Below are 57,671 nucleotides of genomic sequence, written 5' to 3'. Positions count from 1 at the left end.
CTCGCCGGCTTTGGCTACACCGGCAAAGCGATCACCCCAAACCTCGTGTTATACACCCTTTCCTGATTCTGCCCATGCACACGTTCGCCATAAGTCTCGCCCGTTCCACCGAAAGGCGGACCTATATCGAAAAACACCTCGCCAGCCGCAAGCTCGCCTTCGACGTGATCGACGCCGTGGATGGCAAACTGCTAACCGCCTCGGATCTCGAAAAATATTGCGACATGGCCGAAGTGACCCGCCTCCGCTGGTGGCTCACCGACGGCGCCATTGGCTGCGCCCTGTCGCACTTTCATGTCTACGAAAAAATTATCGCGCAAAATTTACCCTACGCCTTTGTTGTGGAAGACGACGCCGTGCTTCCCCACAACATTGCGGGCTTGCTCAGTGATATTGCCACCCGCATAAAACCCGACGAAGTGATTCTGTTGTATTACGTGAGCTTCAAAGCGTGTTCGCTAAGCACCGTCAATAAAGACACCGTGCAAGGCGGCGAGCTGCTCTATCCCATGGACATGGAGCAACCCATAACAGCAACGGCCTATGTCATCGGCCATGAAGCGGCAAAAGGCATGGTGCGCAACATCGTGCCCATTCGCGTCACCGCCGACAGTTGGAACCACTATTTCATTCAGGGGGCCTTCTCTTCGTTCAGGTGTATGTATCCCATGCCTGTGCAAACCATGCACTTCAAATCGTCGATCGACTACATGGATAAAAATTCGTGGAAGGCAAAGTTTGCCGAGTGGGTAGATCGCCACAAGGTGCCGCCATTTTTTCAGCTGCTTCGCCTGTTGAGAAAAAAACGATCGGATGGCATGTTGAACAACGTGGCGCTGGTGAACCTGCCGTCGCCGGTCTTCGAAAAAAAATAGGTCAATCGCCTTTCTCCATCTTCTTCAACCGCCGGCGCGCATCCTTATACGCTTCGTCTTTGCGCCCCGCCTTTTTCTGCACCTCCTTGAACCACCGTTTGGCTTCGGCCTTGTTGCCTTGCTTCTCAGCAATTTCTCCAAGGGCAATCATGGAATAAAAATAATAGCCCGACTCGGTGGCTTCAATTTCTTCGGCATAGCGCATGCAGAGTTTGTAGTAGGCATTTGCTTCGTCATAGCGCTTGCGGGCTTCATAAATCTGACCTAAAAAGAATGCCGCATAACGACCGCTGGTGGCTTCATAGCCCACCTGCCCGCTGTCGATCTTGGCCAGAATGCTGCGGCTCACCGGGTCCGCTTCGGCAAAGCGCCCCTGATAATAGAGCATGCGGGCGTAGTAGCGGTGGAAGTAAGGGTTGTTGGGATAGGTCTGAAACAAATATTCGCTGATCTGAAACGCGCGTGGCTGGTCGTTCTCATAGCTGTTCAAAATGCGCATCAGCCACACCATCGCCTCGGTGCGTGTATAGAAGGCGTTATACGACACCTCTTTCAACTGCTGCAACCCCAGCGCCTTGTCGCCCTTCTTGAAAAACCACAGCACCGGCTTCAGCACGGGATAGTTTTCGGGCACCCACACCGAAAAATAGTTGTAGAGCGCATCGCCAAACAAAAGCTCCGGGTTCAGGCCTTCTTTCTCTTTGCTTTCTTCCAGATAGTCGAGCGCATCTTTGCCTACCGAGGCCGCCTTGCGCCAGTTCTTGCGCTCCTCGTCGGCATAGAGGCGGCCTTTAAAACCGTAGGCAGCGGCGAGAAAGAACGACGCTTCTGTTTTGTAGGCCGGAAAGTTTTCGTAGAGGTTTTCGCCCACCGAAATGGTGCTGTCCATATAGGCCAGAAACGTGTCGTCGTGCGATTTGTCGCGGGTGTTGGGCATGATCTTCCACCACTCAATGAGGCCCATCAAAAAATAGGGCAGCGGGTGCCAGGCATATTTGGCCTTCAGGTATTGAAACTGTGCCTCGGCCTGGGGGAATTTAAAATTGTAGAGGTCGTTCAGCGCCTGCGAGCATTCCAGCTGCACGTTCAGGTCGGAGATAAGAATGATGGTGGTATCTTTTTTTGTCACCACCTGTGCTTTGGCGTCGGGTTGGGCGACCCATAGCAGCAACACCATCCCAATCCAACGCAACGCGCACCCCGCGGGCCTGCGCCCACCACCAAAGCGGTGTGTTTGGCCGTCTGCCGTAACAGCAGATTGCTTTTTTTGTTGGATAGAAAATTTGTTCATCATAAACTTACGCTTAAACCTCCGCCCACACACAAACGCATGTCTCAGGAACACGAAACTAAATCATTCTTCGGTGTCAGCAAAAGATTGTTGTTTTTGCTGCTTTGCATGGCCACCGTACTGTTGCTCTACATCAAAATAGCCTTCGTCGAAAACGAAACCGCCGCCTTCGAATTTCTGCAAGACCGCCCCGAGGGGTTCATCCTGCGCATCATCAACGGCCTCCGGTTCTTTGCCATCCCGCTGGTCTTTGCCTGGAAGTTCACCGTCATCGCCTTTGTCATCTGGATCGGCTGTTTCATGTTTGGCTACCGCGTCACCTACAGCCAGTGCTGGGGGGTGGTCATCGGTGCCGAATTCATTTTCCTCGTCCCCGAAGTGCTCAAAATCTTCTGGTTCATGTTCATCGAAACCGATCCGTCCTACTCCGACGTCAGCGCCTTCTACCCGTTTTCGCTGCTGTCGTTCTTCGACTACTACTCGCTCGACAAACGCTGGGCATACCCGCTCAAGGCCCTCAACGTTTTCGAAATCGCCTACTGGTTCATGCTCGTGCAGGGCATCCACAGCTTTGCCCGCAAAGACAAAAAATACGTGTGGGTCATCGTGTCCTGCTCCTACATTCTCCTGTTCTTCCTCTGGCTGCTATTCTATTCCATCGTTTATAAGTAAAAGGCCACAACGTCACCCAAAGGCGAAGGGGATTATTTTGAACGCTGTGATTTGGCGGCCTCCGCCAGCTGGCGGACCGGGCTGTACGCTCCAAGCCCTCGCGCACAAACCCACGCTGCTTTCCACTGCCATCCCTGGCCGACGTATCCCACACAAGGGGCGTGCACCAGCGTTTGTACTGGCAAGCTTGAACTAAAAAAATGCATACTTTCGCAGAAGGAAAAAAGCGCGGCCCACGCCGCCAACCGTAGTTTATGGTTCACGATCTGCAACACGTTCTCGAAGCCCTCCACGACGAAACCGTGGCCGTCAAAGCCAACGGCCTCTCCATCCGCATCGCCCGCGCCCTGCCGGCCCACGAAGCCGATGCCGAAAGCGTGGTGTGGATCAAACCGGGCAACCCCAACGCAGCCGCCATCATCGCCGCCACGCCCGCACCCCTCATTGTGTGCGACGAACCAACGTGGACGGCACTGGCCGAAGCCAAAACCACCAAAGTATACCTGCTCACTCCCGAGCCCAAACGCATTTTCTCCAAGCTGGTAAACAAACTCCTGGTCAGGCAGCCCGCGCCCGGCATTCACCCCACAGCCAGCATCCACCCCAACGCCAAAATCGGCAGCGGGTGCTCCATCGGCCCCTTCACCTACATCGGCGAAGCCACCGTGGGCAACAACACCATCATTCACGGACACTGCCACATCTACGACCAGGTGGAAATTGGTTCCGCATGCATCCTCCACGCGGGCGTGGTCATCGGCAGCGACGGTTTTGGTTATGCGCGCGACGAAAACAACGCGATCGAAAAATTTCCCCACATCGGCGGCGTCAAAATCGGCAACCATGTCGAAATCGGGGCCAACACCTGCATCGACCGCGGCGCCCTGGGCAACACCGTCATTGCCGACGGCGTCAAAATCGACAACCTGGTGCACATCGCCCACAACGTTCGCATCCACGCCAACGCCTTCATCATTGCCAACGCCATGATCGGCGGCAGCACCACCGTCGGCGAAGCCGCCTGGGTAGCTCCCTCCGCATCCATCCTGCAACAACTCAACATCGGCGACAATGCAACGGTAGGAGTAGGCGCCATCGTGACCAAAGACGTTCCCCCCGGCCAAACCTGGACCGGCTCACCCGCAAAACCCCTGTCCGAATTTTTAGCGACGCAAAAGAAGATTAAAAACTTGCCGGATTAGGCAGGAACACCAACGCTTAAAAAGAAGTTGGGATATCTCTTAAACAAAGCTGACAGTTTTCGCTCTTGCATAGAGCTCAATAAGTAAACGAATTTTATCATGGGTGGTGTGAGCGTGGCGCTCTAACCGAAAGGGCGTTAATAAAATCCCCTCACCGCGTCACACACGCGCATCACCATCTCTTCCGTCATGCCCGGCCACAACGGCAGGCTCAATGCCGTGTCGGCAATCTGTTCCGCTAACGGGAACTCGCCTTTCCTGAAACCAAAGTCTTCATAAGCACGCTGCAGATGCGGCGGCACCGGGTAGTGAACCATGGTTTCGATTCCTTTTTTCTGAAGCGCTTCCTTCAACGCATCGCGTCGTTGGGTTCTGATCACAAAGAGATGATAAACGTGCTCGGCTTCGCGATGCACTTCCGGCAAAATAATATCGCCCACTGCCTGTAGCTGCGCGGTGTATTGCCGGGCCAACATCCTACGCGCATCATTCCATTGCACCAGGTGTTGCAGTTTCACCTTCAGCACTGCGGCCTGCAGTTCGTCGAGGCGCGAATTGATGCCGCGTTCAGCACACACATTTTTGGCCGAAAAACCATAGTTACGAAACTGACGCGCCTGGCCATCAAGGGTGGCATCGGCCGTGGTCAGGGCGCCGCCGTCGCCCAGGGCGCCGAGGTTTTTTGTGGGATAGAAACTTGTGGCGTTGGCGTGGCCAAAACTTGCCGTGCGCCGGCCGGCCCAGGTGGCGCCGTGGGCCTGGGCGTTGTCTTCAATCACCACCAGGTTGTGTTCGCGGGCGAAGGCCATCACGTCGGTCATGTTGCAGGCCTGGCCATAGAGGTGCACGGGCAAAATCGCTTTGGTCCGGGGTGTGATGTGCTGCCGAAGCTGCGTGGTGTCGAGGTTCATGGTGGCCACATCCGGTTCAACGGGGCGCAGGCGCGCGCCGGTTTGGGCCGCGGCGTGCCAGGTGGCCACGTAGGTGTGCGCCGGAACCAGAATTTCGTCGCCGGGGCCCACGCCACAAACTTTGAGGGCAATCACCAGCGCGTCATAGCCGTTTCCAACCCCCACGCAATGCGGCGCACCACAAAAGGTGGCCCACGCCTGTTCGAAAGCCTCCAGCGCACCGCCCATCACATACCAGCTTTTGTCATAAACCCGCGCCATGGCCTCCAGCACCTCACCCCGAAGTGGCGCGTGTTGGGCATCGAACGACAAAAATGGAAGGGGATCAGGAGTCATATGGCAAATCAACTGAAACTAATAGACCACAAAGTAAATGCACCCTGCTCAAAAGCAAAATTTCCCTTATTTTCGGGCTTTTATTTTCCAGCCGGGCGCAAGCCATGCGCGAAATAGAAACAACGCTAACGTTCAATCCAGAAAACCGCTTTTAAATCATATCTCAACCACATCAGTAGTACATGAACTTCCAGAAAACGAATAACATCTTCGGTTGGGCCGTATTTGTGATTGCCCTCATCACCTATTGGCTCACCATGGAGGAAACGGCCAGCTATTGGGACTGCGGCGAATTCATTGCCGTGTCCTTCAAACTTGAAGTGCCGCACCCGCCCGGGGCGCCGCTCTTCCTCCTCATTGGCCGCCTCTTTTCCTTCCTTGCGTTTGGCGACATCACCAAAGTGGCCTACTGGATCAACTTCAGCAGTGTGCTGGCCAGCGCATTCTGTGTGATGTTCCTCTTCTGGTCTATCGTGCTTTTTGGCCGCAAGCTTTTGCGTGTCACCAGCGATGCCGATCTCACCGAATACAAACTGTGGGTGCTCATGGGTGCAGGTCTTGTGGGCTCGCTCGCCTACACCTTCTCTGACTCCGCATGGTTCTCGGCGGTGGAAGCCGAAGTGTATGCCATGTCGTCGTTCTTCACCGCCTTTGTGGTGTGGGCCATGCTCAAGTGGGACGTGATCGAAGATGAATCGAAAGCCAACCGCTGGCTGTTGCTCATCTTCTACATGGTGGGTCTTTCCATCGGCGTTCACTTGCTGAACCTCGTCACAATTCCCGCCCTTGCGCTCATCTACTATTTCAAAAAATACAAGCCCACGTCGTGGGGTGTTGTGGCCGCCATGGCCGTCAGCCTAGTGATCATTTTCTTTGTGAACGATATCATTATTCCGGGTCTGCCCACCTACGCCAGCTATTTCGAACTCTACTTTGTGAACAGCCTTGGCCTGCCGTTTGGCTCGGGCGTTATTGTGTTCAGCTTGCTGGTGATTGGCGGTTTGGTGTGGACCATCTACTACTCGCAAGTGAATGCCAAAGTGTTGCTCAACACCTTTGCCACCGCCACGGCCTTCATCCTCATCGGCTATGCTTCGTATGCACTGGTGGTGATCCGCTCGGCCGACAATCCTCCGATCGATGAAAACGATCCATCGGATGTGATGACGTATGTGAGCTATCTGAAACGTGAGCAATATGGCAGCCGCCCGTTGTTGTACGGACCCTATTTCACCTCACAGCCCATCGGCATGAAAGAAGGCGACGCCATCTATAAAAAAGGCAAAGACCGCTATGAAGTGAAAGACCACAAGTTCGAATACGAATACGAACCCGGCTCCGAAACCATTCTGCCCCGCGTGTGGAGCAGCGACCCCGACCATGCACAGATCTATCGCGAAAGCCTCGGCCTCAGCGAAGGACAAAAGCCCTCGTTTTCTCAGAATCTTTATTTCATGTTCGAGCACCAGATCGGCTGGATGTATGTGCGCTACTTCTTCTTCAACTTCGCTGGGCGCGAAAGTGATATTCAAAATGCCAGCTGGATTTCGCCAAGCGGTTGGTTCGAAAAACTTCCGCCATCCCTTGCCGAGAACCGTGGACACAACAACTTCTTCATGATCCCCTTTGTGCTGGGACTCTTCGGCTTGTTCTATCAGTCGGTGAACAACTCGCGCAACTTTGTGGTGGTGGGCCTGCTGTTCATCCTCACGGGTGTGGCGCTGGTGGTGTATCTCAACTCACCCCCTACCGAACCACGCGAACGCGACTATATTTATACGGGTTCCTATTATGCTTATTGTTTCTGGATCGGCTTCGGCGTCATTGCCATTGCCGAATTCTTGAAAGGCTTCATCAAGAGTGCACGCACCCCGGCCATCGTGGCCACCGTGTTGGGCCTCTCCGCACCGGCCCTCATGGCCGCGCAGGGTTGGGATGATCACGATCGCTCCAACCGCTATTTCTCTGTCGACTCGGCCGTCAACTATTTGCAGTCGTGCGAGCCTAACGCCATTCTCTTCACCGGCGGCGACAACGACACGTTCCCCCTCTGGTATTCGCAGGAAGTGGAAAACGTGCGCACCGACATGCGCGTGATCGTGCTCAGCTACTACAACACCGACTGGTATATCGAACAAAGCATGCGCAAGGTCTATACCTCCGACGCATTCCCCTATACACTTACGGCCGACAACTATCGTCAGGCCGGGTTGAACGACTACCTGCCCTACTATGAAACGGGCATCAAGCAAATGGATCTTCACAAGTTCCTTGAACTTGTGAAGTCCGACAACAAGAGCTTGCTGCACCCCAGCTATGGCGGATCGCGCAACATGCTCCCGTCCAAAGAAATTGTGTTGAAAGTGGATGTTGACAAAGTGCGGAAGCTCGGCATCATTCCTGCCGGCATGGATAGCCTCGTGGTTCCTGAAATGCACTTCAAGGTGCGCGGCGGTGGTCTTGAGAAAAAAGATCTCGCCATGCTCGACGTGCTGGCCACAGCCAACTGGGAACGTCCGCTCTATGTGAACAACACGTCGCTGTCGCAATTCAATGTTGACCTGAGCCGCTATGTGGTGCAGGAAGGCAATGCCTATCGCATCCTGCCGCTCTACAATCCACGCCCGTTCAATCAACAGGAACTGGTGAACACACAATTGAGCTACCGCAACATGTTGACGAAATTCCAGTTCCGTAACCTCGACGATCCAAAGGTTTACTACAACCAGGACTATCGCAACTTCGTGCTCAACCACCGCAGCAGCTTCAACTCGCTGGCGCAATTCCTCATTGCCCAGGGCGACACCGCCAAAGCCCGCGAAGTGTTGTTGTTCGCCCTGGCCAAGATGCCCGACAAGTCTATTCCCTACGACTACACCAACGCCCAAACACTCGACATGCTGTTTGACGTAGGCGAAAAAGAAAAAGCCCTCGACATCGCCAACGTGATGAGCAAACGCGCCGACGAACTGGCCACCTACTACATCACCAAACGCGACTTCGGCCGCGAACTCCAGGTGAACATCGTGATCCTCGGCGAACTGCAACGCGTGCTCTACAAATACGGCGAAGCCGATCTTGCCAAGAAGATTGAAGAACAGTATGAGAAACACGCTGCTGTGCTTCAAGGTGGCCGAAGCGGATTCTAGATTAATTTTCTGTTATAAAAATAAGGACTGCCTCGTGAGAGACAGTCCTTATTTTTTTCCAGGTGAAATCGAATCAGAAACGAGATGCCAGTTCAAAAGGCATAGAAAACTTTACGCATTGAATGCCTGCGCAAATTCTTTTGCAAAAGTCTCAAGTTTAGTAGGGCTCAGCGTCGGCTTATTTTTGCGTGCGTCGGCTTGCATCAAACCTTCGCGAAGGGCTTTGCCCATTTCGGTAAAGGCCGCAGCGTGGGTTTCGGGAACACCTGCTTGCAGCAATCCATTCTTTTGATCCTGATCGGAGAATGTTACCCACTTCAACTCTTTGCCAATGGCGTTGCCTAACACATCTGCGACTTCCTGACCCGACCGCTCGTCGCCAAAGATGTAGCGCACCGAGTGACTGTTGAAATCTAAGGCAAGCAGTTCTTCAATGGCCGCCGCGGCGATGTCGTTGGTGTGTACAAGGAATATTTTTTCGCCGTCGCCATAGTTAGAACCCATGATGCCCGCTTGCTTGATGAGTCCGATTTGGCTGAGGAAGTTGTAGTAGAAAGAAGAAGGACGAAGATGCTTCACATGCAAGCCCGCAACGGCGTTGAGCAATTGCTCGAAATCATGAAGGCCACTCACGGGACCCACGCCGTTCTCGGCATGTGCACCCACGCTGCTAAGGTTCACCACATAGTTGATTCCGTTTGCCTTGATCGCTTCTGTATAATTTCTGGCCACTTCGTTTTGAGACGCGCGCCAGTTTGACGTTTGCCATATCGGAGGAATCATGGTGTAAACCGCGTCGGCACCTTTAAAGGCCTCCTTCAAAAAAGCAACATCCTGAACCTGCCCCACGGCCGCTTCGGCTCCCAGCGCTTCGATGTCGCGAACGCGTTCGGGTTGTGAGGTGATAACTTTCACGGCGTTTCCGGCTTTCACCAGAGCCTGCACCAGGGGTTTGCCAATATGCCCGAGCGATCCTGTAATAACATAGCGTTTCATAAGTCGAGTGTTTTGTTTTTTGTTTTTGAATAACGGTTGTAAACCTACCCGATAAGTCTTTAATTTGTTAGTAGTTATGAAATAGTGATATAGTCATCATTATAAGACCTATGTTGATAATCAATATATTATGAGTAAAGATATTCGCGCCCAACTCGAAAACTGCCCCGTAACGGCCACCATGAGTGTGATTGGAGGCAAATGGAAACTGCTGGTGTTGCACCTGATCAACAACGACATCAACCGCTTTGGAAAGATGAGCATGATCATGAAAGACATCAGCAAACAGATGCTCACCACACAACTGCGCGAACTGGAAAACGACGGCATCATTGAACGCAAAATCTTTCCGGAGATTCCGCCAAGGGTCGAGTATTATCTGACTGAAAAAGGAAAGTCGTTGTTGCCGGTGATTGAAGGGATGAAGACTTGGGGGTTGCAGTATTTGATTACGGAGGAGACGTTGGCGACAGTTTGATTTCAAGCCAAATCAACCCTGATGATTGCCAAATCGTCGGTTGGCTTTAGTCCCAACGTCGATTCGATTTGTCTCATCTTGCGATCCAGCATATTTAGGTTGCTTGCTCCATCCCCGTCTACCAGCAAAAAATCAATAAGATTATGTGGTGCCTCATACACTTTGTTGTCAATTTTTTGAAACGTGAAAATCCCATCGGTTGCCAAGCTGAAACTATTGATTTCCCCGAGTGACAACTTCTGTCCTTGGGCATTGAACCACGCTTCGAAGTCTTCCTGCAAATGATACCCAAGATAGTCGGGCACGTTTTCTTGCTCAAATTCAAATGACTGATTATTAATGCAAATCAACCCATCACCGACGCACATAAAACTCACCCGATCGCTCCACACTATCGACGACAGCGATCACCAACGTACTCAACATTTCCTCTCTTGCCAATTGCAGTCTCACCTTGGCATCGCGCAAAGCTTCAAACAACTCTTTGAGGGCGATCTTCAGGACTTGAGCAGAATTTCTTTTCTCCTTTTCAACAAAATCTTTAAAGTAGTTTTCCTTGGCGATCTTTCGTAAGATTTTACCGATCAGTGTCGAGGCAAAATAACTGTCGGTCCCGGTCGAACAACCGTCCATGACGGCATAAAGAAATTTGTTTGTACCGATTTCGGCAATCATCAAATAATCCTCACAGTGATTAATGTGATGTTGCCCCATATGCAACGTGGTGTATACCTTCATTTAAATAGGAGCACAAATCTACGCAGCGCGTTCGAGATCACCATTTTTTCTTTGTCATCACACGGTAAACGTCATGACTCAAAATTGAAACAGCCCGCCAAACATGCAGTATTGTGCAGTTCGCGGGCTGTTAATCCTATATTCAAACAATGCTCTTCGCAAGCACTGTTGTCTTTTCTTCTTACAAGTGAATCACCTCACCATACGCCGCAGCAGCAGCTTCCATAATCGCTTCACTCATGGTCGGGTGTGGATGCACAGATTTAATAATCTCATGGCCCGTGGTTTCAAGCTTGCGCGCCACCACCACTTCGCCGATCATTTCAGTTACGTTGGCTCCGATGAAGTGTGCGCCTAACCATTCGCCATATTTCGCATCGAAGATCAGCTTCACAAATCCGTCGGGGGCGCCGGCGGCTTTGGCTTTGCCTGAGGCGGTGAACGGGAACTTGCCTACTTTGATTTCGTAGCCAGCTTTCTTCGCAGCTTCTTCGGTCATGCCCACCGATGCAATTTCGGGCGAGCAATAGGTGCAACCGGGAAGGTTGTTATAGTTGAGAGGCTCAGGATTTTGTCCCGCGATTTTCTCCACACAGATGATGCCTTCTGCCGACGCTACGTGCGCCAGCGCGGGACCTTTCACAATATCACCGATGGCATATACGCCGGGCACGTTGGTCTTGTAGAAATCGTCTACAAGCACACGGCCTTTGTCAGTTTTCACACCCACGTCTTCCAGGCCAATGCCTTCGAGGTTGGTGGCTACGCCCACAGCCGAAAGCACGATGTCGGCTTCGATCTTGATTTCGCCATCCGGTGTTTTCACGGTGGCCACACAGCCGGCACCCGAGGTGTCGACTTTGGTCACTTCCGAATTCACATAAATCTTCATGCCCGATTTTTTGAACGACTTGTCGAGCGCTTTCGAAACTTCTTCGTCTTCTACCGGCACAATGCGCGGCAGGAATTCCACGATGGTCACTTCGGTGCCGATGGCGTTATAGAAATAGGCAAACTCCACACCGATGGCACCGGAGCCTACAACCAACAATTTCTTGGGTTGTTTGTCGAGCACCATGGCTTCGCGGTAGCCGATAATTTTCTTGCCGTCGATCTTCATGCTGGGCAGCTCGCGCGAGCGGCCGCCGGTGGCCACGATGATGTGTTTGGCTTCGTATTCCGTCTTCTTGCCTTCGGCGTCGGTCACTTCCACTTTGCCGCCTTTTTTCAGCTTACCGAAGCCCAACAGTTGGTCGATCTTATTTTTCTTGAAAAGGAATTGCACGCCCTTGCTCATGCCACCCGCCACTTCGCGGCTCCGCTTCACCATGCCGGTCAGGTCGGCGCTGGCATCTTTCACCTCAATTCCATAGTCTTTCGCATGCTTAATGTATTCAAACACGTTGGCGCTCTTCAGCAAGGCTTTGGTTGGAATACATCCCCAGTTAAGGCAAATGCCTCCCAGTTCCGCCTTCTCTACCACACCCACTTTCAGGCCCAGCTGAGATGCCCGGATAGCCGCTACGTAACCGCCTGGGCCACTGCCGATCACGATCAGATCATATTTTGACATAGTATTGGATTTATAATTCGCTGCCAAAGATAAACCGGAGATTGCTCTTTCAAAAAGTTTACAATTTTTAATAGAATTCCCCGCGGCGACAGGCCCACACAATGAATTTTAACAGAAATGGCTATTTTTGAACGCAAACTGGAACTAAAAACCTCCGTCCCCCCGCGGGCCAAAACGACGCTATGAAACTTTTACAAGGAAAAACCGCCCTGGTCACCGGGGCCTCCAAGGGAATCGGACGATCCATCGCCTTGCGCTATGCCGAACAGGGCGCCAACGTTGCCTTCACCTACCTTTCAAGTGTAGAACAAGGCCAGGCGCTTGAAGCCGAGCTCGCCTCCAAAGGCGTGAAAGCCAAAGGCTATCGCTCCGACGCCTCCGACTTTGCCCAAGCCGATAAACTTATCGCCGACGTCATCGCCGACTTTGGCTCATTGGATATCCTGGTCAACAACGCCGGCATCACCCAAGACACCCTGTTGCTCCGCATGAGCGAAGAGATGTGGGACAAGGTGATCGCCGTGAACCTCAAATCGTGCTTCAACACCGTGAAGGCCGCCACCAAACAGATGATGAAACAAAAGAGCGGCTCCATCATCAACATGACATCGGTGGTGGGCATTAAAGGAAACGCAGGCCAAGCCAACTATGCGGCTTCGAAGGCAGGCATCATCGGCTTCACCAAGTCGGTTGCCCTTGAGTTGGGCTCGCGTGGCATTCGTTCGAATGCTGTGGCACCGGGCTTCATCGAAACCGAAATGACGGGCAAGCTTGACGAAAAAGTTGTTCAAACCTGGCGCGATGCCATCCCCTTGAAACGCGGTGGCAAGCCCGAAGACGTGGCCGATGCGTGCGTGTTTTTGGGATCGGATATGTCGTCCTACATCTCCGGGCAAGTGCTGCAGGTAGATGGTGGAATGTTAACCTAGAGTCTACACGACATTATGATATAAATCCCCGGCGCTGTCGGGGATTTTTGTTTTTAGAACGAAGTCAGGGAGCGTGCGGCGCAGTGGAAATCAGTTGGCTTCCTGTTTTGTAATCGATTCGATTTTCTTATCAACTTATACACATGACTACCCGCGATTTTCTCATTCTCGTCCTGAAGTTGTTCGGTCTGTATTCGCTCGTTCAATTCTTCTTCTCAACGATAGGCAGTTTAAACTTCGTCATCGCCACGGGGCGAGCGTGGTGGGTTGACATTACGCCCGTCGTTACTGCTATTGTTGTTCTGACCTTGCTCTTTTTCTTTCTCGTTTATCGGGCCGACTGGCTTGTGTCGAAGTTGGGATTGGCCAAAGGTTTTTCCAGCGATCACATTTCCTTTAATCAATTCGATCCTCATGCCCTTGTCATGGTGGCATGCATCATCATCGGCGGTCTGCTCGTGATTGATAGCGTTGGAAATTGTATTGTCTACGGATACTTGGCATTTCGTTCAAGGGTGACAACCCTGAAAGGAAACGCACCGGCATGGAATGAACCTCAGAACACCGCGTATTTTGTGATTTGTGCGATCAAAGTGATTGTCGGCTATTTGTTGATAACCAACTATGAATTTGTGGCGCGGCGGTTTGTGAAGAAACGCGATGCCTAGTACATCGCCGCACACCAAATCATCGTTGCGTCATTACTTCAATCACCTGCATCGCCACCGAAATCCTTTCCGCCAACGCCGGATCTTCTTCGGCATATTCAAAAAACGATTTCTCAAGATAGTCAACCAAGGCCTTGTCACAAATAAACGCTTTCAACGCTTCATGCGTGCCTGCGTTTTTACTCAACTTCCGGTCGTTGCCGTTGTAGTATATGAAATCAATGAGATTCTGCTGGGCAATCTTGGTTTGTGTGTACTTCCATTCAAGAAGGAGCACATGTATGTCCACATAGGTTGAGTAGAAGTCGATGTCATCCAGCATGCCCCCGCGCTCGGTGGTGTTCACAAACCGGCTCCAGTCAGCCAACAGAAATTCGGCAACCACTTGCTTTTCGGGCTCGGGCCAGGTTTCAAAATTTGCATAGACAAGCTTGTTGTGAATGGCATCCGCGTCGATGTCCCCAAAGGGTTTTTCATCATAAAACAATTCGAGTATGCGCGGGAGAAAATGTTTGTAGTCACGGTCATCGCCCCATGTGGTCATGGCTTTGCGAGAATAAAATCTAAGGTCGTCGCTCGTCAGTTCGCGCAACGGCTTTGAATAAAGCTTTTTCTCCTGCTCATCCGAAATGCATCCACAGGGACATCTGTCTATTTTCCCGTTGATGTAGTAGGCCCCAAACACGTCGAACAGTTTTTCAACAACATCCATGCATCTTGATAATTTACCGCTTTGAAAGTTTCAAGGTTTATATTCAAAGATACAAAGCGCAGGCAAGCCCTAACCAAAAGCACCTTCGTTCGTTTTATTAAAAATGTCAATCCCTATGATGACCCCTGAAATCGAACACCTCACCATCCTCATCACCCGCTCCTACGACAAGGGCGCGTGGCATGGCCCTTCCGTTAAACAATCCATCGAAGGCATCACCACCGAAGAAGCGCACAAACGCATCCCCGGCACACACAGCATCATCGAGCTGGTGGCACACATGGCCGCATGGCGCACGTTTGTGACCCGGCGACTGGAGGGCGACGCCAGCTATGCGGTGACAGACGAAATGAACTTTCCCGGTGGCCACCGACTGGGAAAAAACCGCGGCCGATCTGGAGACACAGCACACGCACATGATGGCCGCACTGAACGCTTTTCCGGGCAGCAAATTATTTGACACGGTGCCCAACAGCTCCTACAACTACTCGTTCTATATCCTCCTCCACGGCATCGTACATCACGATTTGTATCATGCGGGCCAGATCATGCTCATCCGGAAGAGCACCCTGTAACAATCGATGTAATACACTCCAAAACCACTATTTTCAGGCACCTGCCTAACAATTGTCAGTGATGCAGGTGCAAAAAAAATTCAAACCGGGTTTGGAAACATAGCTCCCAGACTCTACGTTTGTGGTATCAAAGTCGAATAAGCACTTCTGCTTAATCGCTTTATAAAGAAGCGTGGAGAGACAGGCTCTAAGAAACGCTAGCAACCTCCTTAAAAGAAAGGTGCTAAATCCTGATCCGCCAAGGCGGAAAATATAAACGGTTAAAAAATGAAAAACATCAGTCACATCATCATCTCCGGATCAAGCGTTCAACGCTTGCGTGCTTCATTCGAAAATCTCTATCTGTTCATTTGCATTGCCTTGAACAACGACGCGCGTATGTGTTGTTGTTGCGCGGCGCGTTGCTGCTGACAGATCTCCGATCTTCCCGCAACACATTAGCGTACGACCCTGCCAGGTGACAGGCAGTTCTGGTTACGGCTAACCCTCCCTCTACAATTCTATTATAATCATAACCACAGACCCTCTAAACAATTATCATCATGTCAAATCTACATTTTGAAACGCTTCAACTTCACGCTGGCCAGGAAATCGATCCCACAACCCGTTCGCGTGCTGTGCCAATCTATCAAACCACTTCCTATACTTTCAAAGATTCAGAACACGGAGCCAACCTGTTTGCCCTGAAAGAATTCGGCAACATCTACACACGCATCATGAACCCCACCACCGATGTGTTCGAAAAACGCATCGCAGCACTCGAAGGTGGCGTGGCTGCACTGGCCACGGGCTCAGGACAAGCCGCACAGTTTCTGGCACTCAACAACATTCTGCAAGCCGGTGACAACTTTGTGTCTACCACGCTTCTTTATGGCGGAACCTACAACCAATTTAAAGTAGCCTTCAAACGCCTCGGCATCGATGTGCGTTTTGCCAACGGCGACAAGCCCGAAGCGTTCGAGAAACACATCGACAAAAAAACAAAAGCCATCTATCTCGAAACAATCGGCAACCCGGGCTTTAACATTCCCGACTTTGAAGCCATTGCGGCGCTTGCCAAAAAACATGACCTTCCCCTCATTGTCGACAACACCTTTGGTGCTGCAGGCTACTTGTTCCGCCCCATCGAACACGGTGCAAACGTGGTGGTGGAATCGGCCACCAAATGGATCGGCGGCCACGGCACGTCTATTGGCGGCGTGATTGTTGACGGCGGAAACTACAACTGGGCCAACGGCAAGTTCCCTCAATTCACCGAACCGTCGGAAGGTTATCATGGCTTGAAATTCTGGGATGTGTTTGGCGAAGGCAATCCACTGGGCTTGCCCAACATCGCCTTCATCATCCGCGCACGTGTGGAAGGTCTTCGCGACTTTGGTCCTTCGCTGGCACCGTTCAATTCTTTCCTCCTGCTGCAAGGTCTTGAAACCTTGTCGCTGCGCGTGCAACGCTCGGTCGACAACGCACTGGCCCTTGCCAAATGGCTCGAGAAACACGACCTCGTGGAAAGTGTGAACTTCCCCGGCCTGGAAAGCAGCCCGTATCACAAGCTTGCCAAGAAATATTTAAGAAACGGATTTGGCGCCGTGTTGTCGTTCACCCTGAAAGGAACAAAACAACACACCACCAAATTTGTAGATCACCTAAAGCTGGTGAGTCACCTGGCAAACGTGGGCGATGCCAAAACGCTCATCATCCAACCTTCGGCCACCACGCACCAACAGCTGAGTGAAGCCGAACAAGTGGCGTCGGGTGTGTTGCCAAACTTGCTGCGCATCTCGGCCGGCATCGAGCACATCGACGACATCAAGGCCGATCTGCAACAGGCATTCGAAAAAGTTTTTGAAGGAGAATTAGTGTCCTAGTTTAAGTTAAGTATAGTAAAAGTCTCTGCCGCTCTCTTCGGTTGCCATCCGGGGGAGCGGCCAGGGTACCCAAAAGGGATTTATGGAAAAGAACGAGCTGACCTTTCATTATCAAAAGAGCTTTGCGCTGGAATCGGGCGGAACGCTGCAGGGCTTTCAACTGAGATACGCCACCCTGGGCAAACTCAACGCAGACCGCAGCAATGTGGTGTGGGTCTGTCATGCGCTCACCGGCAGCGCCGACTTCACCGACTGGTGGAGCGGGTTGTTCAATGAAGGCAGGTTCTTCGATCCTCGTCATTACTTCATCATTTGCGCCAACGTGCTGGGGGGTTGCTATGGCTCCACGGGTCACTTGTCGCTGAACCCGCAAACGGGCAAACCTTTCTATCATTCTTTTCCCACCCTCACCAACCGCGACGTGGTGCGCGCACTAGACACGCTCCGTCAAGACCTGGGGCTTGAACAGGTGCACACCCTCATTGGAGGTTCGCTTGGGGGCCAGCAAGTGCTGGAATGGGCCGTGCAACAGCCTGACGTTTTTCAACACATCATTCCCATTGCCACCAACGCCGTGCATTCGCCGTGGGGCATTGCTTTCAACGAAGCCCAACGCATGGCCATCGAAGCCGATGCTACGTGGAAGGAAAACGATCATCGCGCGGGCATCGACGGTCTCAAAGCCGCGCGCGCCATCGGCATGATCTCCTATCGCTACTACGACACCTATGGTCAGACTCAGGCCGAAAAAAGCGACGACACGCTGGAGGATTTCCGATCGTCGACCTATCAGCGCTATCAGGGACAAAAGCTGGCCAATCGTTTCAATGCATTTACATACTATAGTCTTTCCCGCATGATGGACAGCCACAACGTGGGTCGCCAGCGCGGCGGCGTGGTGGAGGCCCTGAAGTCTATCAAAGCCCGCACACTCATTGTGGGCATCGACTCTGATATATTGTTTCCGCTGAGCGAACAAAAGTTTTTGGCCGACCACATTCCCAATGCCCGGCTGGAAGTGATGAGCTCGCTCTATGGACACGACGGATTCCTGGTGGAGTTCGAACAACTCAGCGATCATATCAAACAATTCTTCCGCGAAGACCTTGTTCCGGTAGAAGTAAAACTAAAATAACCGAATCTCCACAGTCATTATTTATGTCAGCACAAACCACCACTTCTCCTTCACACACCAAACACCGACACCTGAAACTTGGCCTCTTTGGCTTTGGATGTGTGGGTCAGGGCCTCTATCATGTTCTGGATGAAACACCGGGCATCAAAGCCGAGATCAAAAAGATTTGTGTGAAAACAAAAAACAAAGAGCGTCCCTTGTCGGAAGACCTCTTCACCTTCAGCAAAGAAGAAATTCTGAACGATCCCGAGATCGACGTGGTGGTGGAACTGATTGACGACGCCAACGCCGCATTCGACATTGTGAAGACCGCCCTGCAAAACGGCAAGGCCGTGGTGACCGCCAACAAAAAAATGCTGGCCGAACACCTCGAAGAAATTTACCTGTTGCAAAAACAAACGGGAAAGGCTGTGCTCTATGAAGGCGCGGTGTGCGGCAGCATTCCCATCCTTCGCAACCTTGAAGAATATTATGACAACGATTTGCTCACGGGCATCGAAGGCATCTTCAACGGTTCCACAAACTACATCCTCACCAAAGTGTTTGAAGAACGCAAGAGCTATGCCGATGCGTTGCAGAAAGCACAGGAACTTGGCTTTGCCGAATCCGATCCCAGCCTCGACGTGAAAGGCTTCGACCCCAAGTTTAAACTGGTGGTGGCCATTGCCCACACGTTTGGTGTGTTTGTGAAACCCGAAGACGTGATCAACATTGGCATCGACCGCATCTCGGACCTCGACCTCAAGTTTGCACGCGACAATGGCTATGGCATCAAGCTGATTGCCCGCGCGTTCAAGATCGAAAATAAAGTATTTGGTTTTGTGGCACCGCAGTTCATCGAGTCAACACACCCGCTGTATGCTGTGCGCAACGAATACAATGCCGTGCAGGTGCAAAGCGCGTTTGCCGAACAACAGCTGTTTGTGGGCAAAGGCGCAGGAAGCTATCCGACCGGATCAGCGGTGCTTTCTGACATCTCCGCACTGACCTACGACTATCAATACGAATACAAAAAACTCCATCAGCTTCACAACCTGAAATTTTCCAACGGCCTCACCGTGGAAGCTTTTGTGAGTTTTGACGAAGGCACCAACATTTCCATGAGCGACTTCGAACAACTGCAGTCGGGCTATGCCTCCAACGGCAAGCAGTATATGGTTGGAAAAGTGAGTCTCGAAAAATTGCAGGAGTGGTCGACCTGGGATGGTGTGGGCGTTATTCTCGCACCCAATGCCACGCTCACGCCCAAAAAAGACAGCGCCAAAGCCTTTAGTCTGGCTTCGTAAAAAATGCTGTCGGTAGTAGGAAAAAAAATTATCAGATGAGTTCGGGGATCGCCAGGGTAACTGTCGTTCCCCGGCCCACTTCAGACTCGATGTCGATGTGACCATTCAGTTTGTCGATGGCTTCCTTCACAATGTACAGCCCCAGGCCGGAGCCTGCGCCATCGTCGGTGGCACGGTAAAACATTTTGTAAACGTTGGGCAGGTGATCTTTGTCGATGCCTTTGCCGTTGTCTTCAATGGCCAGCGTGGCCAGGTGTTCCTTGATCTCCACATTCACTTTGATGACCGGATCTTTGCCGTTGCGATAGCGAATGGCATTGGAGATGATGTTGTTGAGAATCACTTTCAACCGCCAGCGATCGGAGAAGAACGGACCTTCCTGTGTGATGTGAATAACTTTCTGCACCGACTGACCCGTGCTGGTGGCAAACTTCAGCTGATTGAATGTTTCGTCGATGAGCGGCTCAAACTGAATTTCTTCGCGCTTCACTTCCAGGCGCGAATTGCGCGATTGATCCAATATCTCTTTAATGAAATGATCCTGTTGCAGCGCGCTTTTGTTGATCATATCGAGGTACATGTCTTTCATGTCGGTGTCGATATCCTTTTTTGCAAGGTTGATCAGGCCCAGCACAGACGCGATGGGCGCGCGCAGATCATGCGATACGCTATAGACAAAATTATCAAGCTCGGTGTTTCGTTTGCTGAGCTCGTGATTGGTGCGTTGAATTTTTTCTTCCGCTTCTTTGCGCGTGCTGATCTCTTCGTTGAGGGCCCGGGTGCGTTCGGCTACCATTGACTCCAGGTTTTCATTGAACTCCAGCAGTTTGCTCTGCGCATCCTGGCGTTCTTTTACCGTGGCCGAAAGAATGATGGTGGTGATGCTGATGACGCCGATAAAAATCTGCAACAACAACATCGAGTTATACGAATCGGAAAGCACAAACGGTCCCACGCCCGTAACGGTCATATAGATCGACATCAGTGCGGTGGCCACTACACCCACAATGGCAACGATGAGGTCGAAGCGAAACGCCAGCCACAACAGAAAGGGAAGCACCAGAAAAGGAAGCGCACGTTCCAGGGTAGGCAGCAGGTAGTCGATTTGCAGTAGCAACACGATGCCCGTCATGCACAACACAAAGATGCCCACTTCAATGGCCTTTTCGGAGGTGAAACGAATCTGCGGTTTCTTGGAACACGCCAGGAAGAAAGGTGTGAAGAGCAGGATGCCCACAACGTTACCTACCCACCCCGAGATGCCAACGCGCAACAGGTTTTCGGGCAACACCAGGTTGTTAAGATACAACCCGAACATGCCAATGCCCGCCCCAAACCAGCACATGATTAAGGTGACAAACAAAAAGCGGAAAGCGTTTTTAGCATTCTTGAAAGGGAAGTCGTCTTTGATCCACACCTTCACAAGGTAGTTTCCCAGGAGTGCTTCCACTGTGTTGCCCACGGCAATGAGGCTGCTCATGCCGATGATGACCTGTGCGGGAAGATGCGGATCGTTCCAGTAGGCCATCACGTTGGCCACCAGCGAACCGATGGTGATGCCCGGCCACGATGACCGGCCCAGGAGAATGATGAGTGCGAAACCGATGCCCGACGGGGGCCAGGCGGGCAGGGCGGTAGAACCTTCAAAGGCAAAAAAGTAGCCTAGCCTGGCCGATAGATAATACAGCAGTGCCACCCCAATAATCTTGAGGTCAAGTTTGTATTTAAGTGGCAGTTTAACGTTCAAAATTAATTAACTCATTATCAACCAAATATAATAAGATCAAAATCGCAATTTCCAATGAATAAAGAGCGGGATTTTATTTTTGGGGTTGAGTTGTCTTTTTTCGGGGTTCAATGGTTGGTTACTGGCCGTTATTTCGACCTGTTTTGGTAAAAATCGGCTCCTTCAAGAAGATGAATGGTGAAAATTCTATCTTCACACAGATTTTTTTGACCTAGTTGCTATGGACCTGACCATCCTCTTTTCGCCGATTGACGAATCCATCTACGAGAACATCACGTCACCCTCCAGTTTCTTCAAGAGCATTCGTGTGTTTGGCGAGAAAATGCCGGACTATAAGGATGCGCAGATCGCCATCTTTGGCGTGAAAGAAGGTCGGGGCACCCTCCACAACGAAGGCACAACCGCCGGCCCGGACGAAATTCGCAAGAAGCTCTACCACCTGAAACGCGGCGTAGGTGCCTATCGCATTGTGGACCTGGGCAACCTGAACCTGGGCCACGACCTCGACGAAACGTATACGCGCATCAGCGAAGTGTGCCGCATGCTGCTGGAGAGTAACGTGCTACCCATCATCATCGGCGGCTCGCACGATCTGGACTATGGCCAATATGCGGCCTATGAAACGATGGACAAACTGGTGAGCCTCCTCAACGTAGACGCGTTTCTTGACCTGGAAGAAAAAAAGGATGCGGGGGCTAGTCGCGGACACATTCACAAGATCTTGTTGCACGAACCCAACTTCCTGTTCAGCTACACGCACCTCGCCTATCAAACCTACCTGATCGATTCGCTTTCGGTGGCCGTACTGGAGAAACTTTACTTCGAAGCATTTCGCATTGGCCAGATGCGCACCAACATGCAGGAGATGGAACCCACCATCCGCAATGCCGACATGGTGTCGATCGACATCACGGCCATCCGCTCTTCTGATGCGCCGGGCAATGCTCATGCGCAGCCGTTCGGACTCACGGGCGAAGAAGCTTGCCAGGTGTGCTGGTATGCGGGCCTCAACGAAAAACTAAGCTCCATCGGTTTCTACGAATACAATCCCGCGTTTGACGATGCCCATAAAAAAACAGCAGCGGTGGTGTCGACCATGATCTGGTATTTTATCGAAGGGTATTATCACCGGAAGAATGAGCAAAATTTCAAGAGCAACGACTTCATGAAATATTCGGTGTCCATGCCGTCGGAACCGGAGGTGCTCACGTTCTACAAAAGCAAGGTGAGCGAAAAATGGTGGCTTGAGGTTCCTTACCCCAACGGCCGCGAACGTTATGCGCGCAACAGCATTGTGCCCTGTAGCTATAACGACTATCAAACGGCTGTGAAAGGCGAAGTTCCCGACCGTTACATCAGCATGCTGGCAAAGTTGATCTGATCGATCCGCTTAAACCTCCTCACTCGTGCGACCGTCTGTGTGAAAGACGACCCACGCCACGGCCACCACCACGAGGCTGGTGATCACAACCATAGCACCCAGATGATTTCCCGGAAGGTTGAACGCTGTGGCCACAGGTTTCTCGATGTTGTTGAGGCTTATCATTAACACAGCAAAAAGCACGAACAGAAGGATGACGTTGTACAAAACAGACGGGCGATGTTCGTCGGGCATTATCGACCGGTCGTTCACCACCAGAATGAGGAAGGCCACAAGCAAGGGCAGTATCAATCCATTCAGGGCCTGCACCACCAATATAACGGGAATGGGCCTGAGGCCGCTGATGCCGAACATGAAGCCGGTGAGCAACACCAATATCCATACAATCTTCACATAGTTTTCATTCTTCATTTCAAACACCGTGCGGGCAATGACGGCCGATGCATAGGGCGAGGTGATGGCCGACGAGAAACCCGCGGCAAACAAACCCAACGCCATGGCCACTGCCCCCAGGTAGCTCGACTTGGCTTCGAACTCAGCGAAGAGAATGGGAAACGAGGAGAAGTCGACCACGGCTGTTCCCGCCACAAGTATGGCAGCGGTGATCAGGCCACCAATAAAAACCGAAATGGCCAGGCCCACACGCATAAACGGAATGGTCTGTCCCTTACTAATGCCCGAACCCAGAAAGAGATTATAGGGAACCACCGTGGTGCCTACCAGCCCCAACACCAGCAATTCGCTTCCGGCGGGTATGGATGGAACAACAGACGCGGTGAAAATTTCGCCCACCGAAAAATGTTGCCCAAAGGCCAGCAGCAAAAACGACACGCCCATCACCGCCACCAGAAACGTCATGAGGTTGGAGATCCACGAAGGATTGCCTATCCACAACACAGCAAACGATGTGAGTGAGATGATTACTGTGAGCACCTTAATGTTCATGCCCGTGATGAGGTTCATGCCCGACACAGCACCCATAATGTTTCCGGCTTCATAGGCTGCACAGCCGGCGATCACACTTCCACCCACCAGCCATTGCAACGTTGCGCCATGGCGACTTCCGAATTTTTTCTTTAGTGCCTGCCCCACATTCAAACCACTGGCGATGGTGATGCGCGCAGCGATTTCCTGCAACATGATGCAGGCCACGGTGGCAAACACCACCGACCACAACAATGACAGTTTAAAAATGGAACCGGCCGATACGGCCGTGGTGACCGTGCCCGGACCAATGAAGGCAGCCGAGATGATGGACCAGATGACAACGCTTTTCCAGGTATTGACAGTTCGCATGCGCTAGTATGGGTTCAACCTGATCTCACAAACACGCAACAACGCGTCTGTGTCTGAAGAAAATTCTGAAAGCTCTGGAAACCCTTCGCCTTACACCACATTGTTCAACTGCTCTTTGATTTTTTCCAACTCTTCTTTCATGACCACCACGTGTTTTTGAATGGCGGCGTCGCTCGCCTTGGAGCCGATGGTGTTTATTTCGCGGCCAATCTCCTGGCTGATAAAGCCCAGCTTCTTGCCATTGCTCTGCGCCTCGCGCACGGCCTGAACAAAATAGTCGAGGTGTGCCTTCAGGCGAACTTTCTCTTCGTTGATGTCGAGCTTCTCGATATAGAAAATGATTTCCTGCTCCAGCCGATTGGTGTCGAAGCCTTCTTCTCCGAAAAACGACACCACGTTGCCCTTCAATCTTTCGCGGATGCGCTCCACGCGTTTGGGGTCAAGTTCATCAACAAACTTCAGTTGTTTTGCTATTTCGTTGATGCTGTCGGTGAGCACTTTTTCGAGCACCTTGCCTTCGGCTTTGCGAAAGGCTTCACATTTTTCGATGGTGGCTTCGATGCAGGCCTTCACTTTCTTCCACTCTTCTTCGTCGCTGGTTTCTTTGGCTTTGCCCTGAATGACGTCGGGCGAATTGAGCGCAAGCTCGAACAGACCTTCGTAGGGTGCCTCCACACGGTCGGCCAGTTTTTTTAGTTCCGCATAATAGGCGGCGAACAGCACTTCGTTGTAGGCTTGTTTTGTTTCGGCTTCGCCGTGGCGTTGATAGTCGATGTTGATGGCCACTTTGCCGCGCTCCAGCTTTTCGCTGATCATGTTTCTCACTTCAATCTCCTTGTCGGAAAAGAGTTTTGGGAGGCGCAGGCTCAGGTCCAGAAATTTGGAATTGAGGCTTTTGATCTCCGCAGAAATTTGAACCAGGCCGTCGTCGGTTGTGCTTTGGCCGAAGCCTGTCATGGATTTGATCATGAAGTCAAGATGTTTGGGTCAGGATAGTGCTGTCTTCTGAATAGCGGTCTGCAAAATACAAAACATACATCGCCTTGTGAAGGGATGTATGTTTATCCTTTGCTTTTGTAAAAATGATTTGATCGTCTAGAAGTCAAAGCCCAGCGTCACGTGCAGGCGGGGTTTAGACACTTCATAGTTTTCGACGGGCCACGCCACATCGAACTTCATGTAGTAGCCCAGCAACACCGTGCGCGCGCCAAGTCCGTAGCTATAGAGCCAGGGGTTGAGGTAGTTTTTGATTTGCGCTTTGAACGGCGCCTGGGTTATTTCTTCATAGCTCACGCTGTTACCCGAGCTGAACGGCGGCTTGCCCGACCACGCGGTGCCGATGTCGTAGAAGGCAATGAACTGCATGTTGCGCAGGAAGTTTGAAGAGATAGGCCCGTTGGACAAGGCCTTCACCAGCGGCACCCTGAATTCGGCGTTGGCCATCATCACGCTGTTGCCAAACAATGTGGCATAGTCAAAGCCGCGAAGCGACGTGGCGTATTCCACAAACAAAATGTCCTGATTTTCTCTGGGATAGCCCAATGGATTGGGTTGACCTTCGCTGGTCTTCCCGTCTTTGCGGGTCTTGTTAAACAACCAGTTGTCCATGCCGCCCAGCAAATATTTTTTTGGTGAATTGCCAAAGAACGTTCCTGCAAATCCGCGTACGGCAAACACAATTTCCCGATAGATTTTTTGATAGTGACGCACGTCGATAGATGCCTGGCTGAAACCGAGGTCGGCGTTTTGCAGCCCCTGATAGTTTTGGAAACTGATCTTTGCACGTGTGCCTTCAATAAGGTTGAGGCCCGTTGACACAGAGTTGTCGTAGACCAGTTCCGACTTGATACCGGCATACAAATTATTGACCGGCGCAACAGTTGGCGGCGCGGTGGGATAGTCTGCTTCGCCCAGATCGACAGAGCGCGCAAGAGCACCAAAAGGTTTGATCGTGAAACGTATGCGATCCGAAATCGGCAACGACGCGCTCAACTCCACACGGTTCAGCGAGTAGTGAAACAGCTCGCCTTGTTCGCCTTCGGTTTCGGGCTCGGCTGCCCAGCGGATACCTTTCCGGTCTACGCGCATACCAAAGTCGATAAGCGATTTCAGGTATTGAAATTCAGCAAAGAAATCGCCATTGCGCAAATCAACACTGGTCATCAACCCGCCAAAGAAGCGGTAGTTCTCCAGCATGTCGTTCATCTGCGTTTCGATGGAAACCCCCAGTCCGCGCAACGGGTCCACTACCAGCGAGGTCACCAGGTTGTTGGAGCTGAATTTCGATTCGTAGGGGAAGGGGCCGGTGATTCGGCTCTTCTCGCGCGCTTTCATGTAGCGGGTCAGAAACGATTCGCTGGGCTGGGCCTTCACCGCTTCATCTTCAAACGTATAGTTGTCGGTGTTCACAACATCCGGCTTCTTCGCCTGTCCGGTCTTGGTGGTGTCGGCCGGTACGACGGGTAGCGACGGTGCGGGTTTCTTTTCCTCGTCGCCAAACACATAGTTGTCTGTGTTCACGGCGTCGGCACGATTGGTTGGTTTTTGTTTCGTGGCATCGGCCGGCGTGGTTTGAACAGGGCGTTGTACTTCAGGTTTCTTGGGCTCGTCGCCAAACGCATAGTTGTCCGTGTTCACTTCATCCTGGCGGGTTGGCGTTTCAGAAGGCTCTCCCATTTTGTCGGGACTCACGGCAGGTGGCGGTCCATTTTGCACAATGGTTGAGTCGGTTCTCGCCGGGTTTTGTTGTGGCAATGCCGGTGTGGTGTCGCGTCGGGGTTGTGCTTCTTTCAGGCGCGAGTTGAGCAGGTCGCGGATGCTCATGTTTTTATTTTCCTCCTGCTTTCTTCGTTCGCGTATCACCCGTGCCTGCTGCAAATCTTTGCGGCGCGTAGCGGGGGTGAACACCTGACGGCTGAGGTTGAAAGAACGGTCCACGAAAATGTTTTGCTTCATGTCTTCCGTCATCACCATGGCCATGGTTTGATTGGGGAAGCTGATGTCGATGTCTTTGATGCTGGAGTTGTAGTTGGTGACCTGCGAGTAGATGCCCGTGGGGCGATTGAATTTGAACAGGTTCACAATGCCACGCTGATCGCTGAGGTAATAGAAGTTGTCTTCGTCGATGGCTTGAGGCGAATGATCTTTGCTGAGCGTGTTGGTTAAGCGCGTCAACAGAAACTTGGTGCTGTCGAGGTCATACACAAACAGGTTGTAGTTGTTGGTGAGTTGCTCGAACTGTGGCTTGGCATTGGCACGCAGGGTGTCGGTGGTGCGGTTCGACGAAAACACGATCCGGTTGGTATTGGGAATGAAACTGGGATCAAGATCGTCATAGAGGTCGTTGGTGAGCCGACGCACGCGGTCTCGTTTGGAGCTCAGCAGAAACAAATCGCTCTTGCCTTCGAAGTCTGCGCTGAGAATGATGAGGCGACCGTTGCCCGAGAAGCTGAAGCTGCGAATGTTGCTGAAGCGTTCGAGCTGTCGCGGCAATTTGGTGCGCGTGTTAAAATCGTAGAGCCAGAAAACATATTGGCCGTTCTTCACACCGATCACCCCCAGGGTGCTGGCGTCTGACCACGCGAGCAGCGGCAGGCTGTAGTCTACCCGCTGCTTGATCACTTTGCTGCCGCCGGAGAGAATGGTTTTCTCACGGCCGGTTTCCAGCGAGCGCACTTTCACAATGAAGCGGCCGCGGTCGTTTTCGGCGTAGGCGATGTTGCGTCCGTCGGGGCTGATTTTCACGGTGGTAAACTCCGTGGTTTTGTTATGCTGCTGGGTGAACGAGGTTGACTCTTCCGGGCTGATATACGACTTGCTCACGGTGCCTTCCATGTCGGAATAATACTTCTGCCATTCGGTGAGCAGTTGTTTGAAACTTATGCCCAGCGTAATGAGAATGCTTTTCTCTTCATTGCGTGTTACCCGGGTATAGTTGAGGATGTTGGCCACGCTGCTCTTGCCATATTTTTCGGCAATAAAATTCCAGATGGATTGTCCGACCAGACCGGCTTCTTTTCCGGAAAGTTTGGTTGCGCGTTTTGCCCGGCGGGTTTTCATGAGCTGGCGGATGTAGTCGTCCATCTCCATGCTCCAGCCACGGGCCACATAGAGCGAGGAGCCGTCCACAAACCAATCGGGCAGGTTCATGAGGATGGAGCTCTGAAACATCTCTTTCAAATTGCCACCGAACATCATTTCATGAATCATGAGGTCGGAGATCTGGAAGAGCAGTTCGTCTTTAAATTCCTGCGCTGTTCCCAGGTGGGCCACTTCCACATAGGGTTTGATGAATTCCGTTTCGCCCCCCACATTAAACACGTTGTGATTGAGCCCCACGTTGCTCTGGCGCAGGTCGCTGAGGGAGTTGTAGAGAAATACTTTTGTTTTGAAGTAGGGCGGATAGCCGATCAGGTCGGTGACGCGGTCGAACTCTCCTTCCAGGTATTCAAGGGCTTCCTGGGCCACGGCCTTGCGGGCGTCGTAGTAGTAGACGTCGAAATTTTCTCCGCTGAGATACACCCAGTCAAACTGCCTGTATTGGATCCGGTTCTTGCCAAAATTCTCCCGCGATTGCTGTGCTTTCGCTGGAAAAAAACTGAGCAGGAAAAGGGCTGAGAGTAATCGTAATCCGCTTCGCAAATTCATATTCATTTTGGGGAAGTCCAATATAATAATTTATAACGTTCGATATCTACCTCTTTGTTTAACGGCTTCATATTTTGCAGCGCCTGGATCAAAACCTCCGAAAAATAGGGGGCGAGGCTCACCCCTTTGGTGCCCATGCCATTAAACACAAAAACCGAATCGTTTTCGGGATGTTTTCCCAGCAACGGCCGCCGGTCTGGGGTGGTCGGTCGCACGCCCCACTCCTGGCCCGTTACATCAACGGGGAAATGTACCAGTTCATTTATCTTGTCGTGCAATTCTTTTCGCGCGCTTTCGGTCACGCCCGGGCCGCTGTTTTGAAAATCATAGGTAGCCCCCACCCGCCAGGCGCCAGGCTCACCGGTCGGCACCATGTAGACACCCCGGTTCAGGATCACGTGCTCGTCAAACGACGCACGGATGCGGATGGCCTCCCCTTTCAACGGTTTCACCGGCAACCAATTGAACCAGGGCGTGGTATGCACTCCGTTACAAAAAATGATGCCGCCCGCTTCCACATCGCGATAGCGCACCACGCCTTGCCCGATAGTCAAGGCGTTTTCGTCCAGATCTTCCTGTAGCAAAATGCCCTCGCGGGCAATCAGCTCACCCACGGCGGCGGTATAGGTCGTCGTGTCCACATAGCCGCATTGCTGCAGCAACAGTCCGCCATAGGGGTCGTTCACGTTTGGATAGGTAGAACCTGTCGTTATTTTCTCGATATAGGGCGCATAGGCCGGAGTGGCGCTTTTTCCCATCCACTCATTTTGTTCTTCAATGGAATGAAAGGGCCGGTAGAGCGGCATGGGATGAAAAAATTTCCGCGCCGTCAGCGACTCGGCTTCGCGGTAGAAATTGAAGAGATAGGGAAACAATGAATCGGCCATCCAGGTCTTCACCATTTTGCGACCCGTGATGGGATTGAAGAGGCCTGCGGCGATGCGCGACGAGGTGTTTCGCGAGGGTTGGTCGATCACGAGAATGCGCTTGCCCTGCCGCAGCAATTGCAAGGCCACGGCCGAGCCGGCGAGGCCCTGACCGACAATTATATAGGCTACACTTCGGGAGGTCATTTCTGGGGCGCCAAACTACATAAACTCCGTAGCATTTTTCACCTCGTTGCCGAATGAATGAAGCCCAATCACAAATATTGAAGCGCACGGGGCGGGCATCGTGTAAAATTCCGTTTACTTTGAAAAAAATTTCAGCACCATGCTTCACGTCCAGGTATTCGTTTTTAATCCCTTTCAGGAGAACACGTATGTGTTATACGACGAAACAAAGGAGTGTGTGATCATCGACCCCGGGTGCTACGACGCGGCAGAGAAAGCCGAGCTCACCGACTTCATTTCGGATCATCAGCTGTCGGTGCAAAAACTATTGAACACACACTGCCATGTCGACCATGTGCTGGGCAATGCCTTTGTGAAGGAGACCTACAAAACAAAATTCTACATTCACGCCAGCGACGAGCCGGTGCTGAAGGCCGTGAAAGTGTATGCTCCCCACTATGGCTTCAACCTCTACCACGAGGCAACACCCGATGGCTATCTGACGGAAGGCGACGAAGTGTGCTTTGGTAATCAGGTGTTTAGCGTGCTTTTCGTGCCGGGTCATGCGCCGGGCCACATCGCGTTCTATCACGCCGGAGAAAAGGTTGTGATTGGCGGCGATGTGTTGTTTCGAAACAGTATTGGCCGCACCGATTTGCCCGGCGGAGATTTTGACACGCTCATTCAAAGCATCCATCAAAAACTTTTTACCTTGCCAGACGACGTCACGGTGTATCCGGGTCACGGACCGGAAACCACCATCGGTTTCGAAAAGAAAACAAATCCGTTTTGCGCCGTGATCTCAACCTGATCTTTCATGATGAAGTATCTTCCAAATTTTTTAACCTGTAGCAACCTGCTATGCGGCATGCTGGGCATCATTTCGCTGTGGGACAACGCCACTGTGCCCACGGCCTACTTTGTGTGGGCCGCATGCCTCTTCGATTTTTTTGACGGCTTTGCCGCCCGGTGGCTCCACGTGTCGTCGCCCATTGGCAAAGAGCTTGATTCCATGGCCGACATGGTGAGCTTTGGCGCACTGCCCGCCCTGTTCATCTACAAGGCGCTGGTGTTGACATCGCCCATCCCAAACCTGCAATACGTGGCCCTGCTCATCGCAATCTGCTCGGGGTTGCGCCTGGCCATTTTTAACATCGACACCACGCAGTCCGATTCCTTCAAAGGATTGCCAACACCCGCCAACGCCATTTTTCTCACGGCCCTGCCGTTTCTGAGTTTCGGCTCATTCAACATCATGGCCAACCCACTGGCGCTGGCCGGCATTGCTGTGCTGTTTTCGGCATTGCTCGTTTCACGTGTAGACTTGTTTGCTCTGAAGTTCAAAAATTTCAGCTGGAACGAGAATAAGATCCGGTTTACCTTCCTGTTGCTGTCGGTATTACTGCTTGCCGTGTTTCGGTGGGCGGCACTGCCCATCATCATACTTTTGTACATCACCCTGTCGTTAGGCGTTCGGGTGTTTTCGAAATAAGGCACTATTTTTCAGGCTTAAACCACCACTTTTGCAATCTCCGCGCACCATACGATGGTCTCTTGTCTGCCTTTTGGCGGCGCTTGGTCCATGGAGTCTTGCCCAAAGCCCGCTGGCTGAAAACTCCTGGTTCAAGGTGAGTGTTGAAAAAAGGGGCGTCTATAAAATTTCGTACGACGACTTCCGGAAGATGGGGTTCGACCCGGCCGCCATCGATCCGCGCAAAATAGCCGTGTTTGGAAATGGCGGCGGCATGCTTCCCCAGGACAATGACACGCCCCGCCCCGCATCGCTTCAGGAAACATCTATTATTGTGGAAGGCGAAAGCGATGGCTCGTTCGACAAAGACGACTACATCTTATTCTACGCCGAAGGGCCCGACGGTGTGCGCTACGACGTGCAACGTCACATCTTTGCCTACGAGAGCAATCTATACAGCAAGAAAAATTATTACTTCATTACCGTCTATGCCAAAGGCAGCAGTGAAACTCCGGCGCGCATCGTTGCCAGCGAGAATGTGGCCGGCAATTTTCCGGTGGTGCAACAGGTTGAAGATTTTGTGTATCACGAACTCGACGACTACAACGAATTGCAGTCGGGCCGCCAGTGGTATGGCGAACGTTTTGATCTGACCGCACAATACGTTTTCAAATTCAACCTTCCCGGCATCCTCGAAAATACGCCCGCCAAACTGGTGTCAAAGGTGATGGCGCAATGCTACGACCCTAAAGGTTCCTCGTTCAAAGTGCTGGTCAACAACACAACGGTCGGCGAGCAACCCCTGGCCTACATTGTCAACTCGCCGTATGCCATCAAAGGCACCGAACGCTCCGACACCCTGGCCGTGAGCGCCAGTGGAAGCACTACCCAGGAAATCACGTTTCAGTACACCAAAGGAACAGGACGCTCGGTAGGCTTCCTGGATTTTTTTCTCTTCCAGTTTTCACGCAAACCGGGGGCTTATGACGACCAGACATTTTTTGTAGCGCCTACAAGCCTGGACCAATCCACATCGCAGTATCGCCTCGCCGGAGGCACCAACACACACCGCGTGTGGAACATCACCGACCCTCAACACGTGCAACAACAAACCGTGAGCATTCAGCAAAACGGGGCTGTGTTTTCGACCTCCAGCGAAACACTGAAGTCGTATGTGATCTTTAACAGCAATGTGCCCGCGCCCGCGCTGGTGGGCGCTGTGGCCAATCAGAACATTAAACCGGGAAGTGTCGACTACATCATTGTGAGCCATCCAAGTTTTCTGGGCGAAGCGCAACGCCTGGCCGCTCACCGGCAGCAGCACAACGGCTGGGCTGTGCAGGTGGTGACGACCGAAGAAGTGTATAACGAATTTTCGTCGGGCCGAACCGACGTGAGCGCCATCCGCGATTTTTTGCGTTACAAATACGAGACCGGATCGTCGCGTCTGAAGAGCGCCTTGTTTTTTGGAAGAGGTTCCTACGACTACAAAGACCGGCAGACAAACAACACCAACTTTGTGCCTGCCTATGAATCGCGAAATTCACTTTCACCCTTAGAGACCTACTCGTCCGACGACTTCTATGCCTTGCTCGAACCCGGTGAAGGCGGATGGAGCGAATGGCCCGCGCATGCCGAAACACTCGATATCGGTGTTGGCCGCTTGCCCGCCAAAACACTGGACGAAGCGCACACCCTGGTAGACAAGATTATCGCCTACGACACCGACAAGAAAAACTTTGGTGCCTGGCGCAAAAGCATTTTGTTCGTGGCCGACGACGGCAGCATCAGCGACGGATTCTCTGGCGAACATCAGAAGCAGGCGCGCAGCCTTGCCGACGGCATCGAAACAAACGAGGCAGAATTTGACACGAAGCGGGTTTTTCTGGGTACCTACACCAAAACCGTGAAACCCAACGGGGAGGCTATACCGGAAGTGAACGACGCCATTATGAAACAATTTGACCGCGGTGCCCTCATCATCAACTATACCGGTCACGGCAGCGAAAAATTGTGGACCGACGAAAAGGTGCTCACCGACCTGGACATCATCACCCTCGAAAACAAGCACTACCCTTTTCTGGTCACAGCCACATGTGAGTTTGGCCGCCAGGACGACCCCGCCGATATTTCCAGTGCCGAGATCAGCGTGTTGCGGCCCAACGGCGGCTCCATCGGCCTGGTCACCACCTCGCGTCCGGTAAGTTCCAGCACAAACTTTGAACTGAACCAGGTTTTTTATGCGAACCTGTTCAAGCGCGAAAACCAGCGACTCCTTTCGCTTGGCGAAGTGTTCAGAAGAACCAAAAACGGAAGCACCGTCGGCGTGAACAACCGTAACTTTTCGTTGATCGGCGACCCGGGCATGACACTGGCCATTCCTCAAAATAATATTGTGATCGAATCCCTGGAAACCGCTTCGGGCACCGACACCCTGAAAGCTTTGTCGAACGTGACGCTGATCGGCCACGTGGAAAATGGCGAGGGAGTGATGACCAATTTTAATGGAACCTTAGAGGCCACCGTATTCGACAAACCGGCCACCGCAGTTACCATTGGCAAAAACAATCCGGCCGTCAGTTTCAAGCAATGGAGCAATGTGCTGTTTCGCGGCAAAGCCAGTGTGAAGGCCGGTGCGTTTCGCATCCAGTTTGTGGTGCCAAAAAACATTGCCTACGAAGTGGGTGCGGGCAAGCTTAGTTTTTATGCGGCCGACACAAGCCTGCAGCAGGATGCCGCCAGTGCCATGGCTGTGCCTGTGGGCGCGAGCGAAAAAGGGGTTGTTCCCGACAACACGGCACCCGACATCGCGCTTTTCATGGGCGACACCACCTTCATGAACGGTGGCATGGTGCTGCCTTCCACTTCACTTGTTGCGCGTCTGCACGACGCCAGCGGACTCAATACCTCGAGCTACGGCATTGGCAACACCATGATCGGCGTGCTTGACAACGATGCACAAACCTTTGTGCTCAACGACTATTATCAGGCCGACACCGACGATTATTCGCGGGGATGGATCAATTTTCCGTTGAACAACTTGGCGCCGGGGCGGCACAGCATTACGGTGAAAGTTTGGGATACGCATAACAATCCGGCCCAATCTACCATTACCTTCATAGTGACCGATGGAAAACTGCTGGTGATCGAGTCGCTGGGCAATGCGCCCAACCCATTCCAGCACGAAAGCCGTCTGTTTTTTACCCACAACCGGTCGGGTGATGATTTGGAAGCACAACTGTATATTTACAATCTTGCCGGGGAAAAGATATCGGCCTACTCGTTTTCGATACCAACCAGCCCCTATGAGGTGAATTTGCTCGAAATAAACGGTCCGAATGACGAAGGGAAAAAACTTGTTGCGGGGGTATACTTAGCCCGTTTGACTGTTCGTTCAGTAACCAATGGCTCTAAAAGTGAGCGTGTTACAAAACTTATTGTGGTGAATTAATTATCTTTGGACCTTTGAAAAAAAACTTAATGCAGTATCGCGTAATCCTTCTGTTGGCCTTTGGGTTGACGATTGAAGCTCACACTACCTTTTCACAAACCGTAACTCCCGGTGACCTCCTTGGCGCACAAAACGCCATCACCACGGCTGTTCCGTTCCTGGCGATCTCTCCCGACGCCCGGGCTGCCGCTCTGGGCGACGCCGGCGTAGCCACCTCACCCGATGCCAACTCCTCCTACTGGAATGCCGGCAAACTCGTGTTCATCGATAAAAAATACGGTGGAACCATTTCCTACACACCCTGGCTTGGCAAGATCGTGAACGACATGTCTATCTCTTACCTGTCGGGTTTCTACAAGATCACACGCGAGCAAGCCATTTCGGCTTCCATCAAATATTTTAACCTGGGCGACATCAGCTTCCGCGATGGCAACAACAACCCGCTGGGCGATTTTAATCCCCGCGAGTTTGCGTTCGATGCCACCTATTCGCGCATGCTGTCTGAAAAATTCAGCATGGGCATCACCGGCCGCTATATCTACTCTAACCTGACCGGCGCCTTCACCGGCATCGATGCAAAAGCGGGTAAGAGTGTGGCTGCCGACATCGGCGCCTACTACACCACGCCGCTCAGAAGCTCCAAGAATTCAACCTTGTCGCTCGGCGCCACCATCACCAACATCGGCGCGAAACTGTCGTATACCGACAACGCAAACAAAAACTTTCTGCCCACCACGCTTCGTCTGGGCACGGCCTACACGATCGACACCGATCCGTATAACTCCTTCTCATTCATCCTCGATTTCAGCAAGCTCATGGTGCCTTCCCCGAACTCGGGACGCGACTCTGTGGGCATTATCAACGGCATGTTCGGATCGTTTGGCGATGCTCCCGGTGGCTTCAAAGAAGAGATCCAGGAGATCATGACTTCGGTGGGCATCGAGTATTGGTATAACGACATCTTTGCCGGGCGCCTTGGCTATTTCAACGAAGCCAAAAACAAAGGCAACCGGAAGTATATGACGATCGGTCTCGGATTCCGCAAAAACAAATTTGGCGTAGACGTGGCCTACCTCGTGCCCGTGAACAAACGCGAAAGCCCGCTGGCCGAAACGCTGCGCTTCACGTTGTTCTTCCACATCAAAGAAACGGCGACCGACAAAGATGAAACCGTTACTGATTAATCGCTGATGCTGGACCGGACCCTCGCACCTCCCTTTAACCGGAGCACTGAATTCGAATTACTTCATCCTGAAAAAATTGTACTGAGTGGCGGAGCCGAAGCCTGGTTTGTGCTGGGCGGCAGCCAGGACGTGAGCAAAGTGGAGCTCATCTTTCCCGCCGGCCGTTGGGTCGAGAAAGTGTGGGGCGCTTCTTATTTCGCATCACAGCTTCTTTCGAAGGGAACAAAAACCAAAGGCAGTTTCGAAATCGCCCAGCGCTTTGACAGTCTTGGCGCACACCTGGAAGTGAACGCTGCGCTTGACATAGTTTCGGTGGCCCTATATTCCATCAACAAAAATCTGGAAGCCGGCCTGCGCCTCGTCATGGAGTTGCTCACGGCGTCAATATTCCCCGAAAAAGAACTGGAGCAGATCAAAGCCATCTATCTGCAAAACCTGAAAGTGAATCGCGAGAAAACCAGCTTTCAGGCATCAACCTTGATTCGCAAAAATGTGTTTGGTGACGCGCATCCCTATGGCAAGGAACTCGACGACGCCGAAGTGACGGCGTTGACACAGGAGCATCTTGTTGACCATTTTCAACGCTTCTTCACGTCGTGCACGCTCATTGTGTCGGGCAAAGTAACCCCCGCGCATCAACAACTGATTGCCGATGTGTTTGCACCGTTTGGAGTGAACACACTGGAGAAGAACAAAACCGGCAACTATAGTCCAGCCCAATCCTTCAGACAGGTGGTTGAAAAAGAAGGCAGTGTGCAGGCCACCATTCGCATGGGCAAGAAGTTTATCACGCGCACCCACCCCGACTATGCGGACACGGTGTTCCTCAATCATATTCTGGGCGGCTATTTTGGATCGCGTCTCATGAAAAACATTCGTGAAGACAAAGGCCTGTCGTATGGTATCTCGTCGAGCCTTCATGCGTTGCGTCACGACAGCTACCTGATGGTGGGCGCAGACGTGAATCGCGAGAACCTGACCCTCACATTCGACGAGATCGGCAAAGAACTGAAACGCCTCCGCACCGAAGCCGTAGACGCCGAAGAACTGGAAACAGCCCGCAATCATTTTATCGGCAGCCTGCAGTCGGAGATCACAACCTCTTTTGCACACGCCGACAAGATCAAAAACATTCTGCTCTACAATCTGTCGGATCGTCACTACCAGAACATGATCCATCGCGTGGATGCCATCACCGCAGAAGATCTTCTGAAAACGGCAGCTACCTATTTCAGAGAAGATAGCTTTATTGAAGTGGCGGTGGGCTGATGCGTCGGCGCGGTTGCCTTCCGTCAGCTTGTTTAAGTCGCTGTGCAAACATATCTTCGAAAAAACAAACACGCCAACACATCCAGCATGAAGTGGAATGCCATACTCTTTATACTCATCCTCTGCATCGCCTCGGGCTGCTCGAAAGAAGTTTCTGACGAGAAATTTGTTGGCACATGGGAGTTGAATGGCCGCAGCATGTTTGAAGGCATTCAGATCAAGATCGAAAAAAAGGACGGCGACTTTGTTGGAAAAATCATACACCTCAACGACAACAAATTCATAAAGATGTTTGCCGACAGCGGCGACGTGTGGGTATCTGCCATCACCCGTTCTTCCAATTTTGATTTTAAGCTCACCGAAAAGAAAATTGCCCGCGACCTGTTTTCGTTATACGGACTATCTACCTCCCAGGACTTTAAAGTACAGTTCATCGACGACAACACCATCGGCCTGGGGAGCGATAGTGCCGATCCTCAAAGATCGTCCGTACTTTACAAACGCATTCCTTAGCGAATCAAAATCGTTGCATCAGAACTGCCCGGGATCAAAATCCCCTTGGTCACGCAAAAAGGTTATCGAACAAAAATAGTAGCTTCGTAGTTGAACATGTCGCCGGAAACGCTGAACGGTGTTAAGGTCGCGACACCCGTGCATCACTATGAATTTCGATCACATCCTTCAAAACGTCAGGCAGCACATTCCGCTTTCCCAAGAGGAAGCTGATCTGTTCACCTCGTTGCTGGACGCGCGCGTATTTAAAAAGAAATCGTTCTTGCTCCACTCCGGCGATGTTTGTCTGTGCGAGACGTTTGTGGTGAAGGGCTGTGTGAAAATTTTCTATACCGACGCTGCGGGAGTGGAACACATCGTGAAGTTCGCCGTGGAAAACTGGTGGACGATGGATCTTGAAAGCTTTGCCCAGCAAACTCCGGCGTTCTACACCATCCAGGCCCTGGAAGACACCGAAACGCTTCAGCTCAGCAAAACCAACCACGACGTGTTATACGAACGCGTTCCCCAGTTTGAAAAATTTTCGCGCCTGCAATTTCAGAACGCCTACATCTTGTTGCAGCATCGCCTCACGCAAAATTTATATTTATCGGCCGAAGAAAAATACAATCGCTTCACCGAAAAATATCCGGGCCTGGAACTGCGCATTCCGCAAAAAGAGATCGCCTCCTACCTGGGCATCACTCCAGAATTTCTCAGCATGTTGCGCAAGCGACGCATGAAGCCCGCCATTTCTTAAACTACTTTATTTTTTTTGCCTGCCCGCCGCTGTTGTTTTGCCTGAAAAACAAACAACATGAAACAACTGCTCTTCAACACGCAAAACGATTGGATCGGACCAGCGCTTCGCTTTACCCTGGGCTTTATTATGCTGCCACACGGCGCGCAAAAACTATTCGGCATGTTTGGTGGCTATGGCTACCCGGGCACCATGACCTTCTTTACCGAAACCCTGAAACTGCCCGCGCTCATTTCGTTCCTGGTGATTGTGATAGAATTTTTTGGCGCCCTCGCGCTGATTGCCGGATTTGCCAGTCGCATGTGGGCGTTATTGTTCGTAGCCATCATGGCGGGCGCGATCGTCACCACCAACTACAAGCATGGCTTTTTTATGAACTGGTTTCAGAATCAACAAGGCGAAGGCTATGAATATCACCTGCTGGTGATCGGCCTCTGCGTTGCACTGCTGGCAGCAGGAAGTGGAAAATTTTCGGTGGATCGGTGGCTGATGGGGATGTGGTAACCAACGAAATCTCCATTGGATTTCTGGTCATGTGCTGACCAGGCATTCATCCTACAAAAAATTGCGCCTCTGTAGTCAAAGGAAAATCCGACGACCACAAAGGCGCAATGCACGTGCTTCAATACATCCTCATCGGATCACAACTTAAAGGTTAGCTGCCCCATGAACGTGGTGCCCAGCTGGCTGAACTGCGAACCGTTATAGCCCAATATTCTATAGCGGCCGCTAAATGTGAGATAACCCTCCAGCAGATTCCGCGAGCTGGCATCGTTGAGCACCGTCTGCCCCTGAGCATTGAGCGCCTCCAGTTTCCATTTTGGCAACACGTTGAAAAGATTGTTTACCGTGAACGAAGCTATGATGTTCTTCGTGATGTTGTAGCCCACGTTGAGATCTGTGACTACCGCAGGCGAAAATTTCTGTTTGATGTTTTGCATCACGGCGCCGCCGTTGTCAAGGTCCTGAAAGGCGGTAGGCCCAAACAGCGTATTGTTCAGCGCGACACTCCAGTTGTTCGCGGCATAGTCGCCACCCAAAATCATTTTATACTTTGGTCGTCCTTCGGTGAGCAGCGATTTCACTTGTGTGTTCAGAATCGTTGCGCCGGCCTGGCGAATGGCGGCGGGATCGTTCGGGTTGCCGATGATTTTGTTGGCCAGGTTGTAGTTACCAGCGACGTTGATGCCCAGCTTGCCCGCACCGACGGCGATGTTTTTATAGTTGGCCACAAAATCTACCCCCTGCGTTTTTGTCTTGATGCCGTTGATGAAAAACTGAACACTCGACAAACCACCGTTCGCAAGAATCTCGCCCAGCGCCGTGCCGGGGTCGTTTGACGTTATGGAAGAGCTGTACACAATTCTGTCGCGAATGTCAATCTCATAGGCATCCAGCGTGATGCTCAGGTTATCGGTGAGATTCAACCCAACACCTACCGTATAATTAACCGACTTCTCCGGCTTCAGCAACGGTATGCCCAACGCAAACGCTTCCTTGCTCCGGTTGTTGAATAGACCCGACAACACAATGGTTCCATTGGCCGACGAGGCTTGTGTGGACTGCGCATAGATCTGGTGCAGCGTTGGCGCCCTGAATCCCGTTGACACCGACGTACGAAAAATAATTTTGTCGTCGGCAAGTTTATAGCGTGTGGAGCCTTTCCACACAAACGCATTGCCGAAGTCGCTATAGCGTTCGCCGCGCACCGTGCCTTCCACAAGCCATTGGGGAATGATGTCCCAGCTCAGGTTTGCATAGCCACCCAGGTTAAAGCGACTGTTGGTGGTAGCGTTTTCCGCGCGAATGCCGGGAAACGAATTGGCACCTTCGCCCGCATAGGAAGCTTCATCGCCCGCGATGATGATGTAGGTTTCCTTGCGCGTCTCCGCGCCAAAAGCAAGCGTGATGGTGTTGAATGTTTTGCTGACGTCCACGTTGCCCACCACATGGCCGAACTTGTAGCCGCCCGGCTTGAACGACGTGGGGCTCGCGCTTTGCAACGAATGATTAACCGTGTTGCTCACCGTATACAATTGCTGATTGCCACCCGCCGTGAAACTCACATCATAGACCCATCCTTCGCGTTCGTCTTTCACACCAAGCGTGGCGTTGTAGTCGCTCAGGTCGCCTTCAAAGGTTGGCTGATAGCCGATGTAGCCTTTATACAAAGCAATGTCTGCAGGGTCTGTGCTGCCCGTGTAGTCAACACCGTTGGGGTTCACGGTGTGCAGCAGGCCATAGTCTTTTTTCCAATAGGGTGTTCGGTAGTTCGCATTGCTTCTCACCTTCTTGGTCACAAAGGCGGCGTTGCTATAAAACTGACCCGTCTCGCTGATGGGAATGCCGAGGTTGATCAGAAATTTGGCGGCCGATGTTTCTCCGGTGCCGTTGATGTTGTTTGCCGTAGGGTAGGCCTTCAAGTAGTTGGTGATGGGAAGGTTTACTGGTGACGTCGCACTTTGAGAGGCATCGCCAAAGGTGGCTATTTCCGTTGGCAGATCAATCGTGCCCGAGCGCACGGCAGTGTTTGCCTGGTTGAAGCCAACGGTATAGTTGATGAACCCGCCACGCGCAAAATTCTTTCCGCTGTTTAGCGACAAACCATAGGAGCCGCCATCGCCTTTGCTCGTCACGCCCGACGTCACATTGATCGTGGTGTATTCATATTTATCTTTCAGAATCACGTTCATCACGCCGGCGATCGCATCCGACCCATATTGTGCCGAGGCACCGTCGCGCAAAATCTCTACGCGCTTGATGGCATCGGTCGGAATGCTGGAAAGGTCGGCACCCGTTTCGCCGCGTCCGGGAGCAAATTGCACATAGAGCAGCGAACTGAGATTTTTGCGTTTGCCGTTAATCAGGATAAGCGTGCGACTCGGCCCAAGGTTTCTGATTTCGTATGGATCGAGCAGCGTGGTGGCATCGTTCACCGGTGTGTTCACGGTGCTGAACGACGGCACGCGATATTGCAGCGCCTTGTCGAACGTGAACTGACCCGTGCTAGCCAGATCTTTCACCGTGAGGTTGTCAACTGGCAATGGCGTGTCGGTGAAGGTGCGTTGCGATCCTCGACCCACCGACACAACAATTTCGTCGAGCTGGCTGGTGGAGGGTTCGAGGGTGATTGTCAATTCGCCTTGCGTGCCGATGGGTACCTCTCGGGTAAAATAGCCAACCGAAGAAACCACCAGCACGGTGGAGGATGTGGGAACCTGCAGCACAAATTTTCCATCCGGGTCGGACGCTGTTCCCGTCGCGCTTCCTTTCGCCAGAATATTAACACCGGCAATGGGCGCGCCCGATGTTTGATCGGTTATGATTCCTGAAACTTGCCGGCTCTGGGCCAGGCTCATGGTAGACAACGTGCCAAGCAAAAGCACATAGATTAGATTTTTTCTCATAGGTAAAAAGGTTAGGTAGCAATGATGAGCGCTGCTCCCCAAATAGAGTGCCTATAAAAAACCTTGATTCCGTTCCGTGAGAGAAGATTATTTTACTGAAGCCAACGAAATATCGTTGGCCCGACGAAATATCGTTCGGGCCATACGCATTGGAAGATGTGATGTGACTTCCGAATCCTACTCCCTGGCAGACTCCAACCACAAATTCGGCAACAACAACGTTTGATGCTGCGTCTCAGGATTGTGAAGCCTCCAGCTGGCATCATAAAACTTTCCGGGTTTCATTTCGACCGGACCGAGTTGCTTGCGATAGATGATTTGCTGGGGCGATGCCTTTATGGCGAATTGAATTTCCTTGTGAAAATTATTAAACAACTTCACCACAATCCTGTTGCTCCCGGCTTTCAAATGAACAAGCACGGTGTAGGTTGTGCGCTCTTCCTTGTGCGGCGCAAGATGTATCAATTGTTCTTCGTTGTTCACAAACACAACCACGCCTTCGCCCGCCGTGATCTCTACCAGCAGGGGTTGTTCTTTGGTTGATGTTATTTCCTGCACGGCATAGTAGGCCGTCAGCATTTCGGCCGGGAGCAAGATGATCTCTCCGGGCTTTTCAGTCTCTTTTTTAAATCGAACAACATCCTCCTTCGAAACACCACCACGCGATGCAATGCCCTCCACAACGTGCTCTATCTCCTTGCGCGAAGATTCCAATCCAGACCATTGTGCTTCGCTCACCAATGTGGGTGCCCATACCAACCCGGCAAGGTCGACCTGAAGCGGCACAGGTTCTCCTCCTTCCAGTGCAACCGTCGATTCCTTTCCGTTCAACAAAAGGTCGATGGTTTTTCCTTTCTCCTGGTTGGTGTAGTACAACGACTGCATATACAACGCTTTTTGCGACGTGCCCATCATCCACGATTCTTTCACCGTGCTCTGATAGCGTGTGTTGTAATCAATGGTGGAATTGCTAAAGTATTTGAATGCGTTGTGCGTGTTCAACACTATTTTTCCATCAACATCCTTTATCACCACCGCGGGCGCGATGGCGTAGTTGTCTTTAAATTCCAGTACCAACACGTCAAACGCGGTTGTGCCTGTGGGTGTCTTCACCGTCACGCCGTTGGCATTCTCCGAGGTTTGCACGCGAATGTGGTCGCGGAGGCGATACGAGCTTTTTATTTTTCCCTTCAAGCCGGGCAACACCAGAGCGCCATTGGCCGGGGGTGTCAACACATGAAGATATAATTTGTCGGGGCGGCTGGTGATGCTTCCCCAGGCAAACGGAACACGAAAAGGATCCGGTTGCACGCCATAGATTGCTTCGCCGTTGGTCTTAAGCCATGCGCCCATTTGCAGCAGCACGTGTTTTTCAAAATCCACCACCGCGCCGTCGCCTTTCGGGCCGATGTTCAGCAGGTAGTTGCCGCCGCGGCTGGCCACGCGAATGAGGCTGGTCAGTTTTTCGTTGAACTTGTCGGTTTCGCTGCCGCGTTGCTGCCACGAACGATAGCCCCACGTTTCGTCGAAGAATGATGCGGGCGATTGCCACGGCACCCCTATGCTATAGTCCGGCTCCTGGTTGTCGCCCATCACCGTGAAGTCGCCCATGTCGTTGCCGATGCGGCTGCTCACAAAACAATTGGGTTGCAGCGTGTGCACAAGGTCGCGCAGCGCTTTGCTTTGCTCGAAGCTTTGCGAACCCATGTCGAACCACAGCTCCGACACCGTGCCATAGTTTGTAAGAAGTTCAGTTACTTGTTTTTTGTTATACTCATGATGTTCGGGGGTGATGTAGTCGGAGTTGTGGCTGGAAATGGGCGATGCCTGGGGATAGTGCCAGTCGATCAGCGAAAAATAAATTCCAAACCTCACCCCATGCCGGCGGCACGCGTCCGACAGTTCCTTCAGCACATCGCGTTTGTAGGGTGTGGCATCCACCACATCGAAGTCGGTGTGGGCCGATTGAAACATGCAAAACCCGTCGTGATGTTTCGACGTGATGACGATGGAGCGCATGCCCGCCGCTTTCGCCAGCAACACTACCGAGTCGGCATTCCACTTGCCGGGGTTGAAACGCTTGGCCACCGCGGCATAGGTGTCGCTATAAATTCCGGCGTGGGCCTGAATCTGTTCGCTTAGTCCGCGCGAAATGGGCTTGCCGTCCCAAACACCACCCAACTCCGAATAGATGCCCCAGTGAATGAACATCGAAAACTTAAGGTCTTTCCAGGCCTGCAGTTCGGAGGCGGGTTGTGCAAATGTCGGGGTTGCGAAAAAGGTGATGCAGACGATGGCGGCAATACCAAAAAGTTGTTTCATGATGAGCGCGGATGAAGTATCGTTTGAAAATAAGGGATTTCCTCCGGCAGAAGCGCAAGGGTTGTGATTTTTCTTTTCTGCGCGAAAGAAATATCACGATGCCGGGAGGATGCATTGCCTTCATTCCTTTTTGTACTTTCACACCATGGAGAAATTTAAATTCCCGCACGCACAAACCGTCACAGCCGTGTTCGTCATTCCTCCACGGGTTCACCTGCTGGACATGAGCGGCCCGGCCCATATTTTTTATGAGGCGATGGACTATGGTGCTCCCTTAACGCTGGCGTTCACGTCGGTCTATGCCCAGCGTGGCGAAGAAACCAGTTCAAGTGGTCTTGCCTTTGCACAGCTCCAGAATTTTGAAATGCTGGCCCTCCGCGAAGGCGATCTCGTGTTTGTGCCCGGCCTCGAATCGCATCACCTGACAGACGAAGATTTTTACGCATCCATTCAACCTTTTCTCCACTGGCTGAGCGCGCAGCATACACGCGGTGTAAAAATATGCTCGGTCTGCACGGGTGCTTTCATCGTGGCCGAAGCCGGCTTGTTCAACGGCCGGCAGACCACCACACACTGGAAATTTCAGCACGTACTGAAACAACGCTACCCCAAAGCCAATGTGCTCACCAACCGCCTCTTTGTGTTTCAGGATAATCTTTATTCCAGCGCAGGCGTTGCGTCGGGCATCGACATGGGATTGTTTCTCCTGGAAGAATTGTATGGCACACGCTTCGCGGCCGCGGTGGCCCGCGAGGTGGTGATCTACCTGCGCCGTGGCCAGGACGATCCGCAGCTCAGCATTTTTCTGCAATACCGCAACCACATCGACGATCGCGTGCACAGCGTGCAGGAATGGCTCAGTCACAACCTCGACAAAAAACACACGGCCGATCAACTGGCCGAACGCATCCACACCAGCGGCCGCAACCTGACCCGGCTGTTCAAAGACACCACGGGTATCACCATCGGGCAATACGTTGAAAAACTTCGCGTGGAGCACGCGCTGCAATTGCTTCGCGGAAATCAAAAAGTGGAAACCGTGGCACATGCCTGTGGTTTGCAAAGCACCAATCAACTGCGCACCCTGCTCAAAAAACATTCGGGAGCGCTTCCCTCTGACCTGATGTCCTGATTCTGCGTGCGAATGTCCTTCGTGCAAAACGCCGGGTGATGTTACTTTGAGGACATAACACAACCCTCATGAAAGCTATCATCATCCTGTCACTTATCGCCAGCGTTGCCCTGGCGCAAACAAAAACAAAAGACCTCGCCTATTTCTGTCCGCCCTGCCACAGCGGGTGCGACGACCTTGTGTTCGACAAACCCGGCCCTTGCCCACATTGTGGCATGACGCTGGCGCAGCAAACACACGCCGAGCGCAAAACCGAAATGTCGCGAAAGCCCATCACGGTTTGTTTCTACTTGCAAGACGGCGTTGAAGTGCTGGACTTTGCCGGACCGATGGAAGTGTTTTCGTATGCCGGATTTAACGTATTCACGGTTTCAAAAACAAAAGAACCCATCCTCTCGCAAGGCATCCTGAAGATACTACCCGACTACAGCATGGCCGACGCCCCCGCAGCCGACGTGATGGCTTTCTTTGGCGGGAACGCCTCGCAAGGCTTTGACGAGAGCGTAGTGTCGTGGATAAAATCGCGCGAAAAAAACACCGACTATTTCTTTTCCGTTTGCACGGGAGCCTTCGCCTTTGGCAAAGCCGGCATCCTCGATAACAAAACCGCCACCACCTTTCACCTCAGCATCGAAGGCCTGCGCAAGTCGTTCCCCAAAACAAAAGTACTTTCGGACGTGAGGTTTGTTGACAACGGAAACGTGATCACCACGGCAGGCATATCGGCCGGCATCGACGGCGCGCTTCACCTTGTGGCAAAACTGAAAGGCGAAAACGCCGCGAAGGAAGCTGCGGCCTACATGGAATACGACAAGTGGGTGCCGAAAGAAGGGCTTGTGCTTTCCGGAAATGAAAAACCATAACATTCACTGAACACCCTAAGGCAGAATCTATGCTACGCGCCCGTCAATTCAGCACCGAACTACTTCAGGTTGTCGAGGTCGCGGATCAGAATTCGCTTGCGGTCGAAGTTGATGAGGTTTTGTTCTTTGAGCGCGTTGAGAATAGTGGTCACGGTTTGGCGCGATGTTCCTGTGAGACAGGCAATGTCCTTGTGGGTGAGTTGGGTGGGGATGAGTGTTTCGTAGCCCACCTTCTTGCCCTTCCAGGCAGCTGCATCTTTCAGAAATTCGATGATGCGGGTGCGGGCATCTTTAAAAACCAGGAGCTCCAGTTTGCGTTCCAGTTTCATGATGCGCAGGCCGATCAGTTTCAGAATCTTGAAACTCAGGTCGCGATTCTCATACATCAGCTCCTGCAGACTGTTGATGGTGAGCGGGCAGATGACGGTCTCATCCGAAGCCTGCGCAAAGTCCTTGCGCTTCTCTTCACCGGCCAGGGCCAGCTCACCAAAAATTTCTCCCGACGTAAGAATGGCGCTCACCACCTCCGAACCATCTTCAAGGTAATGACCAATCCGTACCCGCCCCTTCACAATCATGTAGATGTGTGTGGCCGAGTCGTCGGGCATGTAGATGAACTGCGATCGTTTGAAGGTCACAAACTCATGGTTATCGGCCATGCGTTTCACCTTGTGCGGGCAAAGGATCTTATAAAGATTGGTGCTTTCGAAATACCAGAGGGCAGCTGTATTGGACATGGAGTCTGTATCAAATTTTATGCTTTACAAGATCAACTTTCAGGGGTCGTTCACGTAAATAGTTTCGTTCTCGGCCCTCGCGGGAATGATAGAACGATAACTTGTTTTTAAGTTAGCATAAAAATAAACGGAAAAGTTCATGCCTCATCTCACGCTAAGTGAAATCTGGATCTACCCTGTCAAATCGCTTGGGGGCATCCGCCTGCAACACGCCGAAGTCGAAAAAAAGGGCCTTCGGCATGACCGTCGCTGGATGCTGGTGGACCTCGAAGGAAAGTTCCTGACCCAACGTGTACATCCCGTCATGGCTTTGTTTAAACAGTCAATCGACGACCATCACCTCACCATACATTTTAAAGGCGACGTTCTTTCGCTCGATCTTCACCCCGACTACATTCCCCAACCCCTATCCGTCACGGTATGGGACGATACCGTGACCGCCTTTGAGGTGTCGGCGCACGTTAGCCAATGGTTTTCTGAGCGCATGGAAATGCCCTGCCGGTTGGTCTATTTCCCTGAGGACAATGCCCGCCCGGTCGACCCTGGCTATGCCACACCCCAGGACCATGTGAGCCTGGCCGACGCCTTCCCCCTGCTCATCATTGGCCAAAGCTCGCTCGACGACCTGAACCAACGCCTGGCCGAGCCGCTCCCCATGAACAGGTTCCGACCTAACCTTGTGTTTACGGGCGGACAGCCCTACGAAGAAGACACGTGGAAACACTTCACCGTGGGCACCACCCGGTTCATCGGCGCGAAACCCTGCGCCCGTTGCGTGCTCACCACCGTGAACCAGGACACCGCCGTGAAAGGCGCCGAACCCCTGCGCACCCTGGCCACCTATCGCAAACGCGACAACAAGATCTACTTCGGGCAAAACGTGCTCACCGTCGATCACGCCACTGTGGCCGTAGGCGACGCGATTGTCCTCGCATAAAAAAAGCAAGAAAGGTATTGATCGCTGTGTGTTTGGTGGTGACTTTTGCCCTATGGCGTTTCTCTACCTCAAAGCGGTTCACATCATTTTTGTTGTCACGTGGTTTGCCGGTCTGTTCTATATGCCCCGGCTGTTCGTCTACATCATCGAAGCCCACGACAAGCCGGAGCCTGAGAAATCCATATTATTGAAACAATTGAAAATGATGGCGTCGCGGCTGTGGTTCGCCATCACATGGCCCTCGGCCGTGGTCACGCTGGTAATGGGCACATCGCTGCTCATCAGTCAACCCGCCTTCCTGAAGATGGGCTTCATGCACATCAAGCTCACGCTAGTTTTTCTGTTGTATGCCTATCACCTTTCCCTTCACTATATATTCAAGCAACTGAAAAACGACGTGGTTCGTTATTCGTCGCAGCAACTGCGCTTCTGGAACGAAGTGTCAACCCTATTCCTAATCAGCATCGTGTTTCTGATTGTGTTGAAAAGCGCACTGAGCATGGTGTGGGGATTGACGGGCCTGCTGGGCGTGATCATCGCCATCACCCTTGGCATCAGGCTTTATAAGAGGTACCGGAAGCATGAATAATACATTTCGACATAAAAAATATCATAGTCAGGCGTCTCACACCACGCCAACGTCATACTCTTTAAACATAAAAAAATGAACCTTAACATTTCCTTAGTCCGTTCAGCCTCAGTCATTGGCCGCGTGTTTTTTGTTTGCTTCGTTGTGCTGACCTCCTGCATCCAAAAGAAAGAACAACCGCTTCCCATCTTTGGCGAGCGCGATGTGCAAGGCACAGACACCGTCTACCATACCATCGGCGATTTCGCATTTGTCGATCAGGACAGCGCGTCGGTAACAAACGACACCTTCAAAGACAAAATCTATGTGGCGGATTTCTTCTTCACCTCCTGCCGCACCATTTGCCCGATCATGAAAACACAAATGCTGCGGGTGTATGACTCTATTCAAAACGATCCGCAGGTAAGACTACTTTCACACACTATCGATCCCACCTACGACACAGTAGGGTTGCTTCACGACTTTGCCGATCGACTTGGTGTGAAAAGCGATGTGTGGCACTTCGTGACCGGCAAGAAGGAAGACATCTATAAGATCGCGCAGACCAGCTATTTTGCCACGGCGCTGGAAGACAAAAGCGAAACCGACGGCTTCATTCACAGCGGCGCATTTCTGTTGATCGACAAAGAAAAAAGAATTCGCGGAAAATATGACGGCACAAAAGAAGAAGATGTGAATCGGTTGATGGCCGACATTAAACGACTGGAAAAAGAATATGAGAAGTAGCACGCCCGGTTTCAACGCACGAAAAAACGTGCTGTGTTCAGGCCATGTTTGCCGCGCAGTCTGGCAGCGTTTTTTTATAGGAATGACCTGGGCTGCTTGCTTGTGCTGGTTCGGATGTTCGAGCAAACCCGCCGAGACAACAGACGTGATGGCCGAAGGCTCGCCCAAGTTTCAGCAGTATTATGTTCATGGGAAAGAGTTGTATACAACCTACTGCAGCAACTGCCATCAGCAAAGCGGAACCGGACTGGGCCGCTTGTATCCGCCACTCAACGTGTCGGACTATGTGGACGCGAATCAAAGTGCCGTGTTGTGTTTGATGCGCAACGGGAAAGAAGGTGAGCTTACGGTGAACGGAAAAAGCTTTAACAAAAAAATGCCGGCCATACCCGCCCTCACCGACATCGAGATTGCCGAAATTGCCACCTACATTTACAATTCATGGGGACGCACCAAAGGCATCGTCGAAGTGCAACAGGTTTCGCGCGTGCTGGCCTCATGCGATACGCTACGATAGATGACAACCACCGAAACACTCCGGCAACAATATCAACTCACGCGCGGCGCCCGCGCCGCGCTGTTCGAATACTGTGAAGACGTGTCGCCCAACGATTTTGTAGCCACCCTCGAAAGCTTTGGCCATGGCAGTATGCGTCACCTGCTGGTGCATGTCGCCAACGTGTACTTGTATTGGATTGGTCACAACACCCTGCAACGGAACGTCGCCTTTTTCAAACCCGAAGAAGCCAACACCATGCAAGATGTGGAAGTGCTCTATCGCCAGGTGGATCGCTTAGTAGAAGACTGTTTCAACGCATTCGACAACAACTGGAGTGCACCCTTGCACATCACCCTCAACCGCCCCGAAAAAGAAATCAACACCACGCCGCTGGCTATTCTCACCCACGTGCTCACGCATGAATTTCATCACAAGGGACAAGTACTGTCCATGAGCCGACACCTCGGCTACACACCCGTGGACACGGACCTGATTCGCTTCTAGTAATATTTCATGTCCACCGTACACGTGAGGCTTTCGGCGGTCACGGCAACCTTGGCTTTTTCGAACGACGGTGGTCCGAACGATCCCATGGCGTTGTTGCCAAAAGCAAAGCCTTCTTTGGGGATACCCAGTCCGTTGGAATCGAGCTTGCCGTTTTCGTTGGCGTCGTGGATGACGCTGATGGCATAGTCGCCGGGGTTGAGGTCGGTGAACTGCACGGTCACAGTGCCTTCGGTGGCCTTCACGATCTTGCCTTCGGCCGGGGTTTTAAGAAAGGACTCTTCGTTGGTGAACAGGCCAACGCGAATGTTGCCCTTTGTGCCTTTCACGTTTTTTACAACCACCTCGAGGTTCACACCCTGTTGCGCAAAGGCAACCCCGGCGCATAGGGTGATCAATGCAAAAAGGGTCATGCTTTCTTTCCTTTTCATATCATCTTGTATTTTTCTACTAAACTCTTCTCTTTTCTTCAAATCCTGAAATTACATTTCCCGGGCTGTTGATTCCGGGCGACAGACTGAACAGATCCCGTCCCGGAGTGCCACACACCCCTTGCAATTTCTGTGCTAGTCCCGGACCAAACGGCCCTCCCAAACCTGCCTTTTTTCGCATGCTTTTTGTCATGCGATTTTTGTTGTTCGTAGGATGCCAGTTGCACCGGGGCGGCAAAAGCTTCATTTGCCATAATTCAGAATCCTTCTACGCGGTTTTTGGTGCAAACTTGTTGGTGTTCTTTGTAACTTACTTCTCTCCCAAACCATTTATTTGCATGGCATCCATAACCCTAAAAATCAACAGCAAGACCTACACCCTCGAGGCCGATCCGAAGATGCCTCTGCTGTGGGCCATTCGCGACCTGGCCGGCCTGACCGGCACAAAATACGGATGTGGCATCGCCCAGTGCGGCGCCTGCACCGTTCACCTCGCCGGCTCGCCCGTGCGCTCGTGCTCCATCCCCGTGTCGGCCGTGGCCAACAAGGACATCACCACTATCGAAGGCCTTTCTGCCGACAACACCCATCCCGTGCAACAAGCCTGGATACAAGAACAGGTGCCGCAGTGCGGCTATTGCCAGTCGGGCCAGATCATGGCGGCCACCGCGCTGCTGAGGAAAACCCCGAGCCCTACCGACAAAGATATCGACGCGGCCATGCAAGGTCACATTTGCCGGTGCGGAACCTATCCGCGCATTCGCAAGGCCATTAAAACCGCCTCACAATTGATGACTCAGAAAGCTTCTGCCAAATAAACCACCCACACCATGGAAACAAAAAATTTATCGCGCAGAGATTTCATGAAGCTGTCGAGCCTGGCCGGGGCCGCCCTCACCGTGGGCTTCTATTTTCCGGCCAACGCCAAGGAAGCATCCGTGGTGACACTCGACACCGCCGAGAACCTGGGCATCGACCTCAACGCCTGGATTTCGATCGACACCAGCGGCAAGGTCACCATCACCAACCACCGTTCTGAAATGGGGCAAGGTTCGTTTCAATCCGTGCCGCAGATCATTGCCGAAGAATTGGAAGTGGACCTCAACCAGGTGAACATTGTGTTTGCACAAGGCAACAACGCCAAATACGGAAGCCAGATCACGGGCGGCAGTTCCACCGTGCGCGGCACCTATAAAAAACTTCTTAACCTCAGCGCCACAGCACGCGAAATGCTGGTGGAAGCAGCGGCCAAAAAATGGAACGTGTCCAAAGCGGAGTGTTATGCCGAAAATGGCCACGTGATTCACAAACCCTCCGGCAAGAAATTTCACTATGGCGAACTGGTGGCCGAGGCCTCCAAGCTCACACCTCCCACCGCGGTGAAACTGAAAGATCCGAAAGACTATAAAATTCTGCGCAAGCCCATGCCGCGCCAGGACACCCCCATGAAGGTGAACGGCACCGCCATGTTTGGTCTGGACAAAAAACTGCCGGGCATGCTCTATGCGGTGGTGGAACGCAACCCGCGCTTCCAGGGCAAAGTGAAAAGCTTCGACGACACCGAAACCAAAAAAGTGCCCGGCGTGAAACACGTGCTCGCCGTGAAGATGAGTGTGTTCAACACCCTCCGCGAAGGAGTGGCCGTGGTGGCCGACAGCACCTGGGCCGCCATGCAAGGCCGGAAAGTTTTGAAAGTGGAATGGGACGACACCGGCTTCGACCACGTGAGCACGGAACAGCTATACGCCAAAATGAACGACGACCTCAAAACAAAAGAAGGACTCTCGTTCAAAACCAAAGGCAACTTTGCCGCTGCCGTGGAGAAGGCCGACAAAAAACTTGACGTCGTCTATGAAACTCCCTACGAATCGCACAGCTGCATGGAGCCCGTCAATTGCACGGCACACTATCAGGACGACAAACTGGAAATCTGGGGCCCGATTCAAGGACCCGACTGGGTGCAGGATTTGCTGAGCCCGTTGCTGGACTTACCCAAAGAAAAAATAATCGTGAACATGACATTCCTTGGCGGAGGTTTTGGCCGCAAGGCATTCATGGACTATCCACACGAGGCGGCCGTCATCTCCAAAGTCATCAAGGCTCCTGTGCAAGTGGTGTGGACACGCGAAGACGACACCACACAGGGACCGTTCCGTCCGGGCATGGTCTACCAATGTGCCGGCGGCGTGAAGAACGGAAGCATCAGCGCTTTCAAGGCAAAGCTTGCCGGACAAGACATGGACCACCAGTGGCCCGGTGCTCAAAAAGATTCCTATCTCGGCAGCACCACAGAAGGATTTTTGGAACCGTATTTTGAAAGCATACCACACTACAGCTTCTCCGACGTGCCGCTCGATGTGCCCATCCCGGTGATGTGGTGGCGTTCGGTGTATGCCTCTACCAACGGCTTTGCGTTCGAAAGTTTTATGGACGAACTGGCACACGAAGCTGGAAAAGATCCGTTGGATTTTCGCCGTCAGCATTTGGGCAACGAGCGTTATCAGACCCTTATCACTAAACTGGAAGAAGTGACAGGCTGGAAAACGCGCAAGAAAAACGAAGGCTATGGCGTGGCCATCACCGAATGTTTTTCGAGCATCGTGGGCGAAGTGGTGAAAGTGTCTAAGAAAGCCGACGGCAAAGTGAAGATCGACAAAGTGTGGGCGGTGATGGACTGCGGCTGGTATGTGAACCCCGACATCATTCGCGCACAAGTGGAAGGCAGCGTGATCATGGCGCTGGGAGCAGCCACCGTGCACGCTACCCATTTCAAAGACGGCAAGGCGGTTGAACAAAACTTCAACACCTACAAAATGCCCCGCATCATCGACACACCCGAAATAGAAGTGCACGTGGTAGACAACGACGAGAAAGCGGGCGGCGTGGGCGAACCCGGATTGCCACCGTTCACACCAGCATTGACCAATGCTATATTCGATTTGACCGGTAAACGCATTCGCAAGCTGCCCTTTGCATTGGAAGAAGTATAATTGTTTCAGGGAAGCGTGGCCATCACCCCTTTGGCTTCGCTTCCATTTTTTAATACAATCTCTTAAACAAAAATCAGATTGATGAAAAAGATCATTTTCATTTCGCTCTTCTGCGTTTCCGTTGTGTCGTTTTTTTCGTTTCAGCAAAAGCCAAAGTTCGATTTGAAGACCAGCATTGCGCGCGGCAAAGAAATTTACGCAGCACAATGCATCACGTGTCATATGGAACAAGGTGAAGGCATGGAGGGCGCGTTTCCTCCCCTGGCAAAATCGAACTACCTGGCCAACCGCGACCGGCTAATTAAGATAATTGTGAAAGGAGTGCGGGGTCCCATGACGGTGAACGGCGTTGCCTATGACGGCGAGATGGTAGGTTTCACACTTACCGACGAACAAACTTCGGACGTCATCAACTACATCCGGAATTCGTGGGGCAACAAACATGCGGCCGTCACCCCGGGCGAAATTCCCGCAGGCTTAGGCACGCAGTCGGCAGACTATCAGCCTTACTAATAATATCTCAAGTCGTAGCCCAACAGCATGAAAGAATTTAGAGCCATCCTGGACGCGTGCAAGAACGTGGACTTCACACAACGCAAGGCCGCCCTGGCCACGGTGGTGAAAGTGCGCGGATCATCCTATCGCAGTCCCGGTGCGCGCATGCTGATTACCGACGATGGCAAGTGGGTGGGCTCCATCAGCGGCGGTTGTCTGGAAGGCGACGCACTGCGCAAGGCCCGCCAGGTGATGACTACTAAAATTCCACTCACGGTCACCTACGACACCAGCGAAGAGAGCAACCAAAATCTGGGCATTGGCCTGGGTTGCAACGGCGTGATCGACGTGTTGATCGAAGCCGTGGACCTGACTGACGAAAAGAATCCCATCGGCTTTTTTGAAAACATCATTGCTCTACAAGTGCCGGTGACACTGGCAACGGTTTTTGCAGCTGACGAACCGGAGTGGATCGGCCGAAAGCTTTTAATGACCGAAAGCGGCGACAAGCCTTATAACTTTCTGGACGTGGCTCTTGACGAATTGATCACACCCCATCTGCAAGAGCTTTTCGAATCAAAAAAATCGGAAGCCAGAATTTTCACAGTCAACGGAAAAGCCGTTGACGTTTTCACGGAGCTGATCCAACCTTCCACATCGCTACTCATCTTTGGCGGAGGTTTCGATGCACGGCCCGTTACCCAATTGGCCAAGGCCTTGGGATGGGAAGTGACGGTGACAGACGAATGCGTGGCCCACATCGCGCCCTTGTTTTTTCCAAATGCCGACAAGCTATCGTTATGCCATCGCGATTTTATCGATCGCGATTTTATCATCACACCCTACACGGCCTGCGTATTGATGTCGCATAATTATACCTACGATCGCGACGTCCTGAAAAAGCTATTGCGGACACCCACGCCCTACATCGGCATACTCGGTCCACGAAAACGCTTCGACAAAATGCTGGCGGAATTCGAACAGAGCAACATCACCGTAGCGTCCGACGATTTCCACCGCATTCATTCTCCCATTGGCCTCGACATTGGCGCAGAGGCACCAGACGAAATTGCCGTGTCGATCATCGCCGAAATTCAGAGCAAGTTCACCAACCGTTCCGGAGGCTTCCTGAAATACCGGCAGGGCCCCATCCACCATCGCGACGCCGCCAGCGACCAGGTGTTCAAGCAGGTGTATCTCCACACCGAAGATTCCAAAAAGTCCGCTACCCGTCCGTAAATCCTGCGCCGGTCCATTCTCCAGCCCTTCTGAAGAAAGGCGGTCTATAGTATTCCCTGGCTGTTCCGTTTTCCCGCGGAACTTCACATCTTTACTATCAGACAAACCAACCCGCATGAAATTTACGCTGTCCCTGGTCTTGCTCATTTTTCTGGTGAGCTGTTCCGCACCAACTGAAAAAACCCAGTCGCCCTACGACACCTGGAGTGTGAAGGGTGGAAACCCCGAAGGCATCCAATACTCGTCACTCACGGCCATCAACAAAGAAAACGTATCAACGCTAGAGGTAGCGTGGACCTATCGCACCGGCGACGCCGACACGGTGAACAATCGCACCCAACTGCAATGCAATTCTATCATTGTCGACGGCGTGCTCTATGCCACCTCAGCCCAACTCAAGGCCTTTGCCGTGGATGCCGCCACCGGAAAAGAATTGTGGAAGTTCGAACCGGGCGAAGCCAACGCGGGCCTCGGTGTGAATCGCGGTGTCACCTACTGGGCCGAAGGCGAAGACAAACGCATTCTCTATTCCTTCGGAGAATTTCTCTACGCCATCGACGCGAAGACCGGCAAAAAGATCGACAACTTTGGCTCCGGCGGACGTGTGAGTTTGAAAGAAGGCCTGGGCGAACGCGCGGCTACACTCATGGTGCTTTCCAACACACCGGGAGTCATCTACAAAAATCTCATCATCATGGGCTCGCGTGTGCACGAGGGACCTATCGCCGCACCGGGCTATCTCCGCGCCTTCGACGTGAAGACCGGAAAACTGGCGTGGGTCTTTCACACCATTCCACTGCCCGGAGAAGCCGGCTACGAAACGTGGCCAAAAGACGCCTACAAAACCATTGGCGGTGCAAACGCGTGGTGTGGCATGAGCGTGGATCATAAACGCGGATTAGTCTACGCCGCCACAGGATCGTCTTCGTTCGACTTCTACGGCGGCAATCGCAAAGGACAAAACCTGTATGCAAACTGTGTGCTCGCCCTCAATGCGGAAACGGGCGAACACAAATGGCACTATCAAATCATTCACCACGACATGTGGGATCGCGATCTTCCCGCCCCGCCCATGTTGCTTACTGTGACACACGACGGCAAGAAAAAAGAAGCGGTAGCACAATTAACAAAAAGCGGCTTTGTATACCTGCTCGATCGCGACAACGGAGAACCGCTTTTTCCGGTTGAAGAAACTCCCTTTCCCGCATCCGATCTGGAGGGCGAAGAAGCGTGGCCCACACAACCTATCCCCACAAAGCCCGCACCGTTTGCCCGTCAGGCCTTCACCGAAAACATGATCAACAAGATCACGCCAGAGGCAGAAGCCTACGTGAAGGAGAAATTTAAAGGCTTGCGTACCGGCAAAAACTTTATCCCTCCCAGCAAAGAAGGCACAATCATTTTCCCGGGTTTTGATGGCGGAGCCGAATGGGGCGGCGGATCGTTTGATCCCGAAACAGGCTTGCTCTATGTGAACGCCAACGAAATGCCCTGGATACTCCAGATGGTTGACGTGCGCATGAAAGAAGGCGCGTGGGAAGGCATAACGCTATACAGAACAAACTGCGCCACCTGCCACGGTGTTGAGCGCGGCGGCGACGGCCATGTGTTTCCTTCGCTGAAAAATCTCCAAAGCAAATATACCAAAGAACAACTCAAAGCATTTGTGCTGAAAGGCAAGGGTGTCATGCCTGCTTTCACACACCTCAGTGAAAAAGATCGCGACGCCATCGCTCGCTATGTGCTCGACCTCGAAGAACGTACAGCCGAAGAAAAGAAAGGTACCTTCGAACGCCACCCCGACATCTTATATTCCAACACGGGCTACATCCGCTTCATCACCCCCGAAGGCTACCCCGCTGTGGAGCCACCATGGGGCACGCTCAGCGCCATCGACATGAATGCCGGTGAAATAAAATGGCAGGTTCCGCTGGGCGAATTCAAGGAGCTGAAAGAAAAAGGCATCCCACCCACGGGCACCGAAAACTACGGTGGCGTAGCTACCACAGCGGGTGGCCTCGTGTTCGTTGCTGCCAGCCGCGACGAAATGATCCGCGCCTTCGACAAGACCACCGGAAAAATTCTTTGGGAGCACAAACTGCCTTTCGGCGGATATGCAACGCCATCGGTATACGCCGTGAACGGAAAACAATTTGTGGTGATCGCCTGTGGCGGCGGAAAGATGGGCACAAAGTCGGGCGACAGTTATGTAGCGTTTTCACTTCCATAACACCAACATGGAGACCAACAACAAACAAACGAACTCATTCATGCCGCTAAAAATTGGCGTGGTGGTATTGGCCGCAGGAGCCTCTACCCGCATGGGCCGCTCCAAACAACTATTGACCATCGAGGCAATGCCCCTCCTGGCACGCACGGCTAAAATTGCACTGGCAAGCGAAGCCGACGAGGTCACGGTGGTGTTGGGCGCGAACACCCCGGCACATCGCGAAGTGCTGACAGCGCTGCCGGTGAGCATCGTCGAAAACAAATACTGGGAAGCTGGCATGGGCAGCTCCATAAAAGCGGGGCTTCAGCAAATCCTTCACACCTGGCCCTATATAGACGCTGTGCTATTCATGGTCTGCGATCAACCCGAAGTAACAACGCACCATCTCAACGATCTCATCAACCACTATCGCGATTCGAACAGCGCGGT

General features: G+C 52.2%; 50 protein-coding genes and 1 riboswitch (2 of these 51 running past the window's edge). Of the genes, 34 read left to right on the top strand and 16 right to left on the bottom strand.

All coding sequences use genetic code 11. The features are described 5' to 3' along the window. Together JI741_RS14520 and JI741_RS14515 are read left to right on the top strand one after the other, a co-directional pair. Positions 1-66, top strand: partial view of an FkbM family methyltransferase gene (locus JI741_RS14520; protein ID WP_202010680.1) — the 3' portion only. It extends 741 nt beyond the left edge of the window; the window shows 66 of its 807 coding nt (coding positions 742-807); the start codon falls outside the window, past its left edge; the stop codon is at positions 64-66. 8 nt (positions 67-74) lie between these two features. After that, complete coding sequence (locus JI741_RS14515; protein ID WP_202010679.1) at positions 75-875, top strand: glycosyltransferase family 25 protein; 801 nt, start codon at positions 75-77, stop codon at positions 873-875. 1 nt (position 876) lies between these two features. On the opposite strand, the gene JI741_RS14510 is transcribed toward JI741_RS14515, so the two are convergent. Beyond that, a complete protein-coding gene (locus JI741_RS14510) occupies positions 877-2,169 on the bottom strand; it encodes a tetratricopeptide repeat protein (RefSeq protein ID WP_236676067.1) in 1,293 nt (430 codons plus the stop codon). A gap of 36 nt (positions 2,170-2,205) precedes the next feature. On the opposite strand from JI741_RS14510, the gene JI741_RS14505 reads away from it, so the two are divergent. Together JI741_RS14505 and JI741_RS14500 are read left to right on the top strand one after the other, a co-directional pair. Further along, positions 2,206-2,838 (top strand): hypothetical protein, encoded by a 633-nt coding sequence (locus JI741_RS14505; RefSeq protein WP_202010677.1) that lies wholly within the window; start codon positions 2,206-2,208, stop codon positions 2,836-2,838. Positions 2,839-3,092: 254 nt separating this feature from the next. Next, on the top strand, positions 3,093-4,040 hold the full coding sequence (locus JI741_RS14500) for a UDP-3-O-(3-hydroxymyristoyl)glucosamine N-acyltransferase (protein WP_202010675.1): 948 nt from the start codon (positions 3,093-3,095) through the stop codon (positions 4,038-4,040). 137 nt (positions 4,041-4,177) lie between these two features. On the opposite strand, the gene JI741_RS14495 is transcribed toward JI741_RS14500, so the two are convergent. After that, complete coding sequence (locus JI741_RS14495; protein WP_202010673.1) at positions 4,178-5,287, bottom strand: DegT/DnrJ/EryC1/StrS family aminotransferase; 1,110 nt, start codon at positions 5,285-5,287, stop codon at positions 4,178-4,180. 182 nt (positions 5,288-5,469) lie between these two features. On the opposite strand from JI741_RS14495, the gene JI741_RS14490 reads away from it, so the two are divergent. Further along, positions 5,470-8,436 (top strand): glycosyltransferase family 117 protein, encoded by a 2,967-nt coding sequence (locus JI741_RS14490; protein WP_202010671.1) that lies wholly within the window; start codon positions 5,470-5,472, stop codon positions 8,434-8,436. A 111-nt stretch (positions 8,437-8,547) separates the two neighbouring features. Here the strand turns inward: JI741_RS14490 and JI741_RS14485 are convergent, their stop codons facing one another. Beyond that, positions 8,548-9,432, bottom strand: a complete 885-nt coding sequence (locus JI741_RS14485) for an NAD(P)H-binding protein (RefSeq protein ID WP_202010669.1) — start codon at positions 9,430-9,432, stop codon at positions 8,548-8,550. Positions 9,433-9,562: 130 nt separating this feature from the next. Here JI741_RS14485 and JI741_RS14480 point away from each other — a divergent pair, with 130 nt between their 5' ends. Beyond that, positions 9,563-9,910, top strand: a complete 348-nt coding sequence (locus JI741_RS14480; RefSeq protein WP_202010667.1) for a winged helix-turn-helix transcriptional regulator — start codon at positions 9,563-9,565, stop codon at positions 9,908-9,910. A gap of 2 nt (positions 9,911-9,912) precedes the next feature. Here JI741_RS14480 and JI741_RS14475 read toward each other — a convergent pair whose 3' ends face one another. The 3 genes from JI741_RS14475 to lpdA all read right to left on the bottom strand — a co-directional run bounded on the left by JI741_RS14475 (position 9,913) and on the right by lpdA (position 12,221). After that, complete coding sequence (locus tag JI741_RS14475) at positions 9,913-10,215, bottom strand: hypothetical protein (RefSeq protein ID WP_202010665.1); 303 nt, start codon at positions 10,213-10,215, stop codon at positions 9,913-9,915. A gap of 49 nt (positions 10,216-10,264) precedes the next feature. Then, positions 10,265-10,648: a protein phosphatase 2C domain-containing protein gene (locus JI741_RS14470; RefSeq protein ID WP_202010663.1), complete on the bottom strand. Its 384-nt coding sequence runs from the start codon at positions 10,646-10,648 to the stop codon at positions 10,265-10,267. A gap of 181 nt (positions 10,649-10,829) precedes the next feature. After that, the gene (gene lpdA / locus JI741_RS14465) at positions 10,830-12,221 is read right to left on the bottom strand and encodes a dihydrolipoyl dehydrogenase (protein ID WP_202010661.1); all 1,392 of its coding nucleotides are present in this window, start codon (positions 12,219-12,221) and stop codon (positions 10,830-10,832) included. A 182-nt stretch (positions 12,222-12,403) separates the two neighbouring features. Between lpdA and fabG the strand changes: the two genes are divergently transcribed. Both fabG and JI741_RS14455 read left to right on the top strand, forming a co-directional pair. Beyond that, a complete protein-coding gene (gene fabG, locus JI741_RS14460) occupies positions 12,404-13,150 on the top strand; it encodes a 3-oxoacyl-[acyl-carrier-protein] reductase (RefSeq protein WP_202010659.1) in 747 nt (248 codons plus the stop codon). 143 nt (positions 13,151-13,293) lie between these two features. Then, positions 13,294-13,818 (top strand): hypothetical protein, encoded by a 525-nt coding sequence (locus JI741_RS14455; protein ID WP_202010657.1) that lies wholly within the window; start codon positions 13,294-13,296, stop codon positions 13,816-13,818. 19 nt (positions 13,819-13,837) lie between these two features. Here JI741_RS14455 and JI741_RS14450 read toward each other — a convergent pair whose 3' ends face one another. Next, positions 13,838-14,530 (bottom strand): hypothetical protein, encoded by a 693-nt coding sequence (locus JI741_RS14450; RefSeq protein ID WP_202010655.1) that lies wholly within the window; start codon positions 14,528-14,530, stop codon positions 13,838-13,840. Positions 14,531-14,645: 115 nt separating this feature from the next. Between JI741_RS14450 and JI741_RS14445 the strand changes: the two genes are divergently transcribed. The 4 genes from JI741_RS14445 (at position 14,646) to JI741_RS14430 (ending at position 19,391) form a co-directional block, all read left to right on the top strand. Continuing rightward, positions 14,646-14,990 (top strand): DinB family protein, encoded by a 345-nt coding sequence (locus tag JI741_RS14445; protein ID WP_202010653.1) that lies wholly within the window; start codon positions 14,646-14,648, stop codon positions 14,988-14,990. A gap of 272 nt (positions 14,991-15,262) precedes the next feature. Next, a riboswitch (SAM riboswitch) is annotated at positions 15,263-15,364 on the top strand. 283 nt (positions 15,365-15,647) lie between these two features. Continuing rightward, entirely contained in the window at positions 15,648-16,970 is a 1,323-nt protein-coding gene (locus tag JI741_RS14440) for an O-acetylhomoserine aminocarboxypropyltransferase/cysteine synthase family protein (protein ID WP_202010652.1), read from the top strand. A gap of 82 nt (positions 16,971-17,052) precedes the next feature. Further along, positions 17,053-18,105, top strand: coding sequence for a homoserine O-acetyltransferase family protein (locus tag JI741_RS14435; RefSeq protein WP_202010650.1), 1,053 nt, complete (start codon positions 17,053-17,055; stop codon positions 18,103-18,105). Between the two features lie 23 nt (positions 18,106-18,128). Next, a complete protein-coding gene (locus tag JI741_RS14430) occupies positions 18,129-19,391 on the top strand; it encodes a homoserine dehydrogenase (RefSeq protein WP_202010648.1) in 1,263 nt (420 codons plus the stop codon). A gap of 31 nt (positions 19,392-19,422) precedes the next feature. On the opposite strand, the gene JI741_RS14425 is transcribed toward JI741_RS14430, so the two are convergent. Then, positions 19,423-21,138, bottom strand: coding sequence for an MASE1 domain-containing protein (locus tag JI741_RS14425; RefSeq protein ID WP_202010646.1), 1,716 nt, complete (start codon positions 21,136-21,138; stop codon positions 19,423-19,425). Positions 21,139-21,358: 220 nt separating this feature from the next. On the opposite strand from JI741_RS14425, the gene JI741_RS14420 reads away from it, so the two are divergent. Beyond that, positions 21,359-22,519 carry a formimidoylglutamase gene (locus JI741_RS14420; protein WP_202010644.1) on the top strand — a complete coding sequence of 387 codons (1,161 nt, stop codon included), beginning with the start codon at positions 21,359-21,361 and terminating at the stop codon, positions 22,517-22,519. 9 nt (positions 22,520-22,528) lie between these two features. Here the strand turns inward: JI741_RS14420 and JI741_RS14415 are convergent, their stop codons facing one another. From JI741_RS14415 to JI741_RS14400, 4 genes are all read right to left on the bottom strand, one after another. Continuing rightward, positions 22,529-23,815 (bottom strand): NRAMP family divalent metal transporter, encoded by a 1,287-nt coding sequence (locus JI741_RS14415; RefSeq protein WP_202010642.1) that lies wholly within the window; start codon positions 23,813-23,815, stop codon positions 22,529-22,531. Between the two features lie 90 nt (positions 23,816-23,905). Next, positions 23,906-24,784, bottom strand: coding sequence for a YicC/YloC family endoribonuclease (locus tag JI741_RS14410; protein ID WP_202010634.1), 879 nt, complete (start codon positions 24,782-24,784; stop codon positions 23,906-23,908). Between the two features lie 126 nt (positions 24,785-24,910). Further along, positions 24,911-28,462: a PD40 domain-containing protein gene (locus JI741_RS14405; protein ID WP_202010632.1), complete on the bottom strand. Its 3,552-nt coding sequence runs from the start codon at positions 28,460-28,462 to the stop codon at positions 24,911-24,913. A 2-nt stretch (positions 28,463-28,464) separates the two neighbouring features. Further along, on the bottom strand, positions 28,465-29,535 hold the full coding sequence (locus tag JI741_RS14400) for an NAD(P)/FAD-dependent oxidoreductase (RefSeq protein ID WP_202010630.1): 1,071 nt from the start codon (positions 29,533-29,535) through the stop codon (positions 28,465-28,467). A gap of 139 nt (positions 29,536-29,674) precedes the next feature. Here JI741_RS14400 and JI741_RS14395 point away from each other — a divergent pair, with 139 nt between their 5' ends. The 8 genes from JI741_RS14395 to JI741_RS14360 all read left to right on the top strand — a co-directional run bounded on the left by JI741_RS14395 (position 29,675) and on the right by JI741_RS14360 (position 38,645). Then, positions 29,675-30,325: an MBL fold metallo-hydrolase gene (locus JI741_RS14395; RefSeq protein WP_202010628.1), complete on the top strand. Its 651-nt coding sequence runs from the start codon at positions 29,675-29,677 to the stop codon at positions 30,323-30,325. 6 nt (positions 30,326-30,331) lie between these two features. Further along, the gene (gene pssA, locus JI741_RS14390) at positions 30,332-31,006 is read left to right on the top strand and encodes a CDP-diacylglycerol--serine O-phosphatidyltransferase (protein ID WP_202010626.1); all 675 of its coding nucleotides are present in this window, start codon (positions 30,332-30,334) and stop codon (positions 31,004-31,006) included. 31 nt (positions 31,007-31,037) lie between these two features. After that, complete coding sequence (porU, locus tag JI741_RS14385; RefSeq protein ID WP_369411785.1) at positions 31,038-34,436, top strand: type IX secretion system sortase PorU; 3,399 nt, start codon at positions 31,038-31,040, stop codon at positions 34,434-34,436. Between the two features lie 29 nt (positions 34,437-34,465). Continuing rightward, positions 34,466-35,620 (top strand): type IX secretion system outer membrane channel protein PorV, encoded by a 1,155-nt coding sequence (gene porV / locus JI741_RS14380; RefSeq protein WP_236676066.1) that lies wholly within the window; start codon positions 34,466-34,468, stop codon positions 35,618-35,620. A 6-nt stretch (positions 35,621-35,626) separates the two neighbouring features. Beyond that, entirely contained in the window at positions 35,627-36,889 is a 1,263-nt protein-coding gene (locus JI741_RS14375; RefSeq protein WP_202010620.1) for a M16 family metallopeptidase, read from the top strand. Between the two features lie 87 nt (positions 36,890-36,976). Beyond that, positions 36,977-37,402 carry a hypothetical protein gene (locus JI741_RS14370; protein ID WP_202010618.1) on the top strand — a complete coding sequence of 142 codons (426 nt, stop codon included), beginning with the start codon at positions 36,977-36,979 and terminating at the stop codon, positions 37,400-37,402. A gap of 148 nt (positions 37,403-37,550) precedes the next feature. Beyond that, positions 37,551-38,141 (top strand): Crp/Fnr family transcriptional regulator, encoded by a 591-nt coding sequence (locus JI741_RS14365; RefSeq protein WP_202010617.1) that lies wholly within the window; start codon positions 37,551-37,553, stop codon positions 38,139-38,141. Positions 38,142-38,198: 57 nt separating this feature from the next. After that, positions 38,199-38,645, top strand: coding sequence for a DoxX family protein (locus JI741_RS14360; RefSeq protein WP_202010615.1), 447 nt, complete (start codon positions 38,199-38,201; stop codon positions 38,643-38,645). A gap of 137 nt (positions 38,646-38,782) precedes the next feature. Here JI741_RS14360 and JI741_RS14355 read toward each other — a convergent pair whose 3' ends face one another. Further along, positions 38,783-41,548, bottom strand: a complete 2,766-nt coding sequence (locus tag JI741_RS14355; RefSeq protein ID WP_202010613.1) for a TonB-dependent receptor domain-containing protein — start codon at positions 41,546-41,548, stop codon at positions 38,783-38,785. Positions 41,549-41,725: 177 nt separating this feature from the next. Next, positions 41,726-43,870 carry an alpha-L-fucosidase gene (locus JI741_RS14350; protein WP_202010611.1) on the bottom strand — a complete coding sequence of 715 codons (2,145 nt, stop codon included), beginning with the start codon at positions 43,868-43,870 and terminating at the stop codon, positions 41,726-41,728. Positions 43,871-44,015: 145 nt separating this feature from the next. Between JI741_RS14350 and JI741_RS14345 the strand changes: the two genes are divergently transcribed. Both JI741_RS14345 and JI741_RS14340 read left to right on the top strand, forming a co-directional pair. Then, positions 44,016-45,002 carry a GlxA family transcriptional regulator gene (locus tag JI741_RS14345; RefSeq protein WP_202010609.1) on the top strand — a complete coding sequence of 329 codons (987 nt, stop codon included), beginning with the start codon at positions 44,016-44,018 and terminating at the stop codon, positions 45,000-45,002. A 68-nt stretch (positions 45,003-45,070) separates the two neighbouring features. Next, positions 45,071-45,865, top strand: a complete 795-nt coding sequence (locus JI741_RS14340; RefSeq protein ID WP_202010607.1) for a DJ-1/PfpI family protein — start codon at positions 45,071-45,073, stop codon at positions 45,863-45,865. Positions 45,866-45,924: 59 nt separating this feature from the next. Here the strand turns inward: JI741_RS14340 and JI741_RS14335 are convergent, their stop codons facing one another. Next, complete coding sequence (locus tag JI741_RS14335; protein WP_202010605.1) at positions 45,925-46,602, bottom strand: Crp/Fnr family transcriptional regulator; 678 nt, start codon at positions 46,600-46,602, stop codon at positions 45,925-45,927. Positions 46,603-46,741: 139 nt separating this feature from the next. Here JI741_RS14335 and JI741_RS14330 point away from each other — a divergent pair, with 139 nt between their 5' ends. From JI741_RS14330 to JI741_RS14310, 5 genes are all read left to right on the top strand, one after another. Then, positions 46,742-47,539 (top strand): MOSC domain-containing protein, encoded by a 798-nt coding sequence (locus tag JI741_RS14330; RefSeq protein ID WP_202010603.1) that lies wholly within the window; start codon positions 46,742-46,744, stop codon positions 47,537-47,539. 52 nt (positions 47,540-47,591) lie between these two features. Beyond that, the gene (locus tag JI741_RS14325) at positions 47,592-48,128 is read left to right on the top strand and encodes a CopD family protein (protein WP_202010601.1); all 537 of its coding nucleotides are present in this window, start codon (positions 47,592-47,594) and stop codon (positions 48,126-48,128) included. Positions 48,129-48,203: 75 nt separating this feature from the next. Continuing rightward, the gene (locus tag JI741_RS14320; RefSeq protein ID WP_202010599.1) at positions 48,204-48,854 is read left to right on the top strand and encodes an SCO family protein; all 651 of its coding nucleotides are present in this window, start codon (positions 48,204-48,206) and stop codon (positions 48,852-48,854) included. An 82-nt stretch (positions 48,855-48,936) separates the two neighbouring features. Further along, entirely contained in the window at positions 48,937-49,371 is a 435-nt protein-coding gene (locus tag JI741_RS14315; RefSeq protein WP_202010597.1) for a c-type cytochrome, read from the top strand. Further along, entirely contained in the window at positions 49,372-49,857 is a 486-nt protein-coding gene (locus JI741_RS14310) for a DinB family protein (RefSeq protein WP_202010595.1), read from the top strand. It abuts the gene before it with no gap. Here the strand turns inward: JI741_RS14310 and JI741_RS14305 are convergent. Continuing rightward, complete coding sequence (locus JI741_RS14305; RefSeq protein ID WP_202010594.1) at positions 49,854-50,288, bottom strand: DUF2141 domain-containing protein; 435 nt, start codon at positions 50,286-50,288, stop codon at positions 49,854-49,856. The two genes, JI741_RS14310 and JI741_RS14305, sit on opposite strands and share 4 nt — an antisense overlap. Before the next feature lie 338 nt (positions 50,289-50,626). Here JI741_RS14305 and JI741_RS14300 point away from each other — a divergent pair, with 338 nt between their 5' ends. The 6 genes from JI741_RS14300 to JI741_RS14275 all read left to right on the top strand — a co-directional run. After that, entirely contained in the window at positions 50,627-51,106 is a 480-nt protein-coding gene (locus JI741_RS14300; protein WP_202010592.1) for a (2Fe-2S)-binding protein, read from the top strand. A gap of 12 nt (positions 51,107-51,118) precedes the next feature. Next, positions 51,119-53,278 (top strand): molybdopterin cofactor-binding domain-containing protein, encoded by a 2,160-nt coding sequence (locus tag JI741_RS14295; protein WP_202010590.1) that lies wholly within the window; start codon positions 51,119-51,121, stop codon positions 53,276-53,278. An 81-nt stretch (positions 53,279-53,359) separates the two neighbouring features. Next, complete coding sequence (locus JI741_RS14290) at positions 53,360-53,791, top strand: c-type cytochrome (protein ID WP_202010588.1); 432 nt, start codon at positions 53,360-53,362, stop codon at positions 53,789-53,791. 27 nt (positions 53,792-53,818) lie between these two features. Then, the gene (locus JI741_RS14285; RefSeq protein WP_202010586.1) at positions 53,819-55,012 is read left to right on the top strand and encodes an XdhC family protein; all 1,194 of its coding nucleotides are present in this window, start codon (positions 53,819-53,821) and stop codon (positions 55,010-55,012) included. Positions 55,013-55,127: 115 nt separating this feature from the next. Further along, positions 55,128-57,242, top strand: coding sequence for an outer membrane protein assembly factor BamB family protein (locus tag JI741_RS14280; protein ID WP_202010584.1), 2,115 nt, complete (start codon positions 55,128-55,130; stop codon positions 57,240-57,242). 40 nt (positions 57,243-57,282) lie between these two features. Beyond that, a protein-coding gene (locus tag JI741_RS14275) for a nucleotidyltransferase family protein (protein ID WP_202010582.1) crosses the window boundary here: on the top strand, positions 57,283-57,671 show its 5' portion. 208 nt of this gene lie beyond the right edge of the window; the window shows 389 of its 597 coding nt (coding positions 1-389); the start codon lies at positions 57,283-57,285; its stop codon lies off the right edge, out of view.

Origin of the sequence: Chryseolinea lacunae (assembly GCF_016735595.1) — a bacterium.
Classification (GTDB): Bacteria; Bacteroidota; Bacteroidia; order Cytophagales; family Cyclobacteriaceae; genus Chryseolinea; species Chryseolinea lacunae.
Note: the sequence above shows the minus strand (reverse complement) of the source record. Positions and strands in the feature narration are given on the sequence as shown.

Excerpts from the sequence above, each read along its gene's own strand:
- JI741_RS14515 (WP_202010679.1), top strand. The coding sequence starts at position 75 with ATGCACACGTTCGCCATAAGTCTCGCCCGTTCCACCGAAAGGCGGACC.
- JI741_RS14510 (WP_236676067.1), bottom strand. The coding sequence starts at position 2,169 with ATGATGAACAAATTTTCTATCCAACAAAAAAAGCAATCTGCTGTTACG.
- JI741_RS14505 (WP_202010677.1), top strand. The coding sequence starts at position 2,206 with ATGTCTCAGGAACACGAAACTAAATCATTCTTCGGTGTCAGCAAAAGA.
- JI741_RS14500 (WP_202010675.1), top strand. The coding sequence starts at position 3,093 with ATGGTTCACGATCTGCAACACGTTCTCGAAGCCCTCCACGACGAAACC.
- JI741_RS14495 (WP_202010673.1), bottom strand. The coding sequence starts at position 5,287 with ATGACTCCTGATCCCCTTCCATTTTTGTCGTTCGATGCCCAACACGCG.
- JI741_RS14490 (WP_202010671.1), top strand. The coding sequence starts at position 5,470 with ATGAACTTCCAGAAAACGAATAACATCTTCGGTTGGGCCGTATTTGTG.
- JI741_RS14485 (WP_202010669.1), bottom strand. The coding sequence starts at position 9,432 with ATGAAACGCTATGTTATTACAGGATCGCTCGGGCATATTGGCAAACCC.
- JI741_RS14480 (WP_202010667.1), top strand. The coding sequence starts at position 9,563 with ATGAGTAAAGATATTCGCGCCCAACTCGAAAACTGCCCCGTAACGGCC.
- JI741_RS14470 (WP_202010663.1), bottom strand. The coding sequence starts at position 10,648 with ATGAAGGTATACACCACGTTGCATATGGGGCAACATCACATTAATCAC.
- lpdA (WP_202010661.1), bottom strand. The coding sequence starts at position 12,221 with ATGTCAAAATATGATCTGATCGTGATCGGCAGTGGCCCAGGCGGTTAC.
- fabG (WP_202010659.1), top strand. The coding sequence starts at position 12,404 with ATGAAACTTTTACAAGGAAAAACCGCCCTGGTCACCGGGGCCTCCAAG.
- JI741_RS14455 (WP_202010657.1), top strand. The coding sequence starts at position 13,294 with ATGACTACCCGCGATTTTCTCATTCTCGTCCTGAAGTTGTTCGGTCTG.
- JI741_RS14450 (WP_202010655.1), bottom strand. The coding sequence starts at position 14,530 with ATGGATGTTGTTGAAAAACTGTTCGACGTGTTTGGGGCCTACTACATC.
- JI741_RS14445 (WP_202010653.1), top strand. The coding sequence starts at position 14,646 with ATGATGACCCCTGAAATCGAACACCTCACCATCCTCATCACCCGCTCC.
- JI741_RS14440 (WP_202010652.1), top strand. The coding sequence starts at position 15,648 with ATGTCAAATCTACATTTTGAAACGCTTCAACTTCACGCTGGCCAGGAA.
- JI741_RS14435 (WP_202010650.1), top strand. The coding sequence starts at position 17,053 with ATGGAAAAGAACGAGCTGACCTTTCATTATCAAAAGAGCTTTGCGCTG.
- JI741_RS14430 (WP_202010648.1), top strand. The coding sequence starts at position 18,129 with ATGTCAGCACAAACCACCACTTCTCCTTCACACACCAAACACCGACAC.
- JI741_RS14420 (WP_202010644.1), top strand. The coding sequence starts at position 21,359 with ATGGACCTGACCATCCTCTTTTCGCCGATTGACGAATCCATCTACGAG.
- JI741_RS14415 (WP_202010642.1), bottom strand. The coding sequence starts at position 23,815 with ATGCGAACTGTCAATACCTGGAAAAGCGTTGTCATCTGGTCCATCATC.
- JI741_RS14410 (WP_202010634.1), bottom strand. The coding sequence starts at position 24,784 with ATGATCAAATCCATGACAGGCTTCGGCCAAAGCACAACCGACGACGGC.
- JI741_RS14405 (WP_202010632.1), bottom strand. The coding sequence starts at position 28,462 with ATGAATTTGCGAAGCGGATTACGATTACTCTCAGCCCTTTTCCTGCTC.
- JI741_RS14400 (WP_202010630.1), bottom strand. The coding sequence starts at position 29,535 with ATGACCTCCCGAAGTGTAGCCTATATAATTGTCGGTCAGGGCCTCGCC.
- JI741_RS14395 (WP_202010628.1), top strand. The coding sequence starts at position 29,675 with ATGCTTCACGTCCAGGTATTCGTTTTTAATCCCTTTCAGGAGAACACG.
- pssA (WP_202010626.1), top strand. The coding sequence starts at position 30,332 with ATGATGAAGTATCTTCCAAATTTTTTAACCTGTAGCAACCTGCTATGC.
- porV (WP_236676066.1), top strand. The coding sequence starts at position 34,466 with ATGCAGTATCGCGTAATCCTTCTGTTGGCCTTTGGGTTGACGATTGAA.
- JI741_RS14375 (WP_202010620.1), top strand. The coding sequence starts at position 35,627 with ATGCTGGACCGGACCCTCGCACCTCCCTTTAACCGGAGCACTGAATTC.
- JI741_RS14370 (WP_202010618.1), top strand. The coding sequence starts at position 36,977 with ATGAAGTGGAATGCCATACTCTTTATACTCATCCTCTGCATCGCCTCG.
- JI741_RS14365 (WP_202010617.1), top strand. The coding sequence starts at position 37,551 with ATGAATTTCGATCACATCCTTCAAAACGTCAGGCAGCACATTCCGCTT.
- JI741_RS14360 (WP_202010615.1), top strand. The coding sequence starts at position 38,199 with ATGAAACAACTGCTCTTCAACACGCAAAACGATTGGATCGGACCAGCG.
- JI741_RS14355 (WP_202010613.1), bottom strand. The coding sequence starts at position 41,548 with ATGAGAAAAAATCTAATCTATGTGCTTTTGCTTGGCACGTTGTCTACC.
- JI741_RS14350 (WP_202010611.1), bottom strand. The coding sequence starts at position 43,870 with ATGAAACAACTTTTTGGTATTGCCGCCATCGTCTGCATCACCTTTTTC.
- JI741_RS14345 (WP_202010609.1), top strand. The coding sequence starts at position 44,016 with ATGGAGAAATTTAAATTCCCGCACGCACAAACCGTCACAGCCGTGTTC.
- JI741_RS14340 (WP_202010607.1), top strand. The coding sequence starts at position 45,071 with ATGAAAGCTATCATCATCCTGTCACTTATCGCCAGCGTTGCCCTGGCG.
- JI741_RS14335 (WP_202010605.1), bottom strand. The coding sequence starts at position 46,602 with ATGTCCAATACAGCTGCCCTCTGGTATTTCGAAAGCACCAATCTTTAT.
- JI741_RS14330 (WP_202010603.1), top strand. The coding sequence starts at position 46,742 with ATGCCTCATCTCACGCTAAGTGAAATCTGGATCTACCCTGTCAAATCG.
- JI741_RS14325 (WP_202010601.1), top strand. The coding sequence starts at position 47,592 with ATGGCGTTTCTCTACCTCAAAGCGGTTCACATCATTTTTGTTGTCACG.
- JI741_RS14320 (WP_202010599.1), top strand. The coding sequence starts at position 48,204 with ATGAACCTTAACATTTCCTTAGTCCGTTCAGCCTCAGTCATTGGCCGC.
- JI741_RS14315 (WP_202010597.1), top strand. The coding sequence starts at position 48,937 with ATGACCTGGGCTGCTTGCTTGTGCTGGTTCGGATGTTCGAGCAAACCC.
- JI741_RS14310 (WP_202010595.1), top strand. The coding sequence starts at position 49,372 with ATGACAACCACCGAAACACTCCGGCAACAATATCAACTCACGCGCGGC.
- JI741_RS14305 (WP_202010594.1), bottom strand. The coding sequence starts at position 50,288 with ATGAAAAGGAAAGAAAGCATGACCCTTTTTGCATTGATCACCCTATGC.
- JI741_RS14300 (WP_202010592.1), top strand. The coding sequence starts at position 50,627 with ATGGCATCCATAACCCTAAAAATCAACAGCAAGACCTACACCCTCGAG.
- JI741_RS14295 (WP_202010590.1), top strand. The coding sequence starts at position 51,119 with ATGGAAACAAAAAATTTATCGCGCAGAGATTTCATGAAGCTGTCGAGC.
- JI741_RS14290 (WP_202010588.1), top strand. The coding sequence starts at position 53,360 with ATGAAAAAGATCATTTTCATTTCGCTCTTCTGCGTTTCCGTTGTGTCG.
- JI741_RS14285 (WP_202010586.1), top strand. The coding sequence starts at position 53,819 with ATGAAAGAATTTAGAGCCATCCTGGACGCGTGCAAGAACGTGGACTTC.
- JI741_RS14280 (WP_202010584.1), top strand. The coding sequence starts at position 55,128 with ATGAAATTTACGCTGTCCCTGGTCTTGCTCATTTTTCTGGTGAGCTGT.